The 44443-nt window shown below is 74.0% G+C and carries 33 protein-coding genes and 1 rRNA gene (1 of these 34 running past the window's edge); 24 read left to right on the top strand and 10 right to left on the bottom strand.

The genetic code is table 11. The annotated features are described in order from the left end of the window. Both rrf and ABTX81_RS29020 read left to right on the top strand, forming a co-directional pair. Nucleotides 1-92 (top strand): 5S ribosomal RNA (gene rrf, locus ABTX81_RS29025); the annotation flags it as partial. Between the two features lie 95 nt (nt 93-187). Then, a complete protein-coding gene (locus ABTX81_RS29020) occupies nt 188-1021 on the top strand; it encodes a phosphatase PAP2 family protein (RefSeq protein WP_350551464.1) in 834 nt (277 codons plus the stop codon). Between the two features lie 97 nt (nt 1022-1118). Here ABTX81_RS29020 and ABTX81_RS29015 read toward each other — a convergent pair whose 3' ends face one another. Together ABTX81_RS29015 and ABTX81_RS29010 are read right to left on the bottom strand one after the other, a co-directional pair. Then, complete coding sequence (locus tag ABTX81_RS29015) at nt 1119-1682, bottom strand: acetate uptake transporter (RefSeq protein WP_350551461.1); 564 nt, start codon at nt 1680-1682, stop codon at nt 1119-1121. 298 nt (nt 1683-1980) lie between these two features. Next, the gene (locus tag ABTX81_RS29010; protein ID WP_350551458.1) at nt 1981-4539 is read right to left on the bottom strand and encodes a SpoIIE family protein phosphatase; all 2559 of its coding nucleotides are present in this window, start codon (nt 4537-4539) and stop codon (nt 1981-1983) included. Nucleotides 4540-5113: 574 nt separating this feature from the next. Here ABTX81_RS29010 and ABTX81_RS29005 point away from each other — a divergent pair. The 9 genes from ABTX81_RS29005 (at nt 5114) to ABTX81_RS28965 (ending at nt 18607) form a co-directional block, all read left to right on the top strand. After that, complete coding sequence (locus ABTX81_RS29005; protein ID WP_502892886.1) at nt 5114-9697, top strand: HAMP domain-containing protein; 4584 nt, start codon at nt 5114-5116, stop codon at nt 9695-9697. A gap of 344 nt (nt 9698-10041) precedes the next feature. Then, a complete protein-coding gene (locus tag ABTX81_RS29000; protein WP_350551455.1) occupies nt 10042-10680 on the top strand; it encodes a response regulator in 639 nt (212 codons plus the stop codon). A gap of 122 nt (nt 10681-10802) precedes the next feature. Then, nucleotides 10803-13493, top strand: coding sequence for a DNA translocase FtsK (locus tag ABTX81_RS28995; RefSeq protein ID WP_350551452.1), 2691 nt, complete (start codon nt 10803-10805; stop codon nt 13491-13493). Between the two features lie 299 nt (nt 13494-13792). Further along, a complete protein-coding gene (locus ABTX81_RS28990; RefSeq protein ID WP_350551449.1) occupies nt 13793-14665 on the top strand; it encodes a helix-turn-helix domain-containing protein in 873 nt (290 codons plus the stop codon). Between the two features lie 96 nt (nt 14666-14761). Next, nucleotides 14762-16234, top strand: coding sequence for a 30S ribosomal protein S12 methylthiotransferase RimO (gene rimO, locus ABTX81_RS28985; RefSeq protein WP_350551446.1), 1473 nt, complete (start codon nt 14762-14764; stop codon nt 16232-16234). After that, nucleotides 16231-16869, top strand: a complete 639-nt coding sequence (gene pgsA, locus ABTX81_RS28980; protein WP_350551443.1) for a CDP-diacylglycerol--glycerol-3-phosphate 3-phosphatidyltransferase — start codon at nt 16231-16233, stop codon at nt 16867-16869. The genes rimO and pgsA overlap by 4 nt, the downstream gene beginning before the upstream one ends. Before the next feature lie 94 nt (nt 16870-16963). Then, entirely contained in the window at nt 16964-17509 is a 546-nt protein-coding gene (locus ABTX81_RS28975; protein WP_350551440.1) for a CinA family protein, read from the top strand. Between the two features lie 387 nt (nt 17510-17896). Next, entirely contained in the window at nt 17897-18265 is a 369-nt protein-coding gene (locus ABTX81_RS28970) for a helix-turn-helix domain-containing protein (protein ID WP_350551437.1), read from the top strand. Nucleotides 18266-18367: 102 nt separating this feature from the next. Next, the gene (locus ABTX81_RS28965) at nt 18368-18607 is read left to right on the top strand and encodes a hypothetical protein (protein ID WP_350551434.1); all 240 of its coding nucleotides are present in this window, start codon (nt 18368-18370) and stop codon (nt 18605-18607) included. Between the two features lie 107 nt (nt 18608-18714). Here ABTX81_RS28965 and ABTX81_RS28960 read toward each other — a convergent pair whose 3' ends face one another. Beyond that, nucleotides 18715-23400: an ATP-dependent helicase gene (locus ABTX81_RS28960; protein ID WP_350551431.1), complete on the bottom strand. Its 4686-nt coding sequence runs from the start codon at nt 23398-23400 to the stop codon at nt 18715-18717. A 216-nt stretch (nt 23401-23616) separates the two neighbouring features. Here ABTX81_RS28960 and ABTX81_RS28955 point away from each other — a divergent pair, with 216 nt between their 5' ends. From ABTX81_RS28955 to rny, 7 genes are all read left to right on the top strand, one after another. Then, nucleotides 23617-25188, top strand: a complete 1572-nt coding sequence (locus ABTX81_RS28955; RefSeq protein WP_350551428.1) for a S8 family serine peptidase — start codon at nt 23617-23619, stop codon at nt 25186-25188. A gap of 94 nt (nt 25189-25282) precedes the next feature. Beyond that, complete coding sequence (locus tag ABTX81_RS28950; RefSeq protein WP_350551425.1) at nt 25283-25879, top strand: GNAT family N-acetyltransferase; 597 nt, start codon at nt 25283-25285, stop codon at nt 25877-25879. Further along, on the top strand, nt 25876-26070 hold the full coding sequence (locus ABTX81_RS28945; RefSeq protein ID WP_350551423.1) for a DUF3046 domain-containing protein: 195 nt from the start codon (nt 25876-25878) through the stop codon (nt 26068-26070). The genes ABTX81_RS28950 and ABTX81_RS28945 overlap by 4 nt, the downstream gene beginning before the upstream one ends. A 248-nt stretch (nt 26071-26318) precedes the next feature. After that, complete coding sequence (locus ABTX81_RS28940; protein ID WP_350551421.1) at nt 26319-27458, top strand: AI-2E family transporter; 1140 nt, start codon at nt 26319-26321, stop codon at nt 27456-27458. A gap of 201 nt (nt 27459-27659) precedes the next feature. Next, the gene (gene recA, locus ABTX81_RS28935) at nt 27660-28772 is read left to right on the top strand and encodes a recombinase RecA (protein ID WP_350551418.1); all 1113 of its coding nucleotides are present in this window, start codon (nt 27660-27662) and stop codon (nt 28770-28772) included. 226 nt (nt 28773-28998) lie between these two features. After that, on the top strand, nt 28999-29757 hold the full coding sequence (gene recX / locus ABTX81_RS28930; RefSeq protein WP_350551478.1) for a recombination regulator RecX: 759 nt from the start codon (nt 28999-29001) through the stop codon (nt 29755-29757). Nucleotides 29758-29977: 220 nt separating this feature from the next. Further along, entirely contained in the window at nt 29978-31429 is a 1452-nt protein-coding gene (rny, locus tag ABTX81_RS28925; protein ID WP_350551415.1) for a ribonuclease Y, read from the top strand. Here rny and ABTX81_RS28920 read toward each other — a convergent pair. The 5 genes from ABTX81_RS28920 to ABTX81_RS28900 all read right to left on the bottom strand — a co-directional run bounded on the left by ABTX81_RS28920 (nt 31410) and on the right by ABTX81_RS28900 (nt 36644). Then, complete coding sequence (locus ABTX81_RS28920; protein ID WP_350551413.1) at nt 31410-33146, bottom strand: FAD-dependent monooxygenase; 1737 nt, start codon at nt 33144-33146, stop codon at nt 31410-31412. The two genes, rny and ABTX81_RS28920, sit on opposite strands and share 20 nt — an antisense overlap. Before the next feature lie 134 nt (nt 33147-33280). Then, nucleotides 33281-34132 (bottom strand): amino acid ABC transporter permease, encoded by an 852-nt coding sequence (locus ABTX81_RS28915; protein ID WP_350551410.1) that lies wholly within the window; start codon nt 34130-34132, stop codon nt 33281-33283. After that, the gene (locus ABTX81_RS28910) at nt 34129-34782 is read right to left on the bottom strand and encodes an amino acid ABC transporter permease (protein ID WP_350551408.1); all 654 of its coding nucleotides are present in this window, start codon (nt 34780-34782) and stop codon (nt 34129-34131) included. Before ABTX81_RS28910 ends, ABTX81_RS28915 begins: the two co-directional genes overlap by 4 nt. 46 nt (nt 34783-34828) lie before the next feature. Further along, complete coding sequence (locus ABTX81_RS28905; RefSeq protein ID WP_350551406.1) at nt 34829-35737, bottom strand: glutamate ABC transporter substrate-binding protein; 909 nt, start codon at nt 35735-35737, stop codon at nt 34829-34831. A 133-nt stretch (nt 35738-35870) separates the two neighbouring features. Then, nucleotides 35871-36644 carry an amino acid ABC transporter ATP-binding protein gene (locus ABTX81_RS28900; RefSeq protein WP_350551404.1) on the bottom strand — a complete coding sequence of 258 codons (774 nt, stop codon included), beginning with the start codon at nt 36642-36644 and terminating at the stop codon, nt 35871-35873. 419 nt (nt 36645-37063) lie between these two features. Between ABTX81_RS28900 and ABTX81_RS28895 the strand changes: the two genes are divergently transcribed. Continuing rightward, nucleotides 37064-37816, top strand: a complete 753-nt coding sequence (locus ABTX81_RS28895; RefSeq protein WP_350551401.1) for a response regulator transcription factor — start codon at nt 37064-37066, stop codon at nt 37814-37816. Between the two features lie 6 nt (nt 37817-37822). Beyond that, nucleotides 37823-39259 carry a sensor histidine kinase gene (locus ABTX81_RS28890; RefSeq protein ID WP_350551399.1) on the top strand — a complete coding sequence of 479 codons (1437 nt, stop codon included), beginning with the start codon at nt 37823-37825 and terminating at the stop codon, nt 39257-39259. Between the two features lie 73 nt (nt 39260-39332). Here ABTX81_RS28890 and ABTX81_RS28885 read toward each other — a convergent pair whose 3' ends face one another. Continuing rightward, nucleotides 39333-40340: a TAXI family TRAP transporter solute-binding subunit gene (locus ABTX81_RS28885; RefSeq protein WP_350551396.1), complete on the bottom strand. Its 1008-nt coding sequence runs from the start codon at nt 40338-40340 to the stop codon at nt 39333-39335. A gap of 73 nt (nt 40341-40413) precedes the next feature. Here ABTX81_RS28885 and miaB point away from each other — a divergent pair, with 73 nt between their 5' ends. Together miaB and ABTX81_RS28875 are read left to right on the top strand one after the other, a co-directional pair. Continuing rightward, nucleotides 40414-41916 (top strand): tRNA (N6-isopentenyl adenosine(37)-C2)-methylthiotransferase MiaB, encoded by a 1503-nt coding sequence (gene miaB / locus ABTX81_RS28880; protein ID WP_350551393.1) that lies wholly within the window; start codon nt 40414-40416, stop codon nt 41914-41916. 70 nt (nt 41917-41986) lie between these two features. Continuing rightward, a complete protein-coding gene (locus ABTX81_RS28875) occupies nt 41987-42685 on the top strand; it encodes a class III extradiol dioxygenase subunit B-like domain-containing protein (protein WP_350551390.1) in 699 nt (232 codons plus the stop codon). 69 nt (nt 42686-42754) lie between these two features. On the opposite strand, the gene ABTX81_RS28870 is transcribed toward ABTX81_RS28875, so the two are convergent. Then, nucleotides 42755-43012: an antitoxin gene (locus ABTX81_RS28870; RefSeq protein WP_350551387.1), complete on the bottom strand. Its 258-nt coding sequence runs from the start codon at nt 43010-43012 to the stop codon at nt 42755-42757. A 136-nt stretch (nt 43013-43148) separates the two neighbouring features. Here ABTX81_RS28870 and miaA point away from each other — a divergent pair, with 136 nt between their 5' ends. Then, the gene (miaA, locus tag ABTX81_RS28865; protein WP_350551385.1) at nt 43149-44108 is read left to right on the top strand and encodes a tRNA (adenosine(37)-N6)-dimethylallyltransferase MiaA; all 960 of its coding nucleotides are present in this window, start codon (nt 43149-43151) and stop codon (nt 44106-44108) included. A gap of 228 nt (nt 44109-44336) precedes the next feature. Then, nucleotides 44337-44443, top strand: partial view of a hypothetical protein gene (locus tag ABTX81_RS28860; protein WP_350551382.1) — the beginning only. It continues 445 nt past the right edge of the window; 107 of the gene's 552 nt are visible here — the first part of the coding sequence; it begins with the start codon at nt 44337-44339; its stop codon lies beyond the right edge, outside the window.

Raw genomic sequence — 44443 nt, 5'->3', positions numbered from 1 at the left:
CGCCCGGTTACATTCCGAACCCGGAAGCTAAGCCTCACAGCGCCGATGGTACTGCAGGGGGGACCCTGTGGGAGAGTAGGACGCCGCCGAACAATCATTCCAAAAAGACCCCCTCCGGTTCAGGAGGGGGTCTTTTTGCGTTAACGTCTCCCCACCACACCGGAGCTTGCTGGAGAGGCGCGAACCGTTGCAGAACCTGACCCTGACCTGGCAGTCGGCCGGGGGTACCTCGGTCGCTCTCTACGGCGGCGCGTACGCGGCCGCCCGGGTGCGGCGGGCGGGTCTCTCGGCGATCCTGCGGGAGGCCGGCACCCTGCTCGCGCTGTTCGCGCTCTGGCAGCTGGTCGGGAGGCTCTCCCTGATGAGCACCGAGCACGCGCTGGACCGGGCGCGCTGGATCCACCGGACGGAGTTGGCGTTCGGCCTGCCCGACGAGGCCTCCTGGCAGGCCGCGGTGACGCCGTACCCGGCGCTGGTGAAGCTGGCGAACTACTACTACGCGTCGATGCACTTCACCGTGATGATCGGGGTGCTGCTCTGGGTCTTCCTCAGACACCGCGAGCGCTATGCCTGGGTGCGGAGCACGGTGGTCATCACGACGGCGGTCTGCCTGGCCGTCCAGTTCCTCCCGGTGGCGCCGCCCCGGATGCTGCCGGAGAACGGGTTCGTCGATGTCGCGGCGGAGTACGGGCAGTCGGTGTACGGCGGCGCGGTCGGCGGGGTGGTCAAGGCGGCGCAGCTGTCGGCGATGCCGTCGGTGCACGTGGCGTGGTGCGTGCTGGTGGCGGTCGCGGTGGTGCGGGTGTCGAGGAGTCCGCTCCGCTGGCTGATCGTGCTGCACCCGGTGCTGACGATCACGGTGGTGGTGGTGACGGCCAACCACTTCTGGGCGGACGGCCTGGTCGCGGTGGCGATCCTGCTGATGGCGTACGCGGCGCAGCACGGTGTCGCCCGGTGGCGGGCCCGGCGCGCGGGGGAGGTCCGGCCGGTGGCGGAGCGGGAGCCGCTGGCCGTCGGCTGAAGGCGGTGCGGGGGCCGGCAGGGGGCAGGCAGGGGGACGGAATGCCGATGGGCCGGGCCCCGTGGGGGTGGGGTCCGGCCCATCGGCTCACCCGCCGTTACTTGACCGGCAGGGCTTCGCGGCCCCACGCGCTGTTGGTCAGCGACGCGGTGGCCCAGTACCAGGCCGCCAGGCCGGAGGCGGCGGCGATCCAGCCGGCCGCCTTGGCGAGGCCGCCGGAGGTGGTGAAGGTGGCGATCGCGGAGAGCACCAGGGAGACCGTCAGCAGGCCGTAGACGGCGCGGCTGAACAGGCCCGCGTTCCAGGCGGCGGCGGTCAGGGTGAGGGCGAGCAGGGCCCACAGGAGCAGGAAGAGGCCGGCCGCGTTCTTGCCGGCGCCGGAGGCCGTGGACCAGGTGGCCCAGAAGGCGCCCAGGCTGGTGAAGGCGGTGCCGGTGAAGCCCTCGCCGCCGCGGAACTGCCAGAGGCCCGCGACGAACAGGGTGAGGCCGCCGAGGATGTGGGCGAGGTGGGCCGAGTTGCCAGCGGCGGTGCCGCTGAGGATGCCGGTGGAGAGCAGCCCGTAGGCGAGCAGGGTCAGGCCGAGTGCGAGGTAACCGAGGTTACCCGCGTCGGCGCCGGTCGAGCGGGCGTTCAGTGCCCCGGTAGCTTCGTTGCTCACCGGAGGCTCCTTTCACTCATGGGCGCGCGCAGGGCGCAGTGAACGCGGGTGAGTGTCGATGAGGTGAAGGCGCGTGACCGCTCCGGGCGCGCACGGCTGGAGCGTGCGACGGCTGCGGTCGAATGCTGGGCCAGCGGGAGAGCCGCTGGTCACGTCCCCGCCGGGGGATTTCCCGGTGAGGTCGGTGTACCCAGGGTGAGCGGGCTTGTACCCTTGTGAATCGCACATTTTGTGACGCTGCCGGGCACGGTCCGGTCACGCTCCGACAGCCGGTGCGCCAACTGTCGCACCGATGTGTTCAGGCGGTGCGCTGGGTCGGCACCCGCAGGGTGAGGATCGCCATGTCGTCGGAGGGCGGCTCCGGGGCGAACCGCTCGACCGCCCGCTGGACGCGCAGCGCGACCGCTCCGGCGGTGAGCCCGGTGCAGCCGGTGAGCACCTCGGCGAGGCCGTCGTCGCCCAGCATCCGCCGGCCCTCGCGGCGTTCGGTGACGCCGTCGGTGACGCAGAGCAGGACCTCGCCGGGGTTGAGTACCAGGTGCTCGGCGGTGAGGTCGAGGTCGTCCATGACGCCGAGCAGCGGCTGCGGGGTGGCGGCCCGGTCGACCCGGCCGTCGGTGCGCAGCCGCAGCGGCAGCGGGTGGCCGGCGCAGACCAGGGAGAGTTCGGTGCTGCCGTCCGGACGGGGTGTCAGTTCGCCGTACAGCAGGGTCAGGAAGCGGCTGCGCGCGCCCTCGTCCAGGATGGCCGTGTTGAGCCGGCTGAGGACCTGCGGGGCGTCCAGGCCCTCGCGGGCGAGCAGCCGCAGCGAGTGCCGGGCGAGGCCGGTGACCGAGGCGGCCTCCGGGCCGGTGCCGCAGACGTCGCCGATGGCGAAGCCGTAGGTGCCCTCGCGGATCGGGAAGAGGTCGTAGAAGTCTCCGCCGACCTCGTTGCCCTCGCCGGCGGCCTGGTAGTAGACGTCCACCTCGACGCCCGGGATGTCGGGCAGGTCCGGGGGCAGCAGGCTGCGCTGCAGGGCCTGGCTGGTGGCGGTGCGCTCGGAGTAGAGGCGCGAGTTGTCGAGGGCGAGGGCGGCCCGGCGGGAGAGGTCCTCGGCGAGTTCCAGGATCTCCTGGCGGAACCGCACGCCGGCCGCCGTGCCGAGGGCGAGCAGGCCGATCACCCGGTTGCGGGCGGTCAGCGGCAGGACGACGGTCTCGCCGAGCAGGCCGGTGAGGCCGGGTTCGTCGGTGAAGCCGTTGCCGTCGGCGGTCTCGGCGGGGGCGGTCCAGAACCGGGTGCCGTGGGTGGGGCCGCTGTCCGGGGCGGGTGTCTTGTCGAGCAGGGCGCGCAGCGGGTCGATGCGGTCCTCGTCCTCGTGCAGGACGAAGGCGAGCGAGGCGGGCGCGCCGTGGTCGCCGTTGGTGTAGACGGCGCACCAGGACGAGAGGGTGGGGACGGCCATCTGGGCCATCAGGGCGAGCGTCTGCTCGTGTTCGAGGGTGCCGGCGAGCAGGTCGGAGGCCTCGACGAGGAAGGAGAGCGAGCCGCGGCGCAGCCGTTCGAGTTCGGCGAGCCGGGTGGACTCGACGGCCAGGGCGAGCCGGTCGGCGGCGAACTGGAGGCGCAGCGCGTCCTCGTTGTCGTAGCGGCCGGGGGTGCCGGTGGCGATGCCGAGCGAGCCGATCAGCCGGCCCTCGACCTTGAGCGGGACGGTGAGCAGGGAGCGCAGTCCGCTGTCGTCGAGGACCGGCAGGCCGGTGGGCCGGGCGGCGAGGTCCTCGTGGACGGAGGGGAGGCGGGGCGAGTCGTAGCGGTTGCCGGTGTCGACCGGGAAACGGCTGTGCGGGCGCGGCGCGGTGGGCAGTCCGGTGCTGGCCCGCAGTTCGAACTCGGCCTCGTCGTCGGTGGTGAGCAGCAGGTAGGCGGCGTCGGCGTCGAGCAGGTCGCGGGCGCGTTCGACGGTGTGCTGGAGCAGGGTGTCGAGGTCCTCGCCGGTGCCGAGGCCGGCCAGCAGGTCGAGCCGGGTGGCGGGTTCGCCGCGGTCGCCGGGCAGGGCGCGGGCGGGGGAGCGCAGCACGGCGCGGTCGTCGTCGCGGACGAGTAGACACAGCGTGGTCGGAGTGCCGTCGGTGTCACGCAGACGGACCTGGACGCCGTAGACGTCGATCTCGGTGCCGTCGGCGCGGCGCAGCGCGTAGCCGCCCTCCCAGCGGGCGAGCCGCAGCACGGCGCCGAACCCGGGGCCGCCGTCGGCGGACTGCGGCCAGACGGCGAGGTCGGCCCAGGGGCGGCCGAGCACGGTGTCGGCCGGGTGCTGGAAGAGGGCCTCGGCGTCGGGGTTCCAGGCGAGCACCCGGCCGTCGTCGTCGAGCTGGACGACGGCGACGTGGACCGGGCCGTGGCTGCTGGGCAGCTCGCCGCCGGGGGCGGCGGGCAGGGCGTAGCGGGTGCCGGCGGTGTGCGCGGGCAGGGCGAGCCGGAACCAGACGGTCTTGCGGCCGGAGCCGTACTCGACGCCCCAGCGTTCGGCGAGCGCGGCGCACATCAGCAGGCCGCGACCGCCCTCGCCGTCGGCGTCGGCGTAGTGGTCGGACGCGGTGGCGGGGATGTCGGCGAAGCTCGGCAGGCCGCGTTCGGGGTGGCGGTCGGTGACCTCGATCCGGACGGTGCCGTCCTCGCGCAGGCAGCAGACCTCGGCGGCGGTGCCGGCGTGCACGACCGCGTTGGTGACGAGTTCGCTGACCAGGACCACCGCGTCGTCGACGACCTCGGGCAGGCCCCAGCCCAGCAGCGCGTCGCGGACGAAGGCGCGGGCGGCACCGGCCGACCGGCCCACGGGTTCGAAGGTGGCGGCTGCGCGCGCGGTGACCACGTTGCCACGTCTCCTCTGCTCTGGCCCTGGCTGTCCGGGGTGCGGCGCCGAATCCCGGTGCGCGCCGGCGGGGTGGGCGGCGCCGCCGGGGCGGTTGTGGCCCGGTGCAGCGCTCCACCCTACTTTCCGCTTGGTTCCCCGTGGGGGCGGGGAGTCGAAACAGGCACCGGAGGGTGATTCTGCCCACCCGTTTCGGACGGGCCGGTACCAACCGAGTGCAACCGCGCTTGTACCGGGCGCGAGTGCTGCCAGACTGGGGGGTCCGCGATGTCCGGTCCGAGCAGTACGGTCGTTGTGGGTTCCGGCGGGCCTGACGGGCCGCCGGGACGGTAGCGCCGGGACGGTGCTGCGCGGCGGGCCCCGGCGGGGCGCGTGTGCGGGGCGCCCGGACAGTTCACGATCTGGGAGGGGCCCGTTGAGTTCGGCCACCAAGGACGCAACCGGTACGACGCCGCCCGCTCAGCGCGGCGGGCGCCCCGGGGCCGCGCCGCGGAGCGCGGCCGGCCGGCGTGTCAACCACAACCGCGGCGCCGAGCCGGCCGAGCTGCGCAAGCTGCTGGCCGCGCTGACGGCGATGCGGGACGGAAACTTCCGGCGCCGGCTGACGGTGCCCGGGGACGGTCCGCTGGCGGAGATCGCCGCGGTCTTCAACGAGGTGGCCGAGCGCAACCAGCACCTGACGGGCGAGCTGGCCCGGGTGCGGCGGGCGGTGGGCCGCGAGGGCCGGTTGAACGAGCGGCTGGAGACGGGCGCCGGCGAGGGCGCCTGGATGGCGGCGGTCGACAACTGCAACGCGCTGATCGACGACCTGGCGCGGCCGATGGCCGAGGTGGGCCGGGTGCTGACGTCGATCGCCGAGGGCGACCTGGACCAGAAGATGGAGCTGCGCTCGCTGCACAGCAACGGGGTGAGCCACCCGCTGCGCGGCGAGTACCTGAAGATCGGCCGGACCGTCAACGGGCTGGTGGACCAGCTGTCGGAGTTCACCGACGAGGTGACCCGGGTGGCCCGTGAGGTCGGCACCGAGGGCAAGCTGGGCGGCCAGGCGAAGGTCCGCAGCGTGTCCGGCAGCTGGAAGGACCTCGGGGACTCGGTCAACACCATGGCCGGCCGGCTGACCGCCCAGGTGCGCAACATCGCGCAGGTGACCACCGCGGTGGCCAAGGGTGACCTGTCCCGCAAGGTGACGGTCGAGGTGGCCGGCGAGATGCTGGAGCTGAAGAACACCGTCAACACGATGGTGGACCAGCTGAACGGCTTCGCGGCGCAGGTGACCCGGGTCGCCCGGGACGTGGGCACGGAGGGCCGGCTGGGCGGCCAGGCGCAGGTGCCCGGCGTCGCGGGGGTGTGGCGGGACCTCACCGATTCGGTGAACTTCATGGCGGACAACCTGACCGGCCAGGTCCGCAGCATCGCCCAGGTGACCACGGCGGTGGCGCGCGGCGACCTCTCGCAGAAGATCGAGGTGGACGCGCGCGGGGAGATCCTGGAGCTGAAGAACACCATCAACACGATGGTCGACCAGCTCTCCGGGTTCGCCGAGCAGGTGACCCGGGTGGCCCGTCAGGTGGGCACCGAGGGGCGCCTCGGCGGGCAGGCGCAGGTGCCGTGGGCGGCCGGCGTCTGGCGGGACCTCACCGACAACGTCAACTTCATGGCGAACAACCTCACCGATCAGGTGCGCAACATCGCCCAGGTGACCACCGCCGTCGCGCGCGGCGACCTCTCGCAGAAGATCCAGGTGGACGCCCGCGGGGAGATCCTGGAGCTGAAGAACACCATCAACACGATGGTCGACCAGCTGGGCGCCTTCGCGGACGAGGTGACCCGGGTGGCCAGGGACGTCGGCACCGAGGGCATCCTCGGCGGCCAGGCGAGCGTGCCGGGGGTGTCCGGCACCTGGAAGGACCTGACCAACAGCGTCAACCTGATGGCCAACAACCTGACCAGCCAGGTCCGCAACATCGCCGAGGTGACCACGGCGGTGGCCCGTGGCGACGTCTCGAAGAAGATCACCGTCGACGCCCGGGGCGAGATCCTGGAGCTGGTCACCACCGTGAACACCATGGTGGACCAGCTGTCGGCGTTCGCCGACGAGGTCACCCGGGTGGCGCGCGAGGTGGGCACCGAGGGGAACCTGGGCGGCCAGGCCCGGGTGCGCGGGGTGTCGGGCATCTGGAAGGACCTGACCGACAACGTCAACTTCATGGCGTCGAACCTGACCAGCCAGGTGCGGAACATCGCCGAGGTGGCGGCCGCGGTGGCCTCGGGCGACCTCTCCAAGAAGATCACCATCGAGGCCCGGGGCGAGGTCGCCGGGCTGGCCGGGACGCTCAACACCATGGTCGACCAGCTGTCGGCGTTCGCGGTCGAGGTGACCAGGGTGGCCCGCGAGGTGGGCACCGACGGCACCCTCGGCGGCCAGGCCAGCGTGCCCGGCGTGGCCGGGATCTGGAAGGACCTGACCGACAACGTCAACCTGATGGCCAACAACCTCACCGGTCAGGTGCGCAACATCGCGCTGGTGATCACGGCGGTGGCCCGGGGTGACCTGTCGCAGAAGATCGACGTCGACGCGCGCGGCGAGTTCCTGGAGCTCAAGACCAGTATCAACACCATGGTCGACCAGCTGTCGGCGTTCGCCGACGAGGTCACCCGGGTCGCCCGCGAGGTGGGCACCGACGGACGGCTCGGCGGCCAGGCGCGGGTGCCGGGCGTGGACGGCACCTGGCAGGACCTCACCGAGTCCGTCAACGAGCTGGCCAACAACCTCACCCGGCAGGTGCGCGCGATCGCGCAGGTCGCCACCGCCGTGACCAGGGGCGACCTGTCGCTGCGGATCGACGTGGACGCCGCCGGCGAGCTCGACGAGCTCAAGGACAACATCAACCAGATGATCGCCAACCTGCGCGAGACCACCCGCACCAACCAGGAGCAGGACTGGCTGAAGACCAACCTGGCCCGGATCTCCGGTCTGCTGCAGGGCCGGCGCGACCTGGAGGCGGTGGCCTCGCTGATCATGACCGAGCTCACCCCGGTGGTCTCGGCGCAGCACGGCGCGTTCTTCCTCGCCCAGCCGGCCGGCCGCACCGCCGAGCTGATCACCGAGGACGACGACGAGAACGACACCGTGCTGCGGTTGATCGGCAGCTACGGCTACCAGCGCCGGGCGATGCCGACCACCTTCCGGCCCGGTGAGTCGCTGATCGGCCAGGCGGCGGTGGAGAAGCGGGCGATCATCCTCAAGGAGGCGCCGCCCGGGTACCTGAAGATCGCCTCCGGCCTGGGCGAGGCCTCGCCGGCCCACATCGTGGTGCTGCCGGTGCTGTTCGAGGGCCGGCTGCTGGGCGTGATCGAGCTCGCCACCTTCAGCTCGTTCACCACCGTGGCGCTGGACTTCCTCAACCAGATCGCCGACCTCATCGGCGTCACCGTCAACACCATCAGCGTCAACACCAAGACCGAGGGCCTGCTGCTGGAGTCCCAGCGGCTGACCGCCGAGCTGTCGATGCGGTCGGCCGAGCTGGAGGCGCGCCAGGAGGAGCTGGAGCGCACCAACGAGGAACTGCAGGAGAAGGCCGAGCAGCTCGCCCAGCAGAACCGTGACATCGAGATCAAGAACAGCGAGATCGAGGAGGCCCGGCAGGTCCTGGAGGAGCGCGCCGAGCAGCTCGCGCTGGCCTCCCGGTACAAGAGCGAGTTCCTCGCCAACATGTCGCACGAGCTGCGCACCCCGCTGAACTCGCTGCTGATCCTGGCCAAGCTGCTGTCCGACAACAACGAGGGCAACCTGTCGCCCAAGCAGGTCGAGTTCGCCGACACCATCCACGGCGCCGGTTCCGACCTCCTCCAGCTGATCAACGACATCCTGGACCTGTCCAAGGTCGAGGCGGGCAAGATGGACGTCCGCCCCGCCCGGATCGCCCTGGTGCAGCTGGTCGACTACGTCGAGGCGACCTTCCAGCCGGTCGCGCTGGACAAGAACCTGGAGTTCGGGGTGCGGGTCTCGCCGGCCCTGCCGGTCACCCTGCACACCGACGAGCAGCGGCTCCAGCAGGTGCTGCGCAACCTCATCTCCAACGCGGTGAAGTTCACCGACACCGGCGCCGTCGACTTCTCGATCAGCCCGGCCGGCCAGGGCACGCCGCAGCACGTGCGCGAGCAGCTGCTGGAGGCGGGCGCGATCAAGGGCCCGGACGACCCGCTGATCGCCTTCACGGTCTCCGACACCGGGATCGGCATCCCCGGCAACAAGCTGCGGGAGATCTTCGAGCCGTTCCGGCAGGCCGACGGCACCACCAGCCGCAAGTACGGCGGCACCGGCCTCGGGCTGTCGATCAGCCGGGAGATCGCCCGGCTGCTCGGCGGGGAGATCCACGCCGAGAGCGAGCTGGGCCGGGGCTCGACGTTCACCCTGTACCTGCCGCTGCGCACGGAGGCGCCGGACGCCGCCGGGCAGCCGGGGCCGGGCGCGGCGGCGATGCGCGCCTCGGTCGGGGTGACGCCGGTCGGGACGCCGGTGCCGGTGGGCGAGAGCCCGGCCGACCACTGGGCCCAGGAGGTCCGCGAGCTGGTCGAGGTCCGCCGCCGGGGCGCCGTCGAGCGCCGGCGCGCGGCGGGCCCGGACGCGCCGCCGTCGGACGGCCGCTCCACCGGCGGCCGAGGGGCCGCGGGCGGGCCCGCCGACGGGCGCGGGGCCGGCGGGCGGACGGCGGAGGGGCGGGCGTCCGAGAGCACCCCGGCGGCCCGCCCGCCGGTCCGGACGGACACCCGCTTCGACGGCCAGCAGGTGCTGATCGTCGACGACGACGTCCGCAACGTCTTCGCGCTCACCAGCGTGCTGGAGCAGCACGGCCTGACCGTGCTGTACGCCGAGAACGGCCGCGAGGGCATCGAGATGCTGGAGCAGCACGAGAACGTCGCGCTGGTCCTGATGGACATCATGATGCCGGAGATGGACGGCTACGCGACCACCGAGGCGATCCGCCGGATGCCCCAGTTCGCCGGGCTGCCGATCATCGCGCTGACCGCCAAGGCGATGAAGGGCGACAAGGAGAAGTCCCTGGAGGCCGGCGCCACCGACCACATCACCAAGCCGGTGGAGACCGACCACCTGCTGTCGGTGATGCACGAATGGCTCACCGTCCGGAAGTCCTGAGGCCCCCCGGAACGTGTCCGGCGGGGCCCGGACCCGCCCGAGTCGGGACCGATCGGATGACGGGGGCGTGAATCCCGGAGTACGCTCCGGGATTCACGCCGGTGGGGTGGGCGGTTTGCTGGCGGGGAGGGTCGGGAACCCGGTAGGGTCACCGATCGTTGCGAACAGTGACCGAGTGGCGACTCGCTGGTGAGCGTGCGCCGGTGCACTGACTGCGCGCCGCTCCGGATCAGGACGCGACGGAGCGATGTGCCGGGCGAGGGGGTGCGGCTAGCATGACCGGGGTAGTGGTGGGCAGTACGCGGGTGCCTTCCCCAGGTAGGCAGGCGACAGGAGGGCGCGTCGTGATGCAGAAGGCGAAGATCCTCCTGGTCGACGACCGGCCGGAGAACCTGCTGGCGCTGGAGGCGATCCTCTCGGCGCTGGACCAGACCCTGGTCCGGGCGGCGTCCGGCGAGGAGGCGCTCAAGGCGCTGCTCACCGACGACTTCGCGGTGATCCTGCTGGACGTCCAGATGCCCGGGATGGACGGCTTCGAGACCGCCGCCCACATCAAGCGCCGGGAGCGCACCCGGGACATCCCGATCATCTTCCTCACCGCGATCAACCACGGCCCGCACCACACCTTCCGCGGCTACGCGGCCGGCGCGGTGGACTACATCTCCAAGCCGTTCGACCCGTGGGTGCTGCGCGCCAAGGTCTCGGTCTTCGTCGACCTCTACATGAAGAACTGCCAGCTGAAGGAGCAGGCCGCACTGCTGCGGCTGCAGCTGGAGGCGAGCGGCGCCGAGCCGGCCATCGGCGGCGCACTGCTCGGCGAGCTGTCGGCCCGGCTGGCGGCGGTCGAGGAGCAGGCCGAGTCGCTGACCAAGCAGCTGGACGGCAGCGAGGACGGCGGGGTGGCGGCCACCGCGGCGCACCTGGAGCGCAAGCTGGCCGGCCTACGGCGCGCGCTGGACGCGCTGCGCCCCGGCACGGACTGAGCGCGCCTCGGTTTCACCCGTCCGGGTGAAACCGGGCGGAATGACGGTGTGTCGGCGACACGTCCCGGGGCCCGGGCGCACGACGTGGGCACAGGTGGTGTGCCCCGGTAGGCTGCTGACCCATGGCCACACGTACGCCCGGAAGCGCGGCACGCAACTCGAGTCCGGGACCGTCCAAGAAGGCCGCGGCGAAGGCTCCGGCCAAGCCGCCCGCCAAGAAGGCGGCCGCGAAGAAGGCCGCCCCGGCGAAGAAGACGGCGGCCAGGAAGGCGGCCGCCCCGCCCCCCGCGTCCCGGCCGATACTCTTCCGCGCCGTGCGCGCCGTCTGGCTCGGCATGGCGCACGGCATCGGCGCGGTCTTCCGCGGCTTCGGCGACGGAGCGAAGAACCTGGACCCGGCGCACCGCAAGGACGGCCTCGGCCTGCTGCTGCTCGCGCTCGCCCTGGTCACCGCCGCCGGCACCTGGTTCAGCCCGCAGGGCTGGCTGGGCGAAGCGGCCACCAATGTGGTCTCCGGCCTGTTCGGGCGCCTGGACGTGCTGGTGCCGTTCCTGCTGGCCGCCGTCGCGATCCGGCTGATGCGCCACCCGGAGCTGCCGGAGGCCAACGGCCGGATCATGATCGGCCTGACCACCCTGCTGGTCGGCGTGCTCGGCCTGGTCCACATCGGCTGCGGCGCGCCCACGATGGGCAGCGGCGCGACCCGGATAAGGACGGCCGGCGGGATCATCGGCTGGGCCGCCTCCACCCCGATGATGGCCGCCGCCGGGCCGGCCCTCGCGGTGCCGCTGCTCCTGCTGCTGGCCTTCTTCGGCCTGCTGGTCACCACCGCCACCCCGGTCAACCGGATCCCCGAGCGGATGCGTGCGGCGGGCGTCCGGCTGGGCGTGGTCGAACCCGGCCCGCAGGACCTCGACGGGGGGCGTGCGCCGGAGCGCGAGCTCTCCACCGAACCCCCCGAGGACGCCGACCCCTCCGCGCTGCCGTTCACCGTGGACACGGACAGTGACGACCCCTCGGACGAGGTGGCCGCCCGCCGGCGCCGCCGCAAGCGCAAGCAGCCCGACGAGGCGCCCGCGGACGAGCCGGACATGTTCGCCAAGGAGCCGCTGGACCCGTACACCACCCGCAACCTCGCCGCCGGCGCCGCGGCCGACCTGGACGGCGCGCTGGTCTACGGCGTGCCCGCCTCCTCCGCGGTGGCGGACATGATGCACCAGGTGCAGGACCGCACCGCCCCGCCGGAGGAGCCCGCCGTCCCGGCCGCCCGCGCCGGCGGCTCCGGCCCCGGCGCCCCCGAGGAGCACGGCCCCGCGCCGGTCCGGATGGAGCAGCTCCAGCTCGCGGAGGGCCTCACCTACGCGCTGCCCTCGCTCGACCTGCTGGAGCGCGGCGGCCCGGCCAAGGCCCGCAGCGCCCTCAACGACGAGGTGGTGGCCCAGCTCACCGGTACTCTCACCGAGTTCAAGGTGGACGCCCGGGTCACCGGCTTCACCCGCGGCCCGACGGTCACCCGCTACGAGGTCGAGCTCGGCCCGGCGGTCAAGGTCGAGCGGATCACCGCCCTCGCCAAGAACATCGCCTACGCGGTGGCCAGCCCGGACGTGCGGATCATCAGCCCGATCCCCGGCAAGTCCGCGGTCGGCATCGAGATCCCGAACCGGGACCGCGAGATGGTCAACCTCGGCGACCTGCTGCGCTCGCGCACCGCCGCCGAGGACACCCACCCGATGGTCGTCGGCATGGGCAAGGACGTCGAGGGCCACACCGTGATGGCGAACCTCGCCAAGATGCCGCACATCCTGGTGGCCGGCGCGACCGGCGCCGGCAAGTCGTCCTGCATCAACTGCCTGATCACCTCGATCCTCGCCCGGGCCACCCCGGACGAGGTGCGGATGGTGCTGGTCGACCCCAAGCGGGTCGAGCTGACCGCCTACGAGGGCATCCCGCACCTCATCACGCCGATCATCACCAACCCGAAGAAGGCCGCCGAGGCCCTCCAGTGGGTGGTCCGCGAGATGGACATGCGCTACGACGACCTCGCCGCGTTCGGCTTCCGGCACGTGGACGACTTCAACGCGGCGGTCCGGGCCGGCACCGTCACCCCGCCGCTCGGCAGCGAGCGCGAGCTGACGCCGTACCCGTACCTGCTGGTGATCGTCGACGAGCTGGCCGACCTCATGATGGTCGCCCCGCGCGACGTCGAGGACTCGGTGGTCCGCATCACCCAGCTCGCCCGCGCGGCCGGCATCCACCTGGTGCTGGCCACCCAGCGGCCCTCGGTCGACGTGGTCACCGGTCTGATCAAGGCCAATGTGCCCTCCCGGCTGGCCTTCGCCACCTCGGCGATGGCCGACTCCCGGGTCATCCTGGACCAGCCCGGCGCCGAGAAGCTGATCGGCAAGGGCGACGCGCTGTTCCTGCCGATGGGCGCCAGCAAGCCGATCCGCATGCAGGGCGCGTTCGTCACCGAGGCCGAGATCGCCGCCGTGGTGAAGCACTGCAAGGACCAGCTGTCGGCCGTCTACCGGGACGACGTGATGGTCGGCGGCGGACCGAAGAAGGAGATCGACGAGGAGATCGGCGACGACCTGGAGCTGCTGATCCAGGCGGCCGAGCTGGTGGTCTCCACCCAGTTCGGCTCCACCTCGATGCTCCAGCGCAAGCTCCGGGTCGGCTTCGCCAAGGCCGGGCGGCTGATGGACCTCATGGAGTCGCGCGGCATCGTCGGGCCGAGCGAGGGCTCCAAGGCCCGCGACGTCCTGGTGAAGCCGGACGAGCTGGACGGGGTGATCGTCTCCATCCGCGGCTGAGTCCGCGGCTGAGCCCGGGGCCGGACCACTGGCGGGTGTTCACCCGTTCGGACGGGGGTAGGCGGCCGGTGCGGAACCGATCGGAGGTGCGTCGCGTCCCATCAGCGACACCGGACGCGCGGGCGGCGGTGCGGGGGTCCCGGAGACGGCGGCCCACCGCGCTGACGGGCGGTCAGTGCACGCCCGGCCCCCGGCCGGGACGGCCGAGCGCATTCGGTCCTGTTCCGCTTGAGAAACGATCCGCCCACGCCCCTAGACTGTTCCCCAGCAGGTGGCCAACCGCTCGAAAGGCGTGCACCGTGACCATCGGCAAGTCCCCCGACCGCGAGAACGCCCCGACCTCCGCCCAGCCCGTCGGCGCCGCGGAACCGGTGGCCGATGCCCCGAGCATCGGCCGGGTGCTGTCCGCCGCCCGGATCGAGGCCGGATTCACGGTGGACCAGGTGAGCAGTGCCACCCGGGTCCGGGTGCCGATCGTGCACGCGATCGAGGAGGACGACTTCGGCCGGTGCGGCGGCGACTTCTACGCCCGCGGCCACATCCGCGCGATCGCCCAGCTGGTCGGCGTCGACGGCGAGGCCCTGGTGGCCCGCTACGACGCCGCGCACGGCGGCTCGCCGGCCTCCAAGCGGCCCACCGAGCTGATCGAGAGCGGCCCGATCAAGGTCCCCGGCCGGGGCCGGCCGAACTGGACGATCGCGATGGTCACCGCGATCGTCGTGGTGGTCGGGGTGATCGGCTTCAACCTGGTGAGCGGGAAGAGCGGAACCGGTACCACCGGCTCGGCCAGCGCCCCGCTGCCCTCCGGCTCCGGCACCGGCTCGGTCGCCCCGGTGGTCCCGGCGCCCACCCCGACCGTGCAGCCGCCCGCCCCGGCGCCCAGCGCCCCCGCGATCGCCGCCGCCCCGGCCGACAAGGTCACCGTGAAGCTGGTCGCCGAGAAGGACACCAGCTGGGTCTCGGCGGTGGACGGCAGCGGGAAGTCGCTGTTCCAGAACAACATCGAGGAAGGCCAGGACCAGACCTTCACCGACCCCAAGCAGATCAAGCTGGTGATCGGCAACGCGGGCGCCGTGCACGTGTACGTCAACGGCAAGGACCTCGGCGCGGCGGGCAAGAACGGCCAGGTGGTGCACGTCACGTACACCCCCGGCGACCCGCAGGCGGGCTGATCGCGGGGGCCGTGCGCCCCGGCGCGGAACCGGCCGGAAGGGGCGCGCGGCCTCCGGGGCGAACGCCCCCGGCGGTCGCGCGTTAATCTTGGCCCTATGCCTGAACGCCGTACTGTCGCCCTTGTCACGCTCGGATGCGCCCGCAACGAGGTGGACTCCGAGGAACTCGCCGGGCGACTGGAAGCCGACGGCTGGTTGCTGGTGGACGACGCCGCCGAAGCCGACGTCGCCGTCGTCAACACCTGTGGCTTCGTCGAGGCCGCCAAGAAGGACTCCGTCGACGCCCTGCTCGAGGCCAACGACCTCAAGGACCACGGCCGCACCCAGGCCGTGGTCGCGGTCGGCTGCATGGCCGAGCGCTACGGCAAGGAGCTCGCCGACGCGCTGCCCGAGGCGGACGGCGTGCTCGGCTTCGACGACTACGCCGACATCTCCGACCGGCTGCAGACCATCCTGTCCGGCGGCCACCACGCGCCGCACATCCCGCGCGACCGCCGCAAGCTGCTCCCGCTGAGCCCCGTCGAGCGCCAGGCCGCCGCCGCCGAGGTCGCGGTGCCCGGCCACGGCGCCCCCGAGGACCTGCCGGACGGGGTCGCGCCCGCCTCCGGGCCGCGCACCCTGCGCAAGCGCCTGGACGACAGCCCGGTCGCCTCGGTCAAGCTCGCCTCCGGCTGCGACCGGCGCTGCTCGTTCTGCGCCATCCCGGCCTTCCGCGGCTCGTTCATCTCCCGCCGCCCCTCCGACGTACTGCACGAGGCCCAGTGGCTGGCCGGGCAGGGCGTCCGTGAGGTCGTCCTGGTGAGCGAGAACAACACCTCGTACGGCAAGGACCTCGGCGACATCCGGCTGCTGGAGACCCTGCTCGGCGAGATCTCCGCGATCGACGGCGTCGAGCGGGTCCGGGTCTCCTACCTGCAGCCCGCCGAGATGCGCCCCGGGCTGATCGACGCGATGACCGGCACCGCGGACGTGGTGCCCTACTTCGACCTGTCGTTCCAGCACTCCGCGCCGGCCGTGCTGCGCCGGATGCGCCGCTTCGGCTCCACCGACCAGTTCCTGGAGCTGCTGAAGACCATCCGCGACAAGGCCCCGCAGGCCGGCGCCCGGTCCAACTTCATCGTCGGCTTCCCCGGTGAGACCGAGGAGGACTTCGCCGAGCTGGAGCGGTTCGTCACGCACGCCGGGCTGGACGCCATCGGCGTCTTCGGCTACTCCGACGAGGACGGCACCGAGGCCGCCGGCTACGACGACAAGCTGCCCGAGGACGTGGTCGCCGACCGGCTGGCCCGGCTCAGCAGGCTCGCCGAGGAGATGACCGCCCAGCGGGCCGAGCAGCGGATCGGCACCGAGGTCGAGGTGCTGGTCGAGTCGGTCGACGGCGACCTGGTCGAGGGCCGCGCCGCCCACCAGGCGCCCGAGACGGACGGCCTCACCACGCTCGTCGGCGTCGAGGACGCCGAGGTCGGCCGGTTCTACCGGGCCCGGGTGGTCGCCAGCGAGGGCGTCGACCTGGTCGCCGAGGCGCTGGAGCAGGTGCGGGTCCGCCGGGCACCGGGAGCCGGGGAATGACCCAGGGGCCCGGCGCCCCGACCGCGGCCCACCCGGGCAGACCGGCGGCCGCGGTGCCCCCGGCGCCGGGGATCTGGAACATCGCGAACGTGCTGACGATGGTCCGGCTGCTGCTGGTCCCGGTCTTCGTCACCCTGCTCTTCGCCGAGGGCGGCCACGACCCCAAGTGGCGCTCGGTGGCCTGGGCCTCGTTCGCGATCGCGATGATCACCGACCTGTTCGACGGCGAGCTGGCCCGGCGCAAGGGCCTGGTGACCGACTTCGGCAAGATCGCCGACCCGATCGCCGACAAGGCGATCATGGGCGCGGCGCTGATCGGCCTGTCGGTGCTGGGCGACCTGCCGTGGTGGATCACCGTGGTGATCCTGGCCCGGGAGCTCGGCATCACCCTGATGCGGTTCTGGGTGATCCGCTTCGGGGTGATCCCGGCCAGCCGGGGCGGCAAGCTCAAGACGCTCACCCAGGGCATCGCCGTCGGCATGTACGTCCTGGAGCTGACCGGCTGGCTGGCCACCGCCCGGGCCGTGCTGATGGGCCTCGCGGTGCTGCTGACCGTCGGCACCGCGCTGGACTACGTGGGGCAGGCGCTGCGCCTGCGCCGCGAGGGGCTGGCGGCGCAACGCCCGCAGGGGTGAAACCGCGCGGATCCCGCTCGCGGGCGGTCGCCCGGCCCCACAATGGCGGGTACTCCGGGGCGGGCCCGGGGGAGCGCGAGGGAGGGACGTCGGGATGAGTGGTAGATCCGAGGCCGTGCGGACCGGGGGCGTCGCGGAGCCGGGCGGGGCGGTCGAGTACGGGCTGGCCGAGCGGGTGCACGGCGCACTGCGGGCGCAGGGCGGCACGGTGGCCGTCGCGGAGTCGCTGACCGGCGGGCTGCTGGCGGCCGCGCTGGTGGACGTCCCCGGGGCGTCCGCCACCTTCCGCGGATCGGTGACCGCCTACGCCACCGAGCTGAAGGCCTCGGTGCTCGGCGTCGACGAGGGACTGCTGGACGTCCACGGCCCGGTCCACCCGGTGGTGGCCCGGCAGATGGCCGAGGGCGTGCGCCGGTTGCTCGGGGCGACCTACGGGGTCGCGACGACCGGGGTGGCCGGCCCGGAGCCGCAGGACGGGCAGCCGGTCGGCACGGTACACCTCGCGATCGCCGGTCCGGGGGGAACTCTGGTCACTTCGCCACGGTTGTCGGGAGAGCGTGCCACAATCCGTCACAGCGCGGTGACCGCCGCTCTGGAGCTGCTCGTCGGGCGGCTCCCGTCCGGTACGCCGACGCACTGAGCAGTCGTCCGCACCGCCGCCACCGTCCGCCCCACCGGCCACCCGTCGTTCCCGCCGCCGGCGTCCGCCGGGGGCTGCCCGCCGAGATCTCCACCGAACCGGGATCTGCCGAACTGGCGTGCGGGCATCGCACAACTGGAGGATCGTGTTACATCGGAGGGCCTGGTTGGGCAGAAACCAGGTGGCGAACGAGTGGCGTGGTGGTGGCCGAGTGCCGCCCGGAGGGTACGACGAGGTGCCCGCCGACCCGGGTGCGACACCGAAACAGGGGAGGGGACAGCCTTGCAGCCCAGAGTGAACACGACCATGGTCCCCGCACGCGAAGCGGGCAAGGCGGTACGGTGGGGGCGTGACATCTCGATCCGCAGTCCGAGGAGGGAGGCACCGATGATCCTGCTCCGTCGCCTACTGGGCGATGTACTGCGTCGGCAGCGCCAGCGCCAGGGCCGCACACTCCGCGAGGTGTCGGCGGCCGCCAGGGTTTCGCTCGGATACCTCTCCGAGGTCGAGCGGGGACAGAAGGAGGCCTCCTCGGAGCTGCTCTCCGCCATCTGCGACGCACTCGATGTCCGGATGTCCGAGGTCATGCGCGAGGTCAGCGACGAACTGTCGCTCGCCGAACTTGCGGCGATGGCCACCCTCTCCGAAGGTGAACTGCTGAGGCCGGTGCTCGAACCGGTTCCGCTGCCGGCTCCCGGCACCGACCGGGCGAACATGTCGCCCAAGGCCGCCGCGATGGACGTGGTCGCCGCCTGACCTGGCCTCGGTGCGGGCCCATCCGGCCCGGGTTGAGCGAAGGAGGCGGACGTGCGCAGTGCGGCGGCGACGTGTGCCGGGGCCCGAATACGGTCCCGGCGGATGCGGCTGGGCCTGGGGCTCCTGGTGGTCCTGGCCTGCGGGCTCGGCTGGTGGCTGGCGGACGGCTCCGGGCGGCTGCCCGGCGGTGCGGTGCCGGCCCTGCTGGCGGCCGGCGGCTGGGGGCTCGGGCTGATCCCGGTCCACGCCGACTGGCGGTCCACCGGGCCGTCCCGGCGCCGGGCGGGTGAGCCGACGGCACGGATGGAGCCACGGTGGGAGGCGGAGCCTCCGGCCGGGTGAACAGGACACGGACGAGGGCCGTGGGACCGATCGGTCCCAGGCCCTCGTCGCGTTCCGGTTCCCGGCCCGGGAACCGGCCCGGTTCCCGGCCCGGTCCTGCGGTCGGCTCAGGGGCGCAGCCGCAGGCCCCGCGGGGTGGCGTGGAAGCCCGCCTGCTCCAGGGCGGTGCCGAGCGCCGACCCGAGGGCCGGCTCTCCGTTGGCCCGCTCGACGGTGACGCTGCCCAGCGCCCCCGCGCGGGCCGCCCCGGCCAGCGCGGCCGCCGCCGCGGCGAGGGTGGCCTTGTCCTGCGCCCAGGCCAGCAGCGACTTGCCGCCGCGCTCCACGTACAGGCACAGCTCGCCGTCGACCAGCACCACCAGGGCGCCCGCCTTCCGGCCGGGCCGGTGCGCCTTGCCCGCCGCCTCGGCGGACCCGGCGGGCGGCTCGGGCCAGGGCAGCGCGGCGCCGTAGGCGTTCGCCGGGTCGGCGGCGGCCAGCACCAGGGCCTGCGGCGGTTCGGCGGACGGGGCGGCCGGCCACTCGGCGCCCCGGGCCCGCTCCAGCCGGCCGCTGACCGAGCGCAGCCGGTCGGCCGCGCCCTCCATGGCGAACTGGGCGCCGCCCAGCCCCTCGACGAAGTAGCCCCGGCGGGTCCGGCCGCGCTCCTCCATGGCGGCGAGCACCCGGTAGACGCCGGCGAAGCCGCCGGGGACCCGCTCGGCGGCGACCGTGCCCCGGGTGAGCAGGCCGTGCCGGTCCAGCAGGTTCTGCGCCTGGGCGGTGGCCCGGACGGTCGGGTCGGCGGCGAACGGGGGCAGCAGCGACCAGCGCCCGCCGACCGTGGGCGGGCCGCTGCGCAGCGCGCCGCCGACCCGGCCGAAGGGCCGCCCGGCGCCGCCGAAGCGGCCGCGCGGGGTGGCCCGGGGCGCCCGGTGGGCGGTGGCGCCGGCCGTCCGGCCGGAGCCGAGCAGGGCGCGCAGCGGGGCCAGGGTGTCGTTGCTGACGTACCCGGCCCAGACCAGGTCCCACAGGGCCTCGACGACGTCGGGCTCGGGCGTCTCGGGGAGCTGGGCGGCCAGCTGGCGGAAGAACAGCCCGTAGCCGCCGGCCAGGGCCTCCAGCAGCGCGGTGTGCACCGGGGTGACGGCGGGCGGCACCGGCTCGGGGCGCAGCAGGTGGGCGTTCTCGGCCAGGTGGAGGCTGATCCAGCCGTCCTTGCCGGGCAGCGCTCCGGCGCCGGCCCAGCCGATCTCGCCGGCCGCCATCAGCTCGTCCAGCAGGCCGGGGGAGTAGTCGGCGAGCCGGGCCGGGAGGATCAGCTTCTCCAGGGCGGAGGCGGGCAGGGCGGTGCCCTGGAGCTGTTCGACCACCCGGAGCAGGCCGTCGGGGCCGCGCAGCCGGTGGCCGGCCAGGTGCTGCCACTGGGGCAGGAAGGCGGCCAGGGCGCGCGGCGGGACGGGTTCGACCTCCTGGCGCAGCGCGGCCAGGGAGCGGCGGCGCAGGCGGCGCAGGACCTCCGCGTCGCACCACTCGACGGTGGCGGTGTGCCCTTCCACCGGCCTGAACTCGCCCTGGACCAGGCGGCCGGTGGCGGTGAGGCGGTGCAGGGTGCCGGTGACCACGGCGGTGCCCAGGCCGTAGCGGGCGGCGGCCTCGGCGGCGGTGAACGGGCCGTGGGTGCGGGCGTGCCGGGCGAGCAGGTCGCCCAGCGGGTCCTTGACCGGTTCGGTGAAGGCCTCGGGCACGCCGACCGGCAGCGGGGTGCCGAGGGCGTCGCGCAGCCGGCCGGCGTCCTCGATGGCGGCCCAGCGCTGGTCGCCGCCGACCCGGACCTGGATCACCCGGCGGGCGGCCTCCAGTTCCAGGGCCCAGAGCGGTTCGGCGCCGCGGGCGGTCAGTTCGGCCTCGCTGAGCGGGCCGAGCAGCCGCAGCGCGTCGGCGACGCCCTCGGCGTCCTTGATCCGGCGCTCGGGGGTGAGCCGCTGGAGCTCGGCCTCCAGGTCGGCGAGGACCTGGGGGTCGAGCAGTTCGCGCAGTTCGGCCTGGCCGAGGAGTTCGGACAGCAGCCGGGAGTCGAGTGAGAGGGCGGCGGCGCGGCGCTCGGCGAGCGGGGAGTCGCCCTCGTAGAGGAACTGGGCGACGTAGCCGAACAGCAGGGAGCGGGCGAACGGGGAGGGCTCGGGGGTGGTGACCTCGACCAGCCGGACGGCGCGGGATTCGAGGTCGCCCATCAGCTCGACCAGGCCGGGGACGTCGAAGACGTCCTGGAGGCACTCGCGGACGGCCTCCAGCACGATCGGGAAGGAGCCGTACTCGGCGGCGACCTCCAGCAGCTGGGCGGCGCGCCGGCGCTGCTGCCAGAGCGGGGTGCGCTTGCCGGGGTTGCGGCGGGGGAGCAGCAGGGCGCGGCCGGCGCACTCGCGGAAGCGGGAGGCGAACAGCGCGGAGCCGCCGACCTGGTCGGTGACCAGCTGTTCGATCTCCTGGGGGTCGAACAGGGCGGCGTCGGCACCGACCGGGGCGTCGTCGGTGACCGGTTTGTCGGACGGGCTGCTGAAATCGAAGTCGGGGGCGAGCAGGTCGGCGTCCGGGAGGCGGAGCACGATGCCGTCGTCGGCGTGCATCACCTGCGGGTCGAGGCCGTGCTTCTCGCGCAGCCGGGCGGCGAGGGCGAGCGCCCAGGGGGCGTGCACCTGGGCGCCGAAGGGGGAGTGCACGACGATCCGCCAGTCGCCGAGCTCGTCGCGGAAGCGTTCGACCACGATGGTGCGGTCGTCGGGGAGGTGGCCGCAGGCGGCGCGCTGTTCGGCGAGGTAGTCGAGCAGGTTGCCGGCGGCCCAGTCGTCCAGGCCGGCCTGCTTCAGCCGGGCGGTGGCGGTCTGCGGGTCGAGCGCGCCGAGTTCGCGGGTGAAGGCGCCGAGGGCACGGCCGAGTTCCAGCGGGCGGCCGAGGCTGTCGCCCTTCCAGAACGGGAGCCGGCCGGGGACGCCGGGGGCGGGGGTGACCAGCACCTTGTCGTGGGTGATGTCCTCGATCCGCCAGGAGGTGGTGCCGAGGGTGAACACGTCGCCGACCCGGGACTCGTAGACCATCTCCTCGTCCAGCTCTCCGACCCGGCCGCCGCCCTTCTTCGGGTCGCTGCCCGCGATGAAGACGCCGAACAGGCCGCGGTCGGGGATGGTGCCGCCGGAGGTGACGGCGAGCCGCTGGGCGCCGGGGCGGCCGCTGACGGTGCCGGCCACCCGGTCCCAGACCAGGCGGGGGCGCAGCTCGGCGAAGGCGTCCGAGGGGTAGCGGCCGGCCAGCATGTCGAGCACCGCGTCGAAGGCGGACTGCGGGAGGGTGGCGAACGGCGCGGCCCGGCGGACGGCGGTGAGCAGCTCGTCGACCTGCCAGGTGTCCATCGCGGTCATCGCCACCAGCTGCTGGGCGAGCACGTCGAGCGGGTTGCGCGGGATGCGCAGCGCCTCGATCCGCCCGGCCCGCATCCGCTCGGTGACCACGGCGGACTGCACCAGGTCGCCCCGGTACTTGGGGAAGACCACGCCGGTGGAGACCGCGCCGACCTGGTGGCCGGCCCGGCCGACCCGCTGCAGCCCGGAGGCGACCGAGGGCGGGGACTCGACCTGGACCACCAGCTCGACGGCGCCCATGTCGATGCCGAGCTCCAGGCTGGAGGTGGCGACCACGGCGGGCAGCCGGCCGGCCTTGAGCTCCTCCTCGACCAGGGCGCGCTGCTCCTTGGAGACCGAGCCGTGGTGGGCGCGGGCGATCACCGCCGGGGCGCCCTTGGCGGCGCCGGCGCCGCCCATCAGCAGGGCGGGGGCGTGGGCCTCGGGCAGGGCGGCGCCGGTGGTGCGCTCGTGGGCGATCTCGTTCAGCCGGTTGCAGAGCCGCTCGGCGAGGCGGCGGGAGTTGGCGAAGACGATGGTCGAGCGGTGGGCCTGGACGAGGTCGACGATCCGCTCCTCGACGTGCGGCCAGATGGAGGCCTGCCGCTGCGGGTCGCTGTCGGCGGCGCCGCCGACAGCGGGGGCGGCGGGCAGGTCGTCGAGGTCCGGGACGGGGACGACCACGGAGAGGTCGAACTCCTTGGCGGCGGGTGGCTGGACCACCTCGGCACCGCGCCCGGGGCTGAGGAAGCGGGCCACCTCCTCGACCGGGCGGACGGTGGCGGAGAGGCCGATCCGGCGGGCCGGGCGGTCGAGCAGCTCGTCCAGCCGTTCCAGGGAGAGCGCGAGGTGGGCGCCGCGCTTGGTGCCGGCGACGGCGTGCACCTCGTCGAGGATCACCGTGTCGATGCCGCGCAGGGCGTCCCGGGAGGCGGAGGTGAGCAGCAGGAAGAGCGACTCGGGGGTGGTGATGAGGATGTCCGGCGGGTGGGTGGCGAAGCGGCGGCGGTCGGCGGCCGGGGTGTCGCCGGAGCGGATGCCGACCTGGACGTCCGGTTCGGGCAGGCCGAGCCGGACGGCGGCCTGGCGCAGGCCGGTCAGCGGGGCGCGGAGGTTGCGCTCGACGTCGACCGCGAGGGCCTTGAGCGGCGAGATGTAGAGGACCCGGCAGCGACGCTTGGGCTCGGCGGGGGGCGGGGTGCTGCTGAGCCGGTCCAGGGCGGAGAGGAAGGCCGCGAGGGTCTTGCCGGAGCCGGTGGGGGCGACCACCAGGACGTCGGTGTCCCGGTCGATGGCGCGCCAGGCCTCGGCCTGGGCGGTGGTGGGCGCGGAGAAGGCGCCGCCGAACCAGGCCCGGGTGGCCGGGGCGAAGCCGGCCAGCGGGTCGGCGGGGGGCGGGGTCGGGTGCGCGGTCGCCATGCCCCCATGGTGCCGGGTGGCACCGACAAGGGGCGGGTCCGGCGGGCGAGGGCGGGTCCGCCGGGGCGTGGCCGTTCGGGGCAATCGGGAAGGCAGAGCGGACAAACCGCTCATATGGTGATGATTCAGTCCTTGTGATGCCCCTGTGAAGACCAGCCCCTCCTGCGGCCGGCCGCCCCGGCGCGGCCGACGGGACCGACGAGCGGAGACCGTGCCATGGCGCAGGCGGACCCGTCCGGCCGTGGTCCCGCCCCGGTTCCGGTCCGGGTGGCCGGTCCGGCCGGGGCCGCCCGGCGCCGGGGCCGGGGGCCGTTGCGCGTCCTGCTCGCGATGCTGCTCACCGCGCTGGTCGTCGGCGGCGCCGTGCCGTACGTGGCCGGGCCGGGGCGGGCGTACCTCAGCTACCTGGTCCTCGCCGAGCGGGCGGACGCCGACGGGGCCGTCCGCGCGGCGGAGGCGACCCGGGCGGCCGGCGGGCAGGTGGTCCAGGAGTACCCGCAGATCGGGGCGGTGCTGGCGTACGCCGCCGGGGGCTTCGCGGAGAAGGTCCGCGGGCGGCCCGGGGTGGTCGCGGCCGGCGCCACCCGCACCTCGCCGGTGCCGGGCCCGCCCCGGTCGCTGGACGGCGCCGGGGACTTCCGGGCCGGGGCGGACGGCGGGGACAGCGAGGACGGCAGGAGCGGTGGGGACGGCGGGGACGACACCACGGTCACGGTTCCCGACCCGGGCGAGCGCGACGCCTGGAACCTCGCGCTGCTCGGCGCCGCCCCCGGCGGGGCCGCGGACACCGCCTCCCGCTCGCCGCACGGCCCGGACGCCGCTCCGGGCGCCGACGCCCTGCGCAAGGTGCTGGTCGCCGTCCTCGACTCCGGCGTCGACGACACCCACCCCGATCTGCGCGCCGCCGTCGACCCGAAGAGCTCCGCCTCCTGCGCCGACGGCCGCCCCGACGCCCGCACCGGCTCCTGGCGCCCCGAGACCGGCGTCGGCGAGAGCGGCCACGGCACCCACGTCGCCGGGATCGTCGGCGCCGCCCGGGACGGCCACGGTGTCAGCGGGGTCGCCCCCGGTGTGCGGATCGCCGCCGTCCGGCTGCTCGGCCCGCTCGGCCAGTACTACGCCGAGAACATCGTCTGCGGCATGCTCTGGGCCGCCGACCACGGCGCCCGGGCGATCAACAACAGCTACTTCGCCGACCCGTGGAAGTACAACTGCCCCGACGACCCCGACCAGGCCGCGCTGACCGCCGCCGTCGGCCGGGCCGTCGAGTACGCCCGGCGGCGGGGCGCGGTGGTGGTCGCCTCGGCCGGCAACGACGCGCAGGACCTCGGCGCCGCCCGCACCGACGAGCGCAGCCCCAACGACCGCACCGGCGGACCGCCGCAGTCCCGCTCGCTCGGGCCGGAATGCCTCCGGCTGCCCGGTGAGCTGCCCGGCGTGGTCACCGTGACCGCCGTCGACCGGGACGGCCGCCCGTCCGCCTACACCAACCACGGGCGCGGCCGGGTCTCGCTGGCCGCCCCCGGCGGGGACCCGGACGGCGGCGCCCAGGGAGCGGTGGTCTCCGACTGGCCCGGCGCCCGGTACGCCGCGCTGGCCGGTACCTCGATGGCCGCCGCACACGTCACCGGGGCGGTCGCGGTGGCCGCCGCGCTGCACCCGGACTGGGACTCCGACCGGCTCGCCGCCCTGCTGGCCGCCACCGCGGACGCCGCCTGCCCGCCCGGCCCGCACGCCTGCGGCGACCACGAGTACGCCGGCGCCGGGGCGCTGGTCCTGCCGCGCTGAGCCGCGCTGAGCCGCGCCGGGCCGCGACGGGCGGGCCGGGGCGGCCGCCGGAAAACCGGGTGACGGGCCGGGGCGGGCGGGCGAGGATCGGGGGATGGACGTCTTCCTCACCACCGAGCGGCTGGTGCTGCGCCGCTTCACCGCCGCCGACACGGACGCCCTGGTCGAGCTGGACGCCGACCCGGAGGTCACCCGCTACCTCACCGGCGGGCGGGCCACTCCGCGGGAGGTGGTCGAGTCCGCCCTGCTGCCGCTCTACCTCGACCACTACCGCCGGTACGGCGACCTCGGCTGGTGGGCCGCCGAGGAGCGGGCGGGCGGGGCCTTCCTCGGCTGGTTCGAGTTCCGGCCGCCGGACGGCGACCGCGCCGAGGTGGAGCTGGGCTACCGGCTGCGCCGCCCGGCCTGGGGGCGCGGCTACGCCACCGAGGGTTCCCGGGCGCTGATCCGCAGGGGCTTCACCGGGCTCGGCGTCGAGCGGGTGGTGGCGTACACCATGGCGGTCAACGGCGGCTCGCGGCGGGTGATGGAGAAGGCCGGGCTCTCCTACGTGCGGACCTTCCACGAGGAGTACCCGGAGCCGATCCCGGGCAGTGAGCACGGCGAGGTCGAGTACGCCCTGGCGGCGGCCGACTGGCAGCCGTGGACCGCGCCGGGGACACCCGGCGGTCCGGGATACTGGTGGGCATGAGGCTGACGGAGTTCTGGCGGCGGATGTACGCGCACTTCGGCGAGGCGTACGCGGAGTCCTTCGCGAGCGACCATGTGATGAGCGAGCTCGGCGGGCGGACGGTCCGTCAGGCGTTGGAGGCGGGCTGGGAGGCCAAGGACGTCTGGCGGGTGGTCTGCGACACCCAGGGCGTCTCCTCCGTGCTCCGCTGACCGGGCCCGACCCCGGCCCGCGCCCGGCCCGACCCCGGACGCCGCCCGGCGACTCCCGCCCGATACTCGAACAGGCGTCGGACATGGGTCACACTGTGCGGGTGGTGAGCAGCGCAGAACAGCAGAATTCGGACAGGTCGGCTCAGGACGCCGACGAGGCCGCGGGCCCTACGCCCGCCTCCCCGCCGGCCCCGCCGCCGGGACCGGCGCCGGCCCGCACCGCGGGGGACGGCCTCTGGGGTTCCGGGATGCCGCGCTGGCTGCCCCGGGCCATGGTGCTGGCGCTGGTCATGGTCGGGCTGTTCCAGCTCGCCGACTGGGCCTTCCACGAGTTGATCGACCTCTTCGTGATGCTGCTGGTCTCCTTCTTCCTGTCCCTGGCGCTGGAGCCCGCGGTGGACCGGATGGCCGCCCGGGGGGTGCGGCGGGGGGTCGGCACCTTCCTGGTCTTCGTCGCGGTGGCGATCGCCGTCGTCGGCTTCCTGACCGCGCTCGGCACCCTGCTGGTCGACCAGGTGGGGAAGATCGCGGGCGACCTCCCGCACCTGCTCGACAACCTGATCGACTGGGTCAACCGCACCTTCAACCAGGACCTCTCGCTGGACGAGCTGCAGAAGAAGCTGCTCAAGGACTCCGGCGCGATCGAGAGCTACGCCCAGTCGGCCGCGGACAACGTCTGGGGCGTCTCCTCGACCCTGATCGGCGGGCTGTTCCAGGCCTTCACGGTCGGCCTCTTCACCTTCTACTTCACCGCCGACGGCCCCCGGGTGCGGCGGACCGTCTGTTCGATGCTGCCGCCCGCCAAGCAGGCCGAGGTGCTGCGGGCCTGGGAGATCGCGCTGGCCAAGACCGGCGGCTACCTCTACTCCCGGGCCCTGCTCGCGGTCGCCTCGGCGGCCGCGCACTGGGTGATGTTCGCGCTGCTGGACCTCCCGTACGCGGCCGCGCAGGCGGTCTGGGTCGGCGTCATGTCGCAGTTCGTGCCGACCATCGGCACCTATCTGGCGGGCGCGCTGCCGGTGCTGGTGGCGCTCACCACCGACGAGCCGGTGGACGCGCTCTGGGTGCTGGTGTTCGTGACCGTCTACCAGCAGATCGAGAACTACCTGCTGCACCCGCGGATCACCGCGAAGACGGTGGACGTGCACCCGGCGGTGGCGTTCGGCTCGGTGATCGCGGGCGCGGCGCTGCTCGGCGGGGTCGGCGCGCTGATCGCGATCCCGGCGGCGGCCACCCTGCAGGGCTTCGTCGGCACGTACGTCCGGCGGTACGAGGTGACCGACCCGCGGGTGGACCGCGGCGAGCAGCGCCGGCAGCGGCGGGAGCTGCGCCGGGAGGCGGCGCGCCGGCTGCGGCGGATGGTCGGCGGGGACTCGGAGCGGAAGTAGCCCGGCGGGGCGGTCCGGGGCGGGACCGGAGCTGGAGTCGATCATGGCTCGAACGGCATAGGCTTGATTCGAACACGTGTTCTTTGTACTCTCCGGCGCAGAGTTCTCCCCAGGCAGAGCCGGGTCGGAGCCGATTGTCGGTGGGACGCGCTAGCGTCGAGGACGATGAAGCGCACAGCACAGAACCCGAGGGTGGAAGCCATGGCAGGTACGGACCGCGAGAAGGCCCTTGAGACGGCGCTCGCCCAGATCGAGCGGCAGTTCGGCAAGGGCTCGGTGATGCGCCTCGGCGAGAAGGCCAACGAGCCGGTCGAGGTGATCTCCACCGGGTCCACCGCCCTGGACGTCGCCCTCGGGGTCGGCGGCATCCCGCGCGGCCGGGTGATCGAGATCTACGGCCCCGAGTCCTCCGGCAAGACCACGCTGACCCTGCACCTGGCGGCCAACGCCCAGAAGGCGGGCGGCACGGTCGCCTTCGTCGACGCGGAGCACGCGCTCGACCCCGAGTACGCCAAGAAGCTCGGCGTGGACACCGACGCCCTGCTGGTCAGCCAGCCGGACACCGGTGAGCAGGCCCTGGAGATCACCGACATGCTGATCCGCTCCGGCGCGATCGACCTGGTGATCATCGACTCCGTGGCGGCGCTGGTCCCGCGCGCGGAGATCGAGGGCGAGATGGGCGACTCGCACGTCGGTCTGCAGGCCCGGCTGATGAGCCAGGCGCTGCGGAAGATCGCCGGTGCGCTGAACCAGTCGAACACCACCGCGATCTTCATCAACCAGCTGCGCGAGAAGATCGGCGTGATGTTCGGCTCGCCGGAGACCACGACCGGTGGCCGGGCGCTGAAGTTCTACGCCTCGGTCCGTCTGGACATCCGCCGGATCGAGACCCTGAAGGACGGCACCGAGGCGGTCGGCAACCGCACCCGCGTCAAGGTCGTCAAGAACAAGGTCGCCGCGCCGTTCAAGCAGGCCGAGTTCGACATCCTCTACGGCGTGGGCATCAGCCGCGAGGGCGGCCTGATCGACATGGGCGTCGAGCACGGCTTCATCCGCAAGTCGGGCGCCTGGTACACCTACGAGGGCGACCAGCTCGGCCAGGGCAAGGAGAACGCCCGCAACTTCCTGCGGGACAACCCGCAGCTGGCCGACGAGATCGAGCGGAAGATCAAGGGCAAGCTGGGCATCGGCCCCAAGGTCGAGGAGCCGGCCGAGGCCGCGGCGGGTGCCGTCGAGGGCGCCGCCAAGCCGATCACCGCGACCGCCGCCAAGACGGCCGCGGCGAAGAAGACGGCGGCGGCCGCCAAGGCCTGAGCCGTTGACGCAGCACAGCGGGCCGGTCGGCCCGGAGGACGACGACTACGGGCCGCCGGACTGGTTCGCGGCCGCGGCCGAACCGGAGCCGGAGTCGGCGCCGGCGCCCGCGCCGGAGCGCGCCCGGTCCGCGCGGCGGGCCGCGGCACGCCCGGCGGACGTGGAGGAGTTCGGGCTCGTCTCCGCCTCCGAGCTGCCCTCGGGGCGGCGTCGGCGCCGCTCGGCGCTGGCGGCGGAGAAGCCCGCCGGCCGCTCGGCCGATGGGGCCGGGTGGGACGGCGGAGCGGGGGCGGACGGTCGCGGGGGTGCGGCCGCCCCCGCCTTCCCGGAGGAGCGGCCCGGGCGCCGGGCAGGCCGTACCCGGCGCGGCGGGGCCGACCACTCGAACGGTGCGGCCGGCACGGACGGCGGCGGTGCCGCCGAGCGCTCCGGCGGCGCGTCCCGGAGCGGCCGGACCGAGGAACCGGCCGACCCCGAGAGCCGCGCCCGGGACATCTGCCTGCGCCTGCTCACCGGCGCGGCCAAGACCCGCAAGCAGCTCGCCGACGCCCTGCGCAAGCGGGAGATCCCGGAGGAGGTCGCCGAGGAGGTGCTGACCCGGCTGGAGGAGGTCGGGCTGATCGACGACGCGGCCTTCGCCCACGCCTGGGTGGAGTCCCGGCACAGCGTCCGGGGCCTGTCCCGGCGCGCGCTGGCGCAGGAGCTGCGGACCAAGGGGGTCGCCGGGGAGCTCGCCGAGCAGGCGCTCGCCCAACTCGACCAGGACGACGAGACCGAGGCGGCCCGCGCCCTGGTCGAACGCCGGCTGCGGACCACCCGGGGCCTGGAGCGGCAGACCCGCACCCGCCGGCTGGTCGGCATGCTCGCCCGGCGCGGCTACTCCGAAGGGCTGGCCTTCCGGGTGGTCCGGGAGGCACTGGACGAGGAGGAGTCCGGCGGCGGGGAGTACGGCGCGGCGTACGGGGACACGGCGTACCAGGACTGACGCCCGGGTCACCGGAGGTTACCCGACGGTTGGTCAACTGACTGGCCAGTCTTGACCGTTTCGTAACCCGCGCTTAGCCTCGCACTCAGTGCGGGAGCACGTCGATCATTCCGCGGCCACCCCCGGCCGCGCTCCCGGCCAGGCCTGCGACCGGGCGGTACCGGGCCGGCCGCGTGACGGTCCCGGGCGGCGTGCCGCGGCGGGACGGGGAGTGGGCAGCATGAGGATCGCGGTGAGCGCCGGATCGGCCGCCTCCCTGCTGGTGGCGGCCGTGCTGGCGGCCCTGGCAACGGGCTGGCTGCTGGCCCGGCGGTTCCGCGGCGCGCAGCGCCGGGCGGCCGCCGAGACCGAGCGGGCGCGGTGGCAGGCCGAGCGGCAGGCGGACCGGCTGCGCGCCGAACTCGACCGGCGCGAGGAGTGGTTGGCCGGCGAGCTGGACCGGCTGCGCGCCCGCGAGGGCGAACTGGCCGAGCGGACGGCCGAGGTGGCGCGTGCCCGGGACGAGGCGGCGGAGCTGCTGCGCTCCCGGGCGGCCGAACTGGAACGGACCGCCGGGCTCTCCGCGGACCAGGCCCGCGCCGAACTCGTCCGCGCGGCCGAGGCGCAGGCCCGCCGGGAGGCGGCGGTCACCGTCCGGGAGATCGAGCGCGTCGCCCGCGAGGAGGGCGAGCAGCGGGCCCGGGGCATCGTGGCCGGGGCGATCCAGCGGCTGGCGGCCGAGCAGACCGCCGAGACCGCGGTGTCGGTGTTCCGGCTGCCCACCGAGGAGATGAAGGGCCGGGTGATCGGGCGCGAGGGCCGCAACATCAAGACCTTCGAGGCCGTCACCGGCGTCAATCTGATCATCGACGACACCCCGGCGGTGGTGCAGCTCTCCTGCTTCGACCCGGTCCGCCGGGAGACCGCCCGGCTCACCCTGGAGCAGCTGGTCGAGGACGGCCGGATCCACCCGATGCGGATCGAGCACGTCCACGCGCGCAGCCGCGCGGAGGTGGAACGCCGCTGCGTCCGGGCCGGCGAGGACGCGCTGCTCGCCGTCCGGGTCGCCGGCATGCACCCGGAGCTGGTCCGCACCCTGGGCACCCTGCGCTACCGGGCCTCCTACGGGCAGAACGTGCTCGGCCACCTGGTGGAGTCGGCGCACCTGGCCGGGATGATGGCCGCCGAGCTGGGGGTGGACCCGGAGCCGGTGCGCCGCGCGGCCCTGCTGCACGACATCGGCAAGGCGCTGACCCACGAGGTCGAGGGCAGCCACGCGGCGGTCGGCGCGGACTTCGCCCGGCGGCACGACGAGCCGGCGGACGTGGTGCACGCGATCGCCGCGCACCACGGCGAGGTGGAGCCGAAGACCGTGGAGGCGGTGCTGGTCCAGGCCGCCGACGCCTGCTCGGGCGGCCGGCCGGGCGCGCGCAAGGAGTCGCTGGAGGCCTATGTGCGCCGGCTGGAGCGCCTGGAGGAGATCGCCCGGGCGCACGACGGCGTGGCCGACGTCTACGCGATGCAGGCCGGCCGGGAGGTCCGGGTGATGGTCCGCCCCGAGGTGGTGGACGACCTCGGGGCGCAGGTGATCGCCCGCGAGGTCGCCAAGCAGGTCGCCGAGGAGCTGACCTACCCGGGTCAGATCCGGGTCACGGTGGTCCGGGAGAGCCGGGTCACCGAGGTGGCCCGCTAGCGCCCTGGGCGTCGGCCGGCCGGGCGGCCGGCGGCTCCGGTTCGGGCTCGGGCGCGCCGGTGATCGAGGCCGGGCCGCCGCGGGCCCGGTCGGCCAGCGCCTGGAGGTCCTCGCCGTCCGCGCCCTGGGTGACCCCGACCAGGTGGCCGTCGGGCCGGATCAGCAGCACGCTGTGCGGGCCGGCGCCCGGGTAGGCCTCGGTGACCAGGACCTCGGCCGGCACCGGCAGGGCGGCGGCGACCTCGGCCAGCCGGGGCATCAGCCCGGCGCCCAGCCAGCGCTCCGCGGACCAGACGGCGGTGCCGGGGGCGACCAGCAGCAGCAGGAAGCCGGCGCCGAGCCGGGCGTGCAGCTGGTCCGGGGTGCCGTCGGTGGCCAGCACCGGCAGGTCGGGGACGAGCACGCCGGGCGCGGTGGCGGGCAGCAGCTCGCTGAGCGAGGTGGCGCCGCGGGTACCGCGCTGGGCCGGGACCCGGCCGGGCGCGCCGGAGGCGGCGGCCGGGTAGGCGGGGGCGCCGCCGAAGCGTCCGGTGCCGAGGTGGCCGTCGGCGAGCAGCGGCGCGTGCTTGCGGAACGAGCCGGTGAACAGCGAGCGCCGGGTCTGCGCCCAGCCGCGCAGCGGGCGCAGCAGCGGCATGGACTGGTCGACGGCCCGCAGCCGGGCGCCGACCGCGCCGCGCCGCTCGGCCTCGTAGCCGTCGAGCAGGGAGCCGCCGGGCTGCGGGCCGCCGGTGTGGAAGTGCCAGGCGAGGGCGAGCCGCCAGGCCAGGTTGTCGGCGTCGCGCAGGCCGTCGGTGAGGTTCTGCATGCCGAGGGCGCCGTGCAGATGGGCGGCGTCGCCGGCCAGGAAGCAGCGGCCGACCCGGAACCGGGCGGCCAGCCGCTGCTGGGCGGTGTGGTCGGCGGCGGCGAGCAGGTCGAACGTCGGGAGCTCGCCGCACCAGCCGGTGAGGGTGGCGGTGACCCGGGTGAGCAGGGTGTCGCCGGTGACGATGCCGGGCCAGGTGGCGTGCGGGTCGACCGGCTCGGTGACCGCGGGCCGGCCGGGGGGCAGCCGCCAGTCGAGCCGCCAGACGCCGTGCGGCAGCGGGCGGGCGGTGGCCTCGCGGTCGCCGCGCCACGGCGGCTCGCGGTGCAGCCGGGGTTCGGTGAACGGCAGGTCGACCCGGACGGTCGCGACGGCGCTGCGGTCGACGGCGGGGCGGCCGGGGAAGCGGATCCTCAGCAGTTTGCGGACGGCCGAGCGGGCGCCGTCGCAGCCGGCCAGATGGCTGCCGCGCCACCAGGTCTCGGTGCCGTCCTTCGGGTTGCGGGTGAGCACGCTGACGCCGTCGCGGTCCTGTTCGAGCCGGGTGACCCGGCTCAGCGGGACCAGCCGGACCAGCGGGGTGCCGGTGAGGGCGTCCTGCAGTCCGCGCTGCAGGCGGTGCTGGGGCAGGTGCAGCACGGGGGTGTCGGAGAGGTCCGTCCGGAGCACCTCCTGGCGGCGGCGCCAGACGGTGAAGGCGTCCCAGCGGGCGGCGTCGGCGACGGCCCGGGGGTAGCCGATCCTGCTGAGGAAGGCGGCGGTGTCGGTGCCGAGGACGACGCTGCGGGGGCTCTCGGGGCAGAGTCCGGAGCCCTCGTCGAGGACGACGGTCGGCACCTCGTGCCGGGCGAGCGCGAGGGCCAGGGCCAGGCCGACCGGCCCGGCCCCGACCACGATCACCGGGTCCATGCCGGACCCTTCGGGCCCGGACGGGTGCCGCGGATGCCGGAGCACGGGTCGCCCGTGAGGCTGCCGTCATATGCCGCGTGGATGCTCCCGGATGGTGTCACGAAGAGCAATGCAACAGTTCACCTGCGTGTCCGTCAAGCAGCAGAGGAAGTGCGCCGGTTCGCGCCGCCTCGCCCGCGTGCCTCGATCCACCGGGCGAGCGCGGTGAGCAACAGGCACATCGCGATGTAGATGGGCCCGATCACCAGGACGACGGGGATGTAGGGGAAGCCGGCGGCGTTGATCGGCTGGCTGGCGATGGCCTTACCGACGAAGAGCAGCTCGTGGTAGGTGATGATGAAGCCGAGCGAGGTGTCCTTGAGCGTGACGACCAGCTGGCCGATCATCGAGGGCAGCATCGAGCGGACCGCCTGCGGGACCAGGATGGTCGTCATCACCTGGGTCTTGCGCATCCCGAGCGCGTAGGCCGCCTCGCCCTGGCCGCGGGGGACGGCGTTGACGCCGCTGCGGATGATCTCCGCCTGGACCGAGCCGTTGTACAGGGTGAGCCCGAGCACCAGCGCCCACATCGGCTGCTTGGCGAAGAACCCGTAGTAGAGGGCGACGATCAGGATCAGCAGCGGCATCGCCCGGAAGAACTGGACGAAGGAGACGCACGCCCAGCGCACCGGCCGGTGGTCGGAGAGCTGCCCGGCGGCCAGCAGCGCGCCCAGCACCAGCGAGAACACCGCCGCCAGCCCGAAGGCCCGCAGGGTGGAGAGCAGGCCGTCGACGATCCGCTGCTGGACGGCCGTGTACTGGAACGCGTCCCAGAGCTGAGCGTCGAACTGGCCGTTGTCGTTCAGCGCGCTGAAGGCGTACCAGAGCAGCCCGGCGATGCCGAGCAGCGACAGCACCCCGAAGATCCGGTAGCGGGCGCTCGCCCGGGGGCCGGGGGCGTCGTAGAGGACGCTGGCCGCCGTGGAACGGGTGAGGAGCTTGCTCATCGGGCCACCGCCAGTCGGGACTCCAGGAAACGGAACAGCAGGGCGACGGTGGCGCTGATCAGCAGGTAGGCGCAGGCCACCCAGAAGAAGATCGCGAAGATCGAGTAGCCGTCCCCGTCGGAGAACCCCTGCTGGACGCTGTACAGCTCGCTGACGCTGAACGCGCCGGCGATCGCGGAGTTCCTGGGCAGGGCGATGAAGACGCTGCTCATCGGCGCCAGCACGGTCCGGGCCGCCTGCGGCAGGACGACGTGGACGAGGGTCTGGCTGAAGGTCAGGCCGAGGCTGCGGGCGGCCTCCGCCTGACCGAGCGGCACCGTGTTGATGCCGGAGCGCAGCACCTCGCAGACGAACGCGGCGGTGTAGCCGCCGAGCGCCAGCACCGCGAAGGTGAGGTGGCTGAAGTGCACGCCGAGCGGCGGGAGGCCGAAGGTCACGGCGAAGAACAGCACGGTCAGCGGGGTGTTGCGGAAGACCGTCACCCAGCCGGTGCCGAAGGCCCGCAGGACCGGGATCGGGGAGACCCGGAAGGCCGCCAACAGGGTGCCCAGCAGCAGGGCGAGCAGCGCGCTGAGCGCGCTCAGCTCGATCGTCTGCAGGAAGCCGTCGCGGAACAGCGCGAAGTTGCCGTCCTCGAACAGGAAGCCCATCCGGCGGCCCTCCTCTCAGGGGTTCGTCGACTCGGGGAGCGGTGGATCAGTAGCGGTCGAGGGCCGGCGGCTGCGGCGCGGTGGAGCCGGAGAGGCCGAGGGTGGCGTCGTAGGCCTTCTTCCAGTCGCCGTTGTCCTGGTGGGCCTTGATGGCGTCGCTGATCGCGTCGCGCAGCGCCTTGTCGTCCTTGTTCAGGCCGACGCCGTAGTTCTCCTTGGTGAAGGGCTGGCCGACCACCTTGAGCTTGGGCGCGTACTTGGAGGCGTAGCCCTTGAGGATCGCGTCGTCGGTGGTGACCGCGTCGACCTCGCCCGACATCAGCTTCTCGACGCAGGCCGAGTAGGTGTCGAACTGGGTGATCTTCGGCGAGTACTTCTCGATGTTCTTGATCGAGGTCGAGCCGGTGGCGGTGCAGACGTTCTTGCCGTTGAGCGAGTCCGGGCCGGTGATCGCCGTGTTGTCGGCCTTGACCAGCAGGTCCTGGCCGGCGATGTAGTACGGGCCGGCGAAGGAGACGGTCTTCTTGCGCTCGTCGTTGATGCTGTAGGTGCCGACGTAGAAGTCGATCTGGCCCTTGGCGATGGCCGGCTCGCGCTGCGAGGAGACCAGGGTCTGCCACTTGATCTGCTGCGGGGTGAAGCCGAGGTCGGCGGCGACCATCTTGGCGATCTCGATGTCGAAGCCGCTGCGGTCGCCGGTGGCGAGGTCCTCGAAGCCGAGGAACGGCTGGTCGGCCTTGGCGCCGATGATCAGCTGGCCGCGCTGCTTGGCGGCGGCCAGGATCGCCGAGTCCACCTTGACGTCGGACTTCACGGTGTAGGTGGGCAGGGCCGGCGCGGCGCTGCCGCCGGCCGCGGTGGCGGTGCCACCGGGGGTGCCGTCCTTGCCGCAGGCGGCGGTGGCGGTGAGCGCGACGGCACAGAGCGCGACGGCGAAGGTGCGACGAGTCCTCATGAGGGTGCTCTCCTCGGGCTGGGCCACGGGTCAACCGGGCTCTGGCGAAGGTAAGTTCGAACGTGGGGGCGGACGGGCGGGCGGGCGCGCGGCGGCGCCCTCGGCGCCGTCGGCCGGGATCCGGCCCGGGGGATCAGTGGTGCAGGATCTTGGAGAGGAAGTCCTTGGCGCGGTCGGAGCGCGGCGCGGTGAAGAAGGCCTCGGGGGTGTTCTGCTCGACGATCCGGCCGTCGGCCATGAACAGCACCCGGTTGGCGGCGGAGCGGGCGAAGCCCATCTCGTGGGTGACGACCACCATGGTCATGCCGTCGGCGGCCAGCCGGCGCATGACCTCCAGCACCTCGTTGATCATCTCGGGGTCGAGCGCCGAGGTGGGCTCGTCGAAGAGCATCACCTTCGGGTTCATCGCCAGTGCCCGGGCGATCGCGACGCGCTGCTGCTGGCCGCCGGACAGCTGGGCCGGGTACTTCGCGGCCTGGGCGCCGACGCCGACCCGGTCCAGCAGCTCCCGGGCGGTCGCCACGGCCTTGTCCCGGGCGATGCCGCGGACCTTCACCTGGCCGAGGACCACGTTCTCCAGCACGGTCTTGTGGGCGAACAGGTTGAAGCTCTGGAAGACCATGCCGACCTCGGCCCGCAGCCGGGCCAGCTCGCGGCCCTCGGCGGGCAGCGGACGGCCGTCGATGGTGATCGTTCCGGAGTCGATGGTCTCCAGCCGGTTGATCGTCCGGCACAGCGTGGACTTGCCCGAGCCGGACGGGCCGATCAGGACGACCACCTCGCCCTGCTGGATCTCCAGGTCGATGTCCTGGAGCACGTGCAGCGCACCGAAGTGCTTGTTCACGTTGCTCAGGACCACCAGCGGGGCGGCGTCGGCACGGGAGTCCTTGTCGAGGCTCGTGGTCATCGCGCCGGCTCCCTCTGGTCGGCCCACGGGGGATGAACTCCCTTGGGCGGCAATGGTGGTAGGAATCCGAGGGCCGCAACCGGCGGAGTCGCGGCCCTCGGTGGGGCGACCATAGGAGTCCTGACGACGCCACGTCAGCCGATCTGAGCGGAACTTGAGGATCACGATCCGGCCACACGATCGGCGGGTGCTGTTCACCGGCGGCCGGGACGGGCACAGTGGCAGCGTCCGCGGCCGCCCCGGAGGCGAGCGGCGCCCCGGCCGCCGTCACCGGCCGTCACCGGCCGTCCCTGGCGTCCGGGCCGTCCCTGGCCCATACTGCGCAGAACCGGGACCTTGCCCGGCAGGGGGAGCCGTCGCGACCGTACGACGGCCGCGGGAGAGACCCCCGGAGCACCGTCCGGGAGAGGAGGAGACACATGCGACTGCTGCTCGTCGAGGACGACGAACGGGTGGCCGCCGCGCTGGTCGCGGTCCTGGGCCGGCACGGTTTCCAGGTCCGGCACGCCCGCAGCGGCCACGAGGCGCTGGACGCCCTGGTGCCGGACGGCAACGAGCCCTACCGGGTCGTCCTGCTCGACCTCGGCCTGCCCGACCGGGACGGCTTCGAGGTCTGCAGCCGGATCCGGGCCGGCAGCGGTGTGCCGGTGATCATGGTGACCGCGCGCGCCGACATACGCTCCCGGATCCACGGCCTCAACCTCGGCGCCGACGACTACATCACCAAGCCCTACGACATGGGCGAGCTGCTCGCCCGGATCCACGCGGTGGCCCGCCGCGGCGCCGCCCCCGCCGCCGTCGCCGTGCCGGCCCCGGACACCGTCCCGCAGCAGCGCGGGCCGCTGGAGTCCCGCGGCATCGTGATCGACCGCGAGCGCCGCCGGGTCAGCGTCGACGGCCGGGACGTGCCGCTCACCCGCAAGGAGTTCGACCTGCTGGCGCTGCTCGCCCAGAGCCCCGGCGTGGTCTACCGCCGCGAGCAGATCTTCAGCGAGGTCTGGCGCAGCGGCTGGGAGGGCAACGGCCGCACCCTGGAGGTGCACATCGGCTCGCTGCGCACCAAGCTCGCCCTGCCCGGCCTGGTCGAGGCCGTCCGGGGCGTCGGCTACCGGCTGATACCCGAGTGCCCGGCCGCCGCCGACACCCCGCCCCCGGCCCGCGCGGAGCGCTGACCGTACGTGCGTACCCGCCTGCTCGGCATCCTGCTGGCGCTGATGCTCTGCGTGCTCGCCGCGCTCGGCATGCCGCTCGCGGCGGCGTTCGCGGCCGCCGAGCAGAGCCGGGTGGTCGTCGACCGGCTGGACGACGCCGCCCGGTTCGCCCAGGACCTGCCGACCTCCGGCTCCGGCCTGGAGTCGGCGCTCAAGGGCGACCCGCAGCCCGCCCCCGGCGACCTCAGCCGCCGGCACGCGCTGGACGCCGAGGTGGCGCGCTACCACGAGCTCTACGGGGTGCGGATCGGCATCTTCCAGCGCGACGGCATGCCGATCGCGGTGGCCCCGGCCGACTGGCGGGTGCCCGCCAGCGGCTGGGCCGACCAGGCCTTCCAGGAGGCGCTGGACGGCCGGCGCAGCCACAACCCGCCGCAGGTCTGGCCGTGGACCCCGGACCGCACGCTCACCGTCGCCACCCCGGTGGTCCGGGACGGCGACGTGGTCGCGGTGGTGCTCAGCGAGTCCCCGACCGGCGCGCTGCGCGCCCGGGTGGTGCGCAAGTGGCTGGTGATCGGGGCCGGCGAGGCCGCCGCGATGATCGTCGCGGTGCTGCTCGCCGCCCGGCTCACCGAGTGGGTGCTGCGCCCGGTCCGCACCCTGGACCGCGCCACCCACGACATCGCCACCGGCCGGATGAACGCCCGGGTGGCCCCCGGCGGCGGGCCGCCCGAGCTGCAGCGGCTCGCCCGTTCGTTCAACGAGATGGCCGACCACGTGGTGCTCGCCCTGGACCAGCAGAAGGCCTTCGTCGCGGACGCCTCCCACCAGCTGCGCAACCCGCTGGCGGCGCTGCTGCTGCGGGTCGAGGTGCTGGGACTGGAGCTGCCCGAGGGGCACGAGGAGGAGCTCGGCGGGGTCCGTGAGGAGGGCGTCCGGCTGGCCCGGGTGCTGGACGACCTGCTCGGGCTGGCCACCGCCGAGCACGCCCGCCCGGAACCCGAGCCCACCGACCTGGCCGCGCTCACCCTGGAGCGGGTGGACGCCTGGCGGCCGCTGGCCGGGCAGCGCGGGATCGAGCTGGTCTGGGAGGGCCCGGCGCTGGCGCTCGGCCTGGCCGACCCGATCGGCTTCGGCAGCGCGCTGGACGCGGTGCTCGACAACGCGCTGAAGTTCGGGCCCGAGGGGAGCCGGGTGCGGGCGCTGGTCGCCGTGCGGCGCGAGGAGGTCGCGGTGACCGTCTCCGACCAGGGCCCCGGCCTCACCGAGGAGGAGCTGGCCCGGGCCGGCGACCGGTTCTGGCGCAGCCCCCGGCACCAGAACGTGGACGGCTCGGGGCTCGGCCTGTCGATCGCCCGCACCCTGCTCCAGGCGGCCGGCGGCTCGCTCGCCTTCGGCACCGCGACACCGTCCGGCCTCGCCGTCACCCTCGCGGTGCCCAGGGCCGGGCGCACGAAGGCCTAGGGTCCGTCTTCAAGCCCCCGCCTGCCGGGGGTTTGAAGACGGACCCTGGCCGCGGCCCGACGGCCGTACTGCCTCAGGGCTTCACCGAGCGGTAGTAGCGGGCGGCGCCCTCGTGGAGCGGGAGCGGGTCGGTGTAGACGGCGGTGCGCAGGTCGACCAGCTGGGCGGCGTGCACCTGGGCGCCGATCTGGTCGCGGCTGTCGATCACCGCCCGGGTCATGCCCTGGACCAGGTCGTCGTCCACGTCGGCCCGGGTGATCAGCAGATTGGGCACGGCGACGGTGGCGACCGCGGCCTGCGGTTCGGCGTTCGGATAGGTGCCCTTCGGCATGGTGGCCGCCCGGTAGGCGTCCGTCCCGCCGCCCTCGACCAGGTGGACCGCCTCGGCGAGGTCGCCCAGCGGCACGATCCGGATCCGGACGTGCTCGGACAGCTCGGTGAGGGCGCTGGTGGGCAGGCCGCCGGACCAGAAGAACGCGTCCAGCTGCCCGGTCCGCAGCTGGTTCGCCGCGTCGCCGATGCCCAGGAACGCCGGGGAGATGTCGCGGTCCGGGTTCAGCCCGGCCGCCGCCAGCAGTCTGCGGGTCACCAGGTTCACGCCGGAGAGCGACTGGCCGACGCCGACCCGCAGGCCCTTGAGGTCGGCGGCGCTGTGCACCGGGGAGCCGGCCGGCACGATCAGCTGCAGGTAGTCGTCGTAGAGCCGGGCGATGGCCCGCAGCTTCTCCCGGCCGGGGCCGGTGTACTGGGCCACCGAGTCGGCGGTGGCGATCGCGAAGTCGTCCCGGCCCGAGGTGACCCGGTCCAGGTTGTCGATCGAGCCCTCGGAGTTGTCCAGCTCCAGCCGCACCCCCGGCATCGCCTTGGCGAGGTGGGCGTCCAGCAGTTTCCCGTACCGGTCGTACACCCCCTGCTCGACGCCGGTGGCCAGCCTGGTCTCGCCGCGCGGGTGGCCGGTCGAGCCGCCCGCCGACAGCCACCAGCCGCCCAGCGCCGCGAGCACCAGCGCCAGGGCCAGCACGGCCCGCCACAGCGGACGGCGGGCCGCGGCGCGGAGGCGGGAGGGAGTACGGGGGGCCATGCAAGGGATAGTGCCAGGCGCGGAGTGCGAACGGGAGGGAAAAGTCGTTCGCGGCTGCCCGTACCCTGGTCGGGTGAGCGGTGACAGCGGATCGAAGAGCTACAAGGTCGTCACGTACGGCTGCCAGATGAACGTCCACGACTCCGAGCGGCTCTCCGGGCTGCTGGAGGACGCGGGGTACGTGAAGGCGGGGCAGGACGGCGACCCCGACCTGGTGGTGTTCAACACCTGCGCGGTGCGGGAGAACGCCGACAACAAGCTGTACGGCAACCTCGGGCAGCTGGCTCCGGTCAAGAGCCGCCACCAGGGCATGCAGATCGCCGTCGGCGGCTGCCTGGCGCAGAAGGACCGCGACACCATCGTCCGCAAGGCCCCCTGGGTCGACGTGGTCTTCGGCACCCACAACATCGGCCACCTGCCGGCCCTGCTGGAGCGGGCCGCGGTCGAGCGGAAGGCCCAGGTCGAGATCCTGGAGTCGCTGGAGACCTTCCCGTCCACGCTGCCCACCCGCCGGGAGTCCGCCTACGCCGCGTGGGTCGCGATCTCGGTCGGCTGCAACAACACCTGCACCTTCTGCATCGTCCCCGCGCTGCGCGGCAAGGAGGAGGACCGCCGTCCCGGCGACGTCCTCGCCGAGATCGAGGCGCTGGTCGACGAGGGCGTCATCGAGGTCACCCTGCTCGGCCAGAACGTCAACGCCTACGGCTCCGACCTGGGCGACCGCGAGGCCTTCTCCAAGCTGCTGCGCGCCGCCGGGCAGATCGAGGGCCTGGAGCGGATCCGCTTCACCTCGCCGCACCCGCGCGACTTCACCGACGACGTGATCGCCGCGATGGCCGAGACCCCGAACGTGATGCACCAGCTGCACATGCCGCTGCAGTCCGGCTCCGACCCCGTCCTCAAGGCGATGCGCCGCTCCTACCGGCAGGAGCGCTTCCTGAACATCATCCGCAAGGTGCGGGAGGCGATGCCGGACGCCGCCATCTCCACCGACATCATCGTGGGCTTCCCCGGCGAGACCGAGGAGGACTTCGAGGAGACCATGAAGGTCGTCCGCGAGGCCCGCTTCACCAATGCCTTCACCTTCCAGTACTCCAAGCGCCCGGGCACCCCGGCCGCCGAGATGGAGGACCAGATCCCGAAGGCGGTCGTCCAGGCCCGCTACGACCGGCTGATCGCCCTCCAGGAGGAGATCTCCTGGGAGGAGAACAAGAAGCAGGTCGGCCGCACCCTGGAGATCCTGGTCGCCGAGGGCGAGGGCAAGAAGGACGACCGGACCGACCGGCTCTCCGGCCGGGCGCCGGACAACCGGCTGGTCCACTTCACCCGGCCCGCCGAGCCGGTCCGCCCGGGTGACATGGTCACGGTGGAGATCACCTACGCCGCCCCGCACCACCTGCTGGCCGAGGGCCCGACGCTCGCGGTGCGCCGCACCCGGGCGGGCGACGCCTGGGAGAAGCGCCAGGCCAAGCCCGCCGCCAAGCCGGCCGGCGTGATGCTGGGCCTGCCGTCGATCGGCGCCCCGGCGGCGCTGCTGCCGGCCGCCCCGGCCGGCGGCGCCTGCTGCGGGGACTGACCGCGTCGAAGCGCGCACGGCCCGGTGGGACCTCCTGGTCCGCCGGGCCGTCTTCGTTAGAGTGATCCACATGCTGGTTGCCGCCGCCGTCTGCCCCTGTCCGCCACTGCTCGTCCCGGAGGTCGCCGCCGGGGCGGCGGCCGAGCTGGAGCCGCTGCGCGCGGCCTGCGACGAGGCGCTCGGGGTGGTGCTCGCGGCCGCGCCGGACCTGCTCGTGGTGGTCGGCACCGGGCCGGAGGCCGAGGTGTGGACCGAGGGCGGGGCCGGGTCGTTCCACCGGTACGGCGTGCCGCTGGTGGCCGCGCTGCCGGGCGGCCGGGCCGAGGGGCCGGAGCTGGCGCCCTCGCTGACCGTCGGCGCCTGGCTGCTCGGGCGGGCCGGGGTGACGGTGCCGACGCACGCCTGCGCGGTGCCCGCCGACGCGCCCGCCGACCGGATGCTCGGGCTCGGCCAGGGCCTGGCCGGGCTCGCCGACCGGGTCGGGCTGCTGGTGATGGGGGACGGCAGCGCCTGCCGCTCGCTGAAGGCGCCCGGCTACCTGGACGAGCGCGCCGAGGGCTTCGACGCCGGGCTGGCGCGGGCGCTGGGCTCGGCGGACACCGCGGCGCTGGCCGCCCTGGACGCGGGACTGGCCGCCGAGCTGAAGGCCGAGGGGCGGGCGCCCTGGCAGGTGCTGGCCGGCGCCGCCGAGGGCGCCGGCCTCACCGCGCGGCTGGGCTACCAGGACGCGCCGTACGGCGTGGGCTACCTGGTCGCCTCCTGGAGCTGAGCCTGCCGTAGCGGGGCCGTCGGGCCGTCGGACCGTCCCGCCGACGGCCCCGGCCAGCCGGTCGGGCGGTCAGGCGGTCGGGCCCGGTCCGCCGTCCGCCGGGGTGCCGGGGGCCTCGGGCTTGTGGGCGAAGTCGTCCACGGCGCCCTTGGCCTTGCTGGTGCCGTGCTCGATCTTCTCGGTGTACTTGCCCTTGGTGGCCTTGTCGATCGCGCCGCCGGCCTTCTCCACCGCGCTCCCGATCTGGTCACTGTGCTTGCCGGCGAACTCGCTGGCCTTGTCCTTGAGCTCTCCGGCCTTGCCCTTGAGGTTGTCCATCAGACCCATGACGCCTCACCCTTCCTCAATGTCTCTCTCACAACGTCCGCCAGGACGGAACCGTTCGCAACGGGACGGGTCGGTTGAAAAGGGGTCCAACCGGCCGGCCCGTCGGCGGGCCGGCGTTCCCTGGCAGACTTGACCGGTGAGCAGCCCCACCACCGCCCAGTCCGCCCGCCCCCGCGTCGTCTCGGTCGTCGGCGCGACCGCCGCCGGCAAGTCCGACCTGGCCGTCGCCCTGGCCCGCGCCCTCGACGGCGAGGTGATCAACACCGACTCGATGCAGCTCTACCGCGGCATGGACATCGGCACGGCCAAGCTCACCGAGGAGGAGCGCGGCGGCGTCCCGCACCACCTGCTGGACATCTGGGACGTCACCGAGGCCGCCAGCGTGGCCGAGTACCAGCGGCTGGCCCGGGCCGAGATCGACCGGCTGCTCGCGGCCGGCCGCACCCCCGTCCTGGTCGGCGGCTCCGGCCTGTACGTCCGGGCGGCGATCGACGAGATGGAGTTCCCGGGTACCGACCCGGAGGTCCGCGCCCGGCTGGAGGAGGAGCTGGAGCGGGTCGGCCCGTACGCGCTGCACGGGCGGCTGGCGGAGCTGGACCCGGCCGCGGCCGAGGCGATCCTGACGAGCAACGGGCGGCGGATCGTCCGGGCGCTGGAGGTCATCGAGATCACCGGGCAGCCGTTCACCGCCAATCTGCCGAGCAACACCGCCGTGTACGACGCGGTGCAGATCGGCGTCGCGGTGCCGCGCCCCGAGCTGGACGAGCGGATCACCCTGCGGGTGGACCGGATGTGGCGGGACGGGCTGCTGGACGAGGTGCGGGAGCTGGAGGGGGCCGGGCTGCGCGACGGCCGGACGGCCTCCCGGGCGCTCGGATACCAGCAGGTGCTCGACCACTTCGCCGGTCGGTGCACGGAGGACGAGGCGCGCGCCGAGACGGTCCGGGCCACCAAGCGGTTCGCCCGCCGGCAGGAGTCCTGGTTCCGCCGCGACGACCGGATCCACTGGCTCGCGCGGCCGGCCGGCACCGACCCGGTCGCGCTGCTGGACCGCTCGCTGGAGCTGATCGACCGTCAGGAATCCGTCGCCCGATAGGCGCTTTCCGGCCATCCGGCGGTGCAGTTGCGCGCGCAGACGGGCGTGCAGGACGGCATGGCGGTCACGACCGGATCACGTGATGGCCACGGATCACCCGTCGGCCCCGGTCAGGCCCGGAACGCCCCTCTGGACATGCCATCATCGATGTCATAAGGGTCTGCCCGGGCGGGTCGACCGTGCCCGGCCGCGAGTCCGCACTCGTGTCGAACTGTCAGGGGAGGCCGCGTGTCCACGGGTACCGGCCCCGAGACCGGCCGGAGCGCCGGGTCGGTGAACGGCGCGTCCGGCAACGGCGGCGGCCGTGCCACCGCGCAGGCCGACGGTCTGGACGC

Origin of the sequence: Kitasatospora sp. NPDC097605 (genome assembly GCF_040302725.1) — a bacterium.
Classification (GTDB): Bacteria; Actinomycetota; Actinomycetes; order Streptomycetales; family Streptomycetaceae; genus Kitasatospora.
Note: the sequence above shows the minus strand (reverse complement) of the source record. Positions and strands in the feature narration are given on the sequence as shown.

Excerpts from the sequence above, each read along its gene's own strand:
- ABTX81_RS28915 (WP_350551410.1), bottom strand. The coding sequence starts at position 34,132 with ATGAGCAAGCTCCTCACCCGTTCCACGGCGGCCAGCGTCCTCTACGAC.
- ABTX81_RS28960 (WP_350551431.1), bottom strand. The coding sequence starts at position 23,400 with ATGGCGACCGCGCACCCGACCCCGCCCCCCGCCGACCCGCTGGCCGGC.
- ABTX81_RS28995 (WP_350551452.1), top strand. The coding sequence starts at position 10,803 with ATGGCCACACGTACGCCCGGAAGCGCGGCACGCAACTCGAGTCCGGGA.
- ABTX81_RS28900 (WP_350551404.1), bottom strand. The coding sequence starts at position 36,644 with ATGACCACGAGCCTCGACAAGGACTCCCGTGCCGACGCCGCCCCGCTG.
- rimO (WP_350551446.1), top strand. The coding sequence starts at position 14,762 with ATGCCTGAACGCCGTACTGTCGCCCTTGTCACGCTCGGATGCGCCCGC.
- ABTX81_RS28885 (WP_350551396.1), bottom strand. The coding sequence starts at position 40,340 with ATGGCCCCCCGTACTCCCTCCCGCCTCCGCGCCGCGGCCCGCCGTCCG.
- ABTX81_RS28945 (WP_350551423.1), top strand. The coding sequence starts at position 25,876 with ATGAGGCTGACGGAGTTCTGGCGGCGGATGTACGCGCACTTCGGCGAG.
- ABTX81_RS28920 (WP_350551413.1), bottom strand. The coding sequence starts at position 33,146 with ATGGACCCGGTGATCGTGGTCGGGGCCGGGCCGGTCGGCCTGGCCCTG.
- ABTX81_RS28895 (WP_350551401.1), top strand. The coding sequence starts at position 37,064 with ATGCGACTGCTGCTCGTCGAGGACGACGAACGGGTGGCCGCCGCGCTG.
- ABTX81_RS28910 (WP_350551408.1), bottom strand. The coding sequence starts at position 34,782 with ATGGGCTTCCTGTTCGAGGACGGCAACTTCGCGCTGTTCCGCGACGGC.
- ABTX81_RS28870 (WP_350551387.1), bottom strand. The coding sequence starts at position 43,012 with ATGGGTCTGATGGACAACCTCAAGGGCAAGGCCGGAGAGCTCAAGGAC.
- ABTX81_RS28950 (WP_350551425.1), top strand. The coding sequence starts at position 25,283 with ATGGACGTCTTCCTCACCACCGAGCGGCTGGTGCTGCGCCGCTTCACC.
- ABTX81_RS28940 (WP_350551421.1), top strand. The coding sequence starts at position 26,319 with ATGCCGCGCTGGCTGCCCCGGGCCATGGTGCTGGCGCTGGTCATGGTC.
- ABTX81_RS28955 (WP_350551428.1), top strand. The coding sequence starts at position 23,617 with ATGGCGCAGGCGGACCCGTCCGGCCGTGGTCCCGCCCCGGTTCCGGTC.
- recA (WP_350551418.1), top strand. The coding sequence starts at position 27,660 with ATGGCAGGTACGGACCGCGAGAAGGCCCTTGAGACGGCGCTCGCCCAG.
- ABTX81_RS29005 (WP_502892886.1), top strand. The coding sequence starts at position 5,114 with ATGCGGGACGGAAACTTCCGGCGCCGGCTGACGGTGCCCGGGGACGGT.
- rny (WP_350551415.1), top strand. The coding sequence starts at position 29,978 with ATGAGGATCGCGGTGAGCGCCGGATCGGCCGCCTCCCTGCTGGTGGCG.
- ABTX81_RS28875 (WP_350551390.1), top strand. The coding sequence starts at position 41,987 with ATGCTGGTTGCCGCCGCCGTCTGCCCCTGTCCGCCACTGCTCGTCCCG.
- ABTX81_RS28965 (WP_350551434.1), top strand. The coding sequence starts at position 18,368 with ATGCGGCTGGGCCTGGGGCTCCTGGTGGTCCTGGCCTGCGGGCTCGGC.
- ABTX81_RS28905 (WP_350551406.1), bottom strand. The coding sequence starts at position 35,737 with ATGAGGACTCGTCGCACCTTCGCCGTCGCGCTCTGTGCCGTCGCGCTC.
- pgsA (WP_350551443.1), top strand. The coding sequence starts at position 16,231 with ATGACCCAGGGGCCCGGCGCCCCGACCGCGGCCCACCCGGGCAGACCG.
- ABTX81_RS28970 (WP_350551437.1), top strand. The coding sequence starts at position 17,897 with ATGATCCTGCTCCGTCGCCTACTGGGCGATGTACTGCGTCGGCAGCGC.
- ABTX81_RS28975 (WP_350551440.1), top strand. The coding sequence starts at position 16,964 with ATGAGTGGTAGATCCGAGGCCGTGCGGACCGGGGGCGTCGCGGAGCCG.